Origin of the sequence: Pandoraea morbifera (assembly GCF_902459575.1) — a bacterium.
Classification (GTDB): Bacteria; Pseudomonadota; Gammaproteobacteria; order Burkholderiales; family Burkholderiaceae; genus Pandoraea; species Pandoraea morbifera.
On the sequence record NZ_CABPSD010000023.1, the window covers coordinates 1 to 52,290 of the forward strand.

The 52,290-nt window shown below is 64.9% G+C and carries 44 protein-coding genes, 1 tRNA gene and 1 other RNA gene; 32 read left to right on the forward strand and 14 right to left on the reverse strand.

Translation table 11 applies throughout. The features are described from left to right. The 13 genes from PMO31116_RS22680 to hisC all read left to right on the forward strand — a co-directional run. A partial coding sequence (locus PMO31116_RS22680) for a FimV C-terminal domain-containing protein (protein ID WP_281350168.1) occupies window positions 1–1,169 on the forward strand: 1,169 nt, incomplete at its 5' end. An 83-nt stretch (window positions 1,170–1,252) separates the two neighbouring features. Then, window positions 1,253–2,053, forward strand: coding sequence for a tRNA pseudouridine(38-40) synthase TruA (truA, locus tag PMO31116_RS22685; RefSeq protein WP_150568679.1), 801 nt, complete (start codon window positions 1,253–1,255; stop codon window positions 2,051–2,053). After that, window positions 2,050–2,715: a phosphoribosylanthranilate isomerase gene (locus PMO31116_RS22690; RefSeq protein WP_150568680.1), complete on the forward strand. Its 666-nt coding sequence runs from the start codon at window positions 2,050–2,052 to the stop codon at window positions 2,713–2,715. Before truA ends, PMO31116_RS22690 begins: the two co-directional genes overlap by 4 nt. 56 nt (window positions 2,716–2,771) lie before the next feature. After that, entirely contained in the window at window positions 2,772–3,974 is a 1,203-nt protein-coding gene (trpB, locus tag PMO31116_RS22695; protein ID WP_150568681.1) for a tryptophan synthase subunit beta, read from the forward strand. A 140-nt stretch (window positions 3,975–4,114) separates the two neighbouring features. Beyond that, complete coding sequence (locus tag PMO31116_RS22700; RefSeq protein ID WP_150568714.1) at window positions 4,115–4,987, forward strand: DNA-methyltransferase; 873 nt, start codon at window positions 4,115–4,117, stop codon at window positions 4,985–4,987. Continuing rightward, window positions 4,941–5,765: a tryptophan synthase subunit alpha gene (gene trpA, locus PMO31116_RS22705; RefSeq protein WP_150568682.1), complete on the forward strand. Its 825-nt coding sequence runs from the start codon at window positions 4,941–4,943 to the stop codon at window positions 5,763–5,765. The genes PMO31116_RS22700 and trpA overlap by 47 nt, the downstream gene beginning before the upstream one ends. A 148-nt stretch (window positions 5,766–5,913) precedes the next feature. Beyond that, window positions 5,914–6,789: an acetyl-CoA carboxylase, carboxyltransferase subunit beta gene (gene accD, locus PMO31116_RS22710; RefSeq protein WP_150568683.1), complete on the forward strand. Its 876-nt coding sequence runs from the start codon at window positions 5,914–5,916 to the stop codon at window positions 6,787–6,789. Between the two features lie 207 nt (window positions 6,790–6,996). Further along, complete coding sequence (folC, locus tag PMO31116_RS22715) at window positions 6,997–8,295, forward strand: bifunctional tetrahydrofolate synthase/dihydrofolate synthase (RefSeq protein ID WP_150568684.1); 1,299 nt, start codon at window positions 6,997–6,999, stop codon at window positions 8,293–8,295. Window positions 8,296–8,340: 45 nt separating this feature from the next. Then, window positions 8,341–9,363, forward strand: a complete 1,023-nt coding sequence (locus PMO31116_RS22720; RefSeq protein WP_246185445.1) for an SPOR domain-containing protein — start codon at window positions 8,341–8,343, stop codon at window positions 9,361–9,363. A gap of 13 nt (window positions 9,364–9,376) precedes the next feature. Next, window positions 9,377–10,288: a CvpA family protein gene (locus tag PMO31116_RS22725; protein WP_150568685.1), complete on the forward strand. Its 912-nt coding sequence runs from the start codon at window positions 9,377–9,379 to the stop codon at window positions 10,286–10,288. Between the two features lie 55 nt (window positions 10,289–10,343). Beyond that, a complete protein-coding gene (gene purF / locus PMO31116_RS22730; RefSeq protein WP_150568686.1) occupies window positions 10,344–11,864 on the forward strand; it encodes an amidophosphoribosyltransferase in 1,521 nt (506 codons plus the stop codon). Between the two features lie 291 nt (window positions 11,865–12,155). After that, window positions 12,156–13,343, forward strand: a complete 1,188-nt coding sequence (locus PMO31116_RS22735; protein ID WP_150568687.1) for an O-succinylhomoserine sulfhydrylase — start codon at window positions 12,156–12,158, stop codon at window positions 13,341–13,343. Window positions 13,344–13,357: 14 nt separating this feature from the next. Then, window positions 13,358–14,431 carry a histidinol-phosphate transaminase gene (gene hisC, locus PMO31116_RS22740; RefSeq protein ID WP_150568688.1) on the forward strand — a complete coding sequence of 358 codons (1,074 nt, stop codon included), beginning with the start codon at window positions 13,358–13,360 and terminating at the stop codon, window positions 14,429–14,431. 147 nt (window positions 14,432–14,578) lie between these two features. Here hisC and PMO31116_RS22745 read toward each other — a convergent pair whose 3' ends face one another. From PMO31116_RS22745 to PMO31116_RS22760, 4 genes are all read right to left on the reverse strand, one after another. After that, window positions 14,579–15,928, reverse strand: a complete 1,350-nt coding sequence (locus PMO31116_RS22745; RefSeq protein ID WP_246185446.1) for an MFS transporter — start codon at window positions 15,926–15,928, stop codon at window positions 14,579–14,581. Window positions 15,929–16,025: 97 nt separating this feature from the next. Continuing rightward, window positions 16,026–17,786 carry a phosphoethanolamine transferase gene (locus PMO31116_RS22750; protein ID WP_150568689.1) on the reverse strand — a complete coding sequence of 587 codons (1,761 nt, stop codon included), beginning with the start codon at window positions 17,784–17,786 and terminating at the stop codon, window positions 16,026–16,028. A 195-nt stretch (window positions 17,787–17,981) separates the two neighbouring features. After that, window positions 17,982–18,320 carry a tRNA-binding protein gene (locus PMO31116_RS22755; RefSeq protein WP_150568690.1) on the reverse strand — a complete coding sequence of 113 codons (339 nt, stop codon included), beginning with the start codon at window positions 18,318–18,320 and terminating at the stop codon, window positions 17,982–17,984. A gap of 101 nt (window positions 18,321–18,421) precedes the next feature. Beyond that, window positions 18,422–19,198 carry an AraC family transcriptional regulator gene (locus tag PMO31116_RS22760; protein WP_150568691.1) on the reverse strand — a complete coding sequence of 259 codons (777 nt, stop codon included), beginning with the start codon at window positions 19,196–19,198 and terminating at the stop codon, window positions 18,422–18,424. Between the two features lie 302 nt (window positions 19,199–19,500). Here PMO31116_RS22760 and gltX point away from each other — a divergent pair, with 302 nt between their 5' ends. Continuing rightward, entirely contained in the window at window positions 19,501–20,892 is a 1,392-nt protein-coding gene (gene gltX, locus PMO31116_RS22765) for a glutamate--tRNA ligase (protein ID WP_150568692.1), read from the forward strand. Between the two features lie 221 nt (window positions 20,893–21,113). Here gltX and PMO31116_RS22770 read toward each other — a convergent pair whose 3' ends face one another. After that, on the reverse strand, window positions 21,114–21,974 hold the full coding sequence (locus tag PMO31116_RS22770) for an inositol monophosphatase family protein (protein WP_150568693.1): 861 nt from the start codon (window positions 21,972–21,974) through the stop codon (window positions 21,114–21,116). A 394-nt stretch (window positions 21,975–22,368) separates the two neighbouring features. Between PMO31116_RS22770 and PMO31116_RS22775 the strand changes: the two genes are divergently transcribed. Beyond that, a complete protein-coding gene (locus PMO31116_RS22775) occupies window positions 22,369–23,178 on the forward strand; it encodes an RNA methyltransferase (RefSeq protein WP_150568694.1) in 810 nt (269 codons plus the stop codon). 321 nt (window positions 23,179–23,499) lie between these two features. Then, complete coding sequence (gene cysE, locus PMO31116_RS22780) at window positions 23,500–24,279, forward strand: serine O-acetyltransferase (RefSeq protein WP_150568695.1); 780 nt, start codon at window positions 23,500–23,502, stop codon at window positions 24,277–24,279. A 13-nt stretch (window positions 24,280–24,292) separates the two neighbouring features. On the opposite strand, the gene PMO31116_RS22785 is transcribed toward cysE, so the two are convergent. From PMO31116_RS22785 to PMO31116_RS22800, 4 genes are all read right to left on the reverse strand, one after another. After that, a complete protein-coding gene (locus PMO31116_RS22785; protein WP_281350169.1) occupies window positions 24,293–25,153 on the reverse strand; it encodes a UDP-2,3-diacylglucosamine diphosphatase in 861 nt (286 codons plus the stop codon). A 24-nt stretch (window positions 25,154–25,177) separates the two neighbouring features. Continuing rightward, a complete protein-coding gene (locus tag PMO31116_RS22790) occupies window positions 25,178–25,672 on the reverse strand; it encodes a peptidylprolyl isomerase (protein ID WP_150568697.1) in 495 nt (164 codons plus the stop codon). Between the two features lie 44 nt (window positions 25,673–25,716). Continuing rightward, window positions 25,717–26,304 (reverse strand): peptidylprolyl isomerase, encoded by a 588-nt coding sequence (locus tag PMO31116_RS22795; RefSeq protein ID WP_425494825.1) that lies wholly within the window; start codon window positions 26,302–26,304, stop codon window positions 25,717–25,719. Window positions 26,305–26,387: 83 nt separating this feature from the next. Beyond that, the gene (locus tag PMO31116_RS22800; RefSeq protein ID WP_150568698.1) at window positions 26,388–27,116 is read right to left on the reverse strand and encodes a tetratricopeptide repeat protein; all 729 of its coding nucleotides are present in this window, start codon (window positions 27,114–27,116) and stop codon (window positions 26,388–26,390) included. A 267-nt stretch (window positions 27,117–27,383) separates the two neighbouring features. Here PMO31116_RS22800 and cysS point away from each other — a divergent pair, with 267 nt between their 5' ends. The 8 genes from cysS (at window position 27,384) to PMO31116_RS22840 (ending at window position 36,325) form a co-directional block, all read left to right on the forward strand. Beyond that, complete coding sequence (gene cysS, locus PMO31116_RS22805) at window positions 27,384–28,787, forward strand: cysteine--tRNA ligase (RefSeq protein WP_150568699.1); 1,404 nt, start codon at window positions 27,384–27,386, stop codon at window positions 28,785–28,787. Between the two features lie 159 nt (window positions 28,788–28,946). Next, a complete protein-coding gene (locus tag PMO31116_RS22810) occupies window positions 28,947–30,002 on the forward strand; it encodes a DNA-3-methyladenine glycosylase family protein (RefSeq protein ID WP_425494826.1) in 1,056 nt (351 codons plus the stop codon). Between the two features lie 154 nt (window positions 30,003–30,156). Further along, entirely contained in the window at window positions 30,157–31,125 is a 969-nt protein-coding gene (locus PMO31116_RS22815) for an acetyl-CoA carboxylase carboxyltransferase subunit alpha (protein WP_150568701.1), read from the forward strand. A gap of 4 nt (window positions 31,126–31,129) precedes the next feature. Beyond that, on the forward strand, window positions 31,130–32,677 hold the full coding sequence (gene tilS, locus PMO31116_RS22820; protein ID WP_174971738.1) for a tRNA lysidine(34) synthetase TilS: 1,548 nt from the start codon (window positions 31,130–31,132) through the stop codon (window positions 32,675–32,677). Between the two features lie 231 nt (window positions 32,678–32,908). Beyond that, the gene (locus PMO31116_RS22825) at window positions 32,909–34,159 is read left to right on the forward strand and encodes an aspartate kinase (protein ID WP_150568703.1); all 1,251 of its coding nucleotides are present in this window, start codon (window positions 32,909–32,911) and stop codon (window positions 34,157–34,159) included. Window positions 34,160–34,394: 235 nt separating this feature from the next. After that, window positions 34,395–34,488: transfer RNA gene (locus PMO31116_RS22830), tRNA-Ser, on the forward strand. Window positions 34,489–34,617: 129 nt separating this feature from the next. Continuing rightward, on the forward strand, window positions 34,618–34,959 hold the full coding sequence (locus PMO31116_RS22835; RefSeq protein ID WP_023596566.1) for an FKBP-type peptidyl-prolyl cis-trans isomerase: 342 nt from the start codon (window positions 34,618–34,620) through the stop codon (window positions 34,957–34,959). Window positions 34,960–35,092: 133 nt separating this feature from the next. Then, entirely contained in the window at window positions 35,093–36,325 is a 1,233-nt protein-coding gene (locus PMO31116_RS22840; RefSeq protein WP_174971740.1) for an MFS transporter, read from the forward strand. A gap of 151 nt (window positions 36,326–36,476) precedes the next feature. On the opposite strand, the gene PMO31116_RS22845 is transcribed toward PMO31116_RS22840, so the two are convergent. After that, window positions 36,477–37,328, reverse strand: a complete 852-nt coding sequence (locus tag PMO31116_RS22845; RefSeq protein WP_246185449.1) for an aspartyl/asparaginyl beta-hydroxylase domain-containing protein — start codon at window positions 37,326–37,328, stop codon at window positions 36,477–36,479. Window positions 37,329–37,582: 254 nt separating this feature from the next. Between PMO31116_RS22845 and PMO31116_RS22850 the strand changes: the two genes are divergently transcribed. The 5 genes from PMO31116_RS22850 to PMO31116_RS22870 all read left to right on the forward strand — a co-directional run bounded on the left by PMO31116_RS22850 (window position 37,583) and on the right by PMO31116_RS22870 (window position 44,503). Then, window positions 37,583–39,652, forward strand: a complete 2,070-nt coding sequence (locus PMO31116_RS22850) for an extracellular solute-binding protein (protein WP_150568705.1) — start codon at window positions 37,583–37,585, stop codon at window positions 39,650–39,652. A 43-nt stretch (window positions 39,653–39,695) separates the two neighbouring features. Next, window positions 39,696–40,751: a microcin C ABC transporter permease YejB gene (locus PMO31116_RS22855; protein ID WP_150568706.1), complete on the forward strand. Its 1,056-nt coding sequence runs from the start codon at window positions 39,696–39,698 to the stop codon at window positions 40,749–40,751. A 1-nt stretch (window position 40,752) separates the two neighbouring features. Continuing rightward, a complete protein-coding gene (locus tag PMO31116_RS22860; protein WP_150568707.1) occupies window positions 40,753–41,862 on the forward strand; it encodes an ABC transporter permease in 1,110 nt (369 codons plus the stop codon). Beyond that, complete coding sequence (locus PMO31116_RS22865; RefSeq protein WP_150568708.1) at window positions 41,859–43,454, forward strand: ABC transporter ATP-binding protein; 1,596 nt, start codon at window positions 41,859–41,861, stop codon at window positions 43,452–43,454. Before PMO31116_RS22860 ends, PMO31116_RS22865 begins: the two co-directional genes overlap by 4 nt. A 311-nt stretch (window positions 43,455–43,765) precedes the next feature. Further along, window positions 43,766–44,503, forward strand: coding sequence for a C40 family peptidase (locus PMO31116_RS22870; protein WP_150568709.1), 738 nt, complete (start codon window positions 43,766–43,768; stop codon window positions 44,501–44,503). A gap of 127 nt (window positions 44,504–44,630) precedes the next feature. On the opposite strand, the gene PMO31116_RS22875 is transcribed toward PMO31116_RS22870, so the two are convergent. Further along, window positions 44,631–45,734, reverse strand: a complete 1,104-nt coding sequence (locus tag PMO31116_RS22875; protein WP_425494824.1) for a patatin-like phospholipase family protein — start codon at window positions 45,732–45,734, stop codon at window positions 44,631–44,633. Between the two features lie 394 nt (window positions 45,735–46,128). Here PMO31116_RS22875 and PMO31116_RS22880 point away from each other — a divergent pair, with 394 nt between their 5' ends. Further along, complete coding sequence (locus PMO31116_RS22880) at window positions 46,129–47,181, forward strand: extracellular solute-binding protein (RefSeq protein WP_150568710.1); 1,053 nt, start codon at window positions 46,129–46,131, stop codon at window positions 47,179–47,181. A gap of 169 nt (window positions 47,182–47,350) precedes the next feature. Here PMO31116_RS22880 and PMO31116_RS22885 read toward each other — a convergent pair whose 3' ends face one another. The 3 genes from PMO31116_RS22885 to trxA all read right to left on the reverse strand — a co-directional run bounded on the left by PMO31116_RS22885 (window position 47,351) and on the right by trxA (window position 50,376). Next, entirely contained in the window at window positions 47,351–48,352 is a 1,002-nt protein-coding gene (locus PMO31116_RS22885) for a tetratricopeptide repeat protein (protein ID WP_150568711.1), read from the reverse strand. A gap of 241 nt (window positions 48,353–48,593) precedes the next feature. After that, on the reverse strand, window positions 48,594–49,856 hold the full coding sequence (gene rho, locus PMO31116_RS22890; RefSeq protein WP_023596554.1) for a transcription termination factor Rho: 1,263 nt from the start codon (window positions 49,854–49,856) through the stop codon (window positions 48,594–48,596). A 193-nt stretch (window positions 49,857–50,049) separates the two neighbouring features. Further along, window positions 50,050–50,376: a thioredoxin TrxA gene (trxA, locus tag PMO31116_RS22895; protein WP_150568712.1), complete on the reverse strand. Its 327-nt coding sequence runs from the start codon at window positions 50,374–50,376 to the stop codon at window positions 50,050–50,052. A 289-nt stretch (window positions 50,377–50,665) separates the two neighbouring features. Between trxA and ffs the strand changes: the two genes are divergently transcribed. Both ffs and dnaX read left to right on the forward strand, forming a co-directional pair. Further along, an RNA gene (ffs, locus tag PMO31116_RS22900) (signal recognition particle sRNA small type) lies at window positions 50,666–50,764 on the forward strand. A gap of 312 nt (window positions 50,765–51,076) precedes the next feature. Further along, window positions 51,077–52,290 (forward strand): DNA polymerase III subunit gamma/tau (dnaX, locus tag PMO31116_RS22905; protein WP_150568713.1); only part of this gene is annotated, 1,214 nt, incomplete at its 3' end.

A 52,290-nucleotide genomic window follows, 5' to 3' on the forward strand; every position in this document is an offset into this window, starting at 1 on the left:
CTGAAACGGCTGAAACGGCTGAAACGGCTGAAACGGCTGAAACGGCTGAAACGGCTGAAACGGCTGAAACGGCTGAAGCGTCTGATATTGATCACGAGCACGTGGTTGCCGACGGCGCCGACGCCGGGGAACCGTCGGCGGACGGCGCCGACGAGCAGGACATTGATTGGGATGCCGCTTTTGCGGAGCAAGCCGGCGAGGTGGAGCCGACCGTCACCGTGGGCGATGCGCCTGCCGCACATCCCGATCCGATGGCGGCGAGCCTCGCATCGCTCGAAGCCCTGAACGCGGCTGCGGCTGCGGGCAGTGTGGCTGCCGAACCGGCATCCGAGCTCGAGGCCGCGCCCGCGTCGGAGAGCGCGCGCGAACCGGCGTCCGGGACGACCGAGGAACGGCAGGCCGAACTGTCGACGCAAGCGGTGCCAAAGGGCGGCGTCGCGGGCATGCTTGGCGATCTGGATCTTGGCATTCCGGGCCAGCCGGCGCATGTGGGGACGATTTCCAGCGGCGCCTTGCCGTCGCTCTCGCAGGGCATCGGTTCGGTCCAGTTCACGATGGCGCCGCCGGGGCATCCGTTGCATGAGCAGGCGGCTGCGCAGCACGGCGCCGACGCATCGACCGGCGACGCGAACACCGACGCGGAGGCAGAACCGGGCGACGACCTCAGCGACGAGGATTTCGACGCGGCGATGCAGCAGGCCTCCAGCACCGCGCAAGCGCCGCGCAGCTACACCGACGCCGCGCACGAGGCACCGTCGCTCAAGCCGCTGTCGTTCGACCTGTCCGATTTCAGTCTCGACCTGAAGGGCGACGAGGCTTCTTCGGCGCCCGCATCGGCGAGCGTGCCGGTATTGCCCGAGCCAACGGGTACCGAGGCGCTCGTGGCGCATGAGGCGCACGAGCCGTTCCCGGCGACCGCGCCTGCGACGTCCTATGCCGGTGAGCCAGCGGCGCCGCAGGTCCAGGACGTGTCACCCGCGCCGATTGTCCCGCGTGCGACAGAGGCGGACGTTCCCGACGAGTTCCATACGAAGCTCGAACTGGCAGCCGCGTACCAGACCATCGGCGACGACGATGGCGCGCGCGAGCTACTCGAGGAGGTGATCGCCGGCGGCGACGCCGCACAACAGTCGGTCGCGCGTGCGCGGCTGGCCGAGCTTGGCAAGTGACGCGGCGACACACCGGCGAACACACCACAGATTGACCGTAGTTTGGGGCGCCCGAAGCTTGGGCGCCCATTTTTCATTTTCATATGCGAATCGCACTGGGCATCCATTACGACGGCACGGCGTTCTCCGGCTGGCAATCGCAGCCGCACGGCAATACCGTGCAGCAGGCGCTCGAAGCCGCGTTGCGGGAGTTTGGCGGCGTGGCGTTGCCCACGACGGTCGCGGGCCGCACGGACACCGGCGTGCACGGCATCGGTCAGGTCGTTCACTTCGACACGGAACTGGACCGGGCGATGTTCTCGTGGGTGCGCGGCGTCAACGCATTCCTGCCGAAAACGGTCGCCGTGCAATGGGCGCAGGCGATGCCGGACGATTTTCACGCACGTTTCGCGGCGTTCGAGCGCACCTACTTCTATGTGCTGTACGTGCATCCGGTACGCTCCCCGCTGCTCGACGGTCGCTGTGGCTGGCTGCACACGCCGCTCGATCTCGACGCCATGCGCACCGCCAGCCAGGCACTCGTGGGCGAGCACGACTTCTCAGCGTTCCGGTCGTCCGAATGCCAGGCGAAAACGCCGGTCAAGCATCTCTACGGCATCGACATCGAACAGCAGGGGCACTTCTTCGTGTTCCGCTTTCGCGCAAGCGCCTTCCTGCACCACATGGTGCGCAACATCATGGGGTGCCTGGTGGCGGTCGGCCGTGGGCGCCAGCCGGCGAGCTGGATGACTCACGTTCTCGCGAGTCTGGATCGCCGTCAGGCCGCACCGACGTTCATGCCCGATGGCCTGTATCTGGCGCGCGTGGGGTATCCTGAGCGTTTCGCCGTGCCCGAGCCCAACTGGGCTGCGTGGCCGTTTCCGATGCCGTGGGCCCGTTCATGAATTCCCCCAACTCCCGTACGCGAATCAAGATCTGCGGCCTGACTCAGGCGGCTGACATCGACCACGCGGTGGCGCTTGGCGTCGACGCGATCGGCCTCGTTTTCTATCCGCCCAGTCCCCGCTATGTGGGGCTGGCGCGTGCGGCCGAACTGGCCCGGCGCGTGCCGCCGTACGTCAGTCTGGTCGGCCTTTTCGTCAACGCGACGGCCGATGACATCGCCCGAACTGTCGAGGCCGTGCCGCTCACGAGCCTCCAGTTCCATGGAGACGAAACGCCCGAGCAATGCGCGGCGTTGTCTGTCGCGGCCGGGAACCGTCCCTACCTGCGCGCCATGCGTATCGGCCCGGAGACGAAAGACAGCGGCGATTTGCTACAATTCGCTCAGGCATACACCGCCGCGCAAGGCATCTTGCTCGACGCCCTGGTCGAGGGCTATGGCGGTGGAGGAAAGGTTTTCGATTGGTCACTTATTCCAAAAGACATCGCGCGTCGGGCCGTTTTGAGTGGTGGCTTGAACGCACACAACGTTGCTGAAGCCATCGGCCGGGTGGCGCCGTACGCCGTCGACGTGTCGAGCGGTGTGGAGGCGTCGCGGGGCGTGAAGGATCCCGCCCGCATGACGGCGTTCGTGCACGCAGTGCGTGCCGCCGACGCCGAATAGCAACCCGCCGGGGCGGCCGCAAGGGCCGCGCACCGGTACTGCGAAGAGTGACGACCATGTACGATTTGCCTGACGCCCGGGGCCATTTCGGCCCGTACGGCGGTATCTTTGTGGCCGAGACGCTGATTCACGCGCTCGACGAACTGCGCGAGGCGTATGCCCGGTATCAGCACGATCCGGCTTTCCTCGAAGAATTCCACTACGAACTGAAGCATTATGTCGGCCGTCCGTCGCCGATCTATCACGCCAAGCGCTGGAGCCAGGAACTGGGCGGCGCGCAGGTGTACCTCAAGCGCGAAGACCTGAATCACACCGGCGCACACAAGGTCAACAACGTGATCGGACAGGCGCTGCTTGCACGCCGCATGGGCAAGCGCCGTGTGATCGCCGAGACCGGGGCGGGTCAGCACGGCGTGGCCACCGCGACCATCGCCGCGCGTTTCGGCATGGAGTGCGTGGTCTACATGGGCGCGGAAGACGTGAAGCGCCAGGCCGCCAATGTGTACCGCATGCAACTGCTCGGTGCGACCGTGATTCCGGTGGAATCCGGCTCGAAGACGCTCAAGGATGCGCTCAATGAAGCGATGCGCGACTGGGTGACGAACGTCGAGAGCACTTTCTACATCATCGGCACCGTGGCCGGACCGCACCCGTACCCGATGCTCGTGCGCGATTTCCAGAGCGTGATCGGCGAGGAGTGCAAGGTGCAGATGCCCGAGCTGGCCGGTCGTCAACCGGATTATGTGCTCGCGTGCGTGGGCGGCGGCTCCAACGCCATGGGCATCTTCTACCCGTATATCGACGTGCCCGACGTGAAGCTCGTGGGCGTGGAAGCGGCGGGCGAGGGCATCGGGACCGGTCGCCACGCGGCCTCGATCCTCGGCGGCACGCCGGGCGTGCTGCATGGCAACCGCACGTATCTGCTGCAGGATTCGCACGGTCAGATCACCGAAACGCACTCGATCTCGGCCGGCCTCGACTACCCGGGTGTGGGCCCCGAGCATGCGTGGCTGCACGATATCAAGCGTGCCGAGTACGTGGGCGTCACCGACACCGAGGCGCTGCGGGCATTTCACGACTGCTGCCGTATCGAGGGCATCATCCCGGCACTGGAGTCGAGTCATGCACTCGCTTACGCGTGCAAGCTTGCGCCAACGCTGCCGAGCGATCAGATCGTGCTGGTCAATCTCTCGGGGCGCGGCGACAAGGACATGCACACCGTGATGGCACTGGCCAAGCCGGGGCACCCGGGCGCGTAAGCACCGTCGTATCGCCCCGCATTGCCGCGTTGCAGCGGGATGCCACGGATTCCCTGATCCTTCCTGACACCAACCGAACCAGCATGACCGATCTGACTGATCGCAAGGCACAGAATGACGCCCTCGGGACCGAGCGTCCCATGGACGCCACTGAAGCCGCCGCCGCACGTCTCGAGGCCCTCGAGGCTGCCGGCGAGCTGCGGGCGCAATGGGCGCCGGGCGACATCGATTTGCGTCACGCTGATTTTCTGCATCACGTGCATGAACTGGAAGACGGCAGCGTCGACCTGATTCTGGCCGATCCACCCTACGGGCTCGGCAAGGATTACGGCAACGACTCGGACAAGCGCTCCGGCGAGGACTTTCTCGGCTGGACGTATGGCTGGCTGGAGGCGGCCATTCCGAAGCTCGCACCGCGCGGCTCGCTCTACCTGTTCTGCACGTGGCAGTACGCCCCCGAGCTCTTCGTGTTCCTGAAGCAGCGCATGCTGATGATCAACGAGATCATCTGGGATCGCCGCGTGCCCAGCATGGGCGGCAGTACCCGGCGATTCTCGTCCGTGCACGACAACATCGGTTTTTTCGCAGTGTCGAAGGACTACTATTTCGACCTCGATGCCGTGCGCGTGCCGTATGACGCCGCGACGAAGAAGGCGCGCTCGCGCCGCATCTTCGAGGGCAGCAAGTGGCTGGAACTGGGTTACAACCCCAAGGATCTGTGGTCGATCTCGCGATTGCACCGGCAAGACCCCGAACGCGTCGATCATCCGACGCAGAAACCGCTGCATATCATCGAGCGCATGGTGCTGGCCAGTTGCCCGCCCGGCGGACTCGTGCTCGACCCGTTCATGGGCAGCGGCACGACGGCCGTGGCGTGCGCGCTGCACGGCCGGCGTTTCGTCGGCTTCGAGCTCAATGCGCACTATCACGCGCTCGCCAACCAACGACTTCAGAGACTTTCCGATCATGTCCCGCATCCAAGCGACGTTCCAAGCCTTGCAAGCGCAGGGTAAGAAGGGCCTCATTCCGTTCATCACCGCCGGCGATCCCGAGCCGGGGTGGTCCGTCAGGCTGATGCATGCGCTTGCCGACAACGGGGCCGATGTCATCGAGCTCGGCGTGCCGTTTTCCGACCCGATGGCCGACGGCCCCGTGATTCAGCGCGCCTCGGAGCGCGCGCTGGCGCGCGGCGTGAGTCTGGCCGAGGTGCTCGGCTACGTGGCCGTGTTCCGTCAGACCAACGACCGCACGCCGGTCGTGCTCATGGGCTACGCCAACCCGATCGAGGCGATGGGGCTGGAGGCCTTCGCCGAGCGCGCCGCCAAGGCAGGCGTGGACGGCGTGCTGGTGGTCGATTACCCCCCCGAGGAGGCCGAAGCCTATGCGGGCGCCATGCGCGCACACGGCATCGATCCGATCTTCCTGCTCTCGCCCACGTCGACCGATGCGCGTATCGCCGCCGTGGCACGTCAGGCGAGCGGCTACCTGTACTACGTTTCGCTCAAGGGCGTGACGGGCGCGGCAAGCCTGGATCTGGCGAGCGTGGCCGCCAAGATTCCCCAGATCAAGGCGGCCGCGGCGCTGCCGGTCGGCGTGGGTTTCGGGATTCGCGACGCCGAAACGGCCCGCGCGATCGCAAGCGTGGCCGACGCCGTGGTCATCGGCAGCGCCATCGTGCAGCGTCTGGAAAACACGCCGCGTGATCTGGAAGGCCAGAACGCGGTAAAATCGCTGGCTGAATTCATCGGCGGTATCCGTCAGGCGCTCGACGAGGGCGCCAAATCGGCGTAAATTCCGGCGTAAATTCGCGGCGTCCGGAGCAGGGACGACCCGCGGGGCGCCCGACCCGCCCGGTGAAACGCTGAATTGAAACGACCGTGTCACATGGTCGCCAGAAACGCCCGCCCCCTTTGGAGCGGGCGTTTGCCAAGGAGAAACTATGAGCTGGCTCGATAAGCTGCTGCCCCCGAAGATCAAGCAAACCGATCCGACGCAGCGCAACAAGAGCATCCCGGAAGGGCTGTGGATCAAGTGCCCGTCGTGCGAAGCGGTGTTGTATCGCAACGACGTGGAAGCGAATCTGCACGTTTGCCCGAAGTGCGACCATCACATGCGCATCGGCGCGCGCGCGCGTCTGGACGCGTTGCTCGATCCGGAAGGTCGTTACGAACTCGGACAGGAGATCGTGCCGGTCGACGCGCTGAAGTTCAAGGACAGCCGCAAGTATCCGGATCGCATCAAGGAAGCGATGGACGACAGCGGCGAGACCGACGCGATGGTCGTCATGGGTGGTGCGATCCACACGCTGCCGGTCGTGGTGGCCTGCTTCGAGTTTTCGTTCATGGCCGGTTCCATGGGCTCGGTGGTGGGCGAGCGCTTCGTGCGCGGCGCGCAGAATGCCCTCGAGCAGGGCGTGCCGTTCATCTGCGTGACCGCTTCGGGCGGCGCGCGCATGCAGGAAAGCCTGCTCTCGCTCATGCAGATGGCCAAGACCACGGCCATGCTCACGAAGCTGTCCGACGCCAAGCTGCCGTTCATCTCCGTGCTGACCGATCCGACGATGGGGGGGGGGTCCGCGAGTTTCGCCTTCCTGGGCGACGTCGTGATGGCCGAGCCCAAGGCGCTCATCGGCTTCGCCGGCCCGCGCGTGATCGAGCAGACCGTGCGCGAGAAGCTGCCCGAAGGTTTCCAGCGCTCGGAATTCCTGCTGCAAAAGGGTGCGATCGACATGATCGTCGATCGTCGCAACATGCGCGAGGAGATCGCTCGCCTGATCGCGCTGATGCAGTGCCAGCCGGCCGACGCGGTCGCCTGAGGCCCGCGCCACTCGCCGCAAGGTGAAGCGGCGTGCGCCGTCGCGGTGCCCCAAAGGGCGGTGCAACGGCGTAGAATGACGCAACGCCACGCGGGCGCCGCGCCAGCAGCGCCTGATTGCATCGTTTGCATCATTCGCCTTATTTCGCAGCAAACAGCGCGGACGTTACATGACGTCCGCGTTTTTGTTTTCTGCCCCCGTATATTCATGCCGACATATTCCACTCTCGACGCCTGGCTGGCACATCTCGAAACCGCCCACCCCGTGGGCATCGACATGGGTCTCACACGCATTGGCCGCGTGAAGGACGCGCTCGGGCTCAAATTTCCGTGCCCCGTCTTCACGGTCGGCGGCACCAACGGCAAGGGTTCGACCTGCGCGCTCATCGAGGCCATTCTTCTCTCGGCCGGTTACCGGGTCGGCTGCCACACGTCGCCGCATCTGATCTCGTTCAACGAGCGCGCACGCGTGAACGGCGAAGTCGTGGACGATGCCACGCTGCTGCCGCACTTCGAGGCGGTCGAACGGGCGCGCACGAGCTTCGAGACGCCGGTCTCGCTCACGTATTTCGAGTTCACCACGCTTGCGATCATGCATCTGTTCGCCACCGCCGGGCTCGACGCCGTGATTCTCGAGGTGGGGCTCGGCGGGCGCCTGGACGCGGTGAACATCGTCGATACCGATTGCGCGGTCGTTACGAGCATCGACATCGACCACGCGAGCTATCTGGGCAACACGCGCGAGGCGATCGCCATCGAGAAAGCCGGCATCTTCCGTGCGGGCAAGCCGGCCATTTGCGGCGATCCGATGCCGCCCGCCACGCTCGTCTCCGAGGCCGAGCGCATCGGCGCCGACCTGTGGCTTTTCGGCCGCGATTTCAACTATCAGGGCGACAAGCAGCAGTGGAGCTACGGCGGGCGCCAGATGCGCCGTCCTGCGCTGGCATACCCGGCGCTGCGCGGGGCGAACCAGTTGCTCAACGCATCGGCGGCGCTCGCGGCGCTCGAATCGATGCGCAGCGTGCTGCCGGTCTCCGCACAGGACATTCGTCTGGGACTCGCCTCGGTGGAACTGCCGGGACGCTTTCAGGTGCTGCCGGGGCGCCCCGCGGTGGTGCTCGATGTGGCGCACAACCCGCACGCCGCGGCGGCGCTTGGCCACAACCTCGACGGCATGGGCTATTTTCCGTACACGTATGCGGTGTTCGGCGCCATGGCCGACAAGGATATCGAGGGCGTGCTGCGCCACCTGGTCGACAAGGTCGATCACTGGCGCCTGTGCGCACTGCCGACCGAGCGCGCGGCAGGGCCGGCGGTGCTCGAGGAGAAGCTGCGGACCGTCGGGTTCAAGCCGGATGCCGATCATTCCGTCGAAACCTTCGAATCCCCCGAGAAAGCCTATGCGGCCGCGCTCGAGCAGTGCGGGGAGAATGATAGAATTGTGGTTTTTGGATCGTTCTTTACGGTGGCGGGTGTGATGTCGCACCGCAAATTGCAACGCCACTGAGGCGTGTGGGTGCCTTTGCCGTGACATTTGCTTACGAGAAATGTCATGCGCGTGCCGCACCAGATGCGCGATGATCAGTCCAACGACGCGAGTTTCGACCAGAGCCAAGGGCCTATGGGATTGTTTTCCTTCCGCAAGAAAGACGCCGAAGCCGTTCCCCCGAAGCGCGGTAGCCGCAGGAGCGGCCGAACCGGCACCCGTGCGGCGGGAGGGGGGGAGTACAGCGAGCATGAGCAACTCGATCCGCTGCTGCCCGAGAAGCAACGCGCGCGTCGCCGTCTGGTCGGCGCGTTGGCGTTGGTGCTCGCCGCCGTCATTATTCTGCCGATGATCCTCGCGCCGGAGCCGAAGCCGGCGGCCGACGACATCGCGATCCAGATTCCCGGCAAGGATGCCGGCTCGCCCCCCGTGCGCGTGAAGCCGCAGGCCGCCGCGACGCCGCCGTCCGACGCCTCGCTCGACAAGGGCGAGGAGGCCGTCGACAGCAGCACACTGGCCAACGCGGCCAAGCCGGCGCCCGCCCCGGCGCCGACGGCCGTGCCGCCCGCCGCAGCCGTGGCCCCCGCGCCGACCGCGGTCCCGGAGCCGCAGGTCGCGCAGGTGAAGCCGGAAGTCAAGCCGGAAGCGCACAAACCCGACGCGAAAAAGCCCGAGCAGCACGCCGATGCGAAGCCGGCGGCCAAGCCGGACACGCACGACACCGCGCGCGCCCAGGCCAAGCCCCAGTCCGGGAATACCGCTGACCCGATCGCTCAGTTCGCCCAGAACAACGCGACCGTCAAGCCCGCCAAGCCGGCCGACAACCGCGACGCGGCACAAAAGCCGGGTGCGTCGGGGGGCAAATACCTCGTGCGCATTGGGGCGTTCTCCACCCAGGATCGTGCCCAGGCGTGGCTCGTGAAGCTTAAGCTCGTGAACGTGCCGAGCTACATGGTGAAGAGCTCGGTCGACGGCCGTGAGCTCTACCTGCTGCGCGCGGGCCCGTTCCCCGATCGCGCGAGCGCGGAAGCGGCGGGCAAGAAGATTCGCGATGCCGGACTGACGGCGCAGGTCGCCGAGGCAGGCTGATTTGGGCGATTCGATGCATGGTGGCCTCCTGACCGTGGTGGATTACGCGGCCATCGCGATCCTGTTGGGTTCGATGTTGCTGGGCATGCTGCGCGGTCTGGTGCGCGAGCTGTTCAATCTCGTCGGCTGGGTGGTCGCGTTCTTCGTGGCGCGCGCTTTCGGCCCGACAGTGGCGCACTGGCTGCCGGCGGATCTGCCGGGCGGCGAGATGACACAGGGCGCACTGGGCTTCCTGCTGGTGCTCGTTGCCGTGGTGTTCGGTGCGGGGATCGTGAGCGCGCTGGTGGGGCGCATGACCGATTTGATCGGCCTGCGACCGGCCGATCGCGGATTAGGCATGTTGTTCGGTATCGTTCGCGGTGTTTTGCTCTTGATGGTGCTGATGGTCGCCGCCAAGTTAACGGCATTGCCCAAGGAGCCAGTGTGGCAAAACTCGCTTGTGAGGCCCTGGGTGGAAGCAGGGCTCGACCGCCTGATGCCTTACCTGCCCGAACCGGTGCAGCACTATCTGCACAAGCCCGACGCGGCGATTCCGAGCGCGAATCCGCTGGGGACGTCGATTCCCTTGCCGCAGTTGGAACCTTACCGCGGCATGACGTCGCCGGGCGGGCAGACCGGGCCGGAGGTGATCGAGGGCGGTCGTGGGCGCGGCAAGCCGGGCGACACGGGGGCGGCCGGTGCGATGAATGACATGGGCCAAACGGGCGGCGCGATATCGAGCCGATTGTCGAACCTGATGGGCGGCGCGACGAATGCCGTAAACGGTGCGGCGAACGCGCTGGCCGGGCAGGGTACCGGATTTTCGGGCGGGAGCGGCCTGAGCGTGCAGGGCGGCGGCGATGCGTCGCCGGGCTGGGGCATGCGCAGCGGCGGGGTGAGCGGATCGTCCACGCCGTCGACCGGCCTGCACAAGGTTTCCGAATGACGGATAATACTGTCCGTTTGATGCAGATTTCGATGTTTTTTGAAGGATTCATGCCATGTGTGGCATCGTCGGTGTAGTCTCCAAATCCCCGGTCAACCAATTCATCTACGATAGTCTGCTGCTCCTGCAGCACCGCGGCCAGGACGCCGCGGGTATCGCGACGACGGATGGCCAGTCCTTCTACATGCACAAGGGCAACGGCATGGTGCGGGACGTGTTCCGCACGCGCAACATGCGCGACTTGCCGGGCAGCGTCGGCATTGGCCAGGTGCGTTACCCGACGGCGGGATCGTCGAGTGCCGCCCAGGCCCAGCCGTTCTACGTGAACGCGCCGTATGGCATCGTGCTCGCCCACAACGGCAACCTGACGAACTGGGAACAGCTCAAGGACGAGATGTTCCGGGTCGACCGTCGCCACATCAACACCACCTCCGATTCCGAAGTGCTGCTCAACGTGCTCGCGCATGAACTCGAGCGCAGTTCGCGTGACGGCCTGACCGTGGCATCGCTGTTCGAGGCGGTCGGCAAGGTGCACGGGCGGCTGCGCGGATCGTACGCGATTGTCTCGATCATCTCGGGCTTCGGCCTGCTCGCGTTTCGCGATCCGAACGGCATTCGTCCCCTCTGTATCGGCCGCTTCGACGGCCCGAACGGCACGGAGTGGATGGTGGCGTCGGAATCGGTGGCGCTCGAAGGCATGGGCTTCGCGTTCGAGCGCGACGTCAAGCCGGGCGAAGCGGTCTTCATCAGCAACGACGGTGAGCTGACCTCGCAGCAATGCTCGACCGCGGCGTCGATGCATCCCTGCATTTTCGAACTCGTGTACCTGGCGCGTCCGGATTCGGTGCTCGACGGCGTGCCGGTCTACGATGCCCGCCTGCGCATGGGCGACTATCTCGCCGAGAAGATCCGCCGCGAACTCGACTACCAGGACATCGACGTGGTCATGCCGATTCCGGACTCGAGCCGTCCGGCTGCCATGCAGGTCGCCAAGCGCCTGGGCCTGAACTACCGCGAAGGTTTCTTCAAGAACCGCTACGTCGGCCGTACCTTCATCATGCCGGGCCAGGCCATGCGCAAGAAGTCGGTACGCCAGAAGCTCAACGCCATGCGTGTCGAGTTCAAGGACAAGAACGTCCTCATCGTCGACGATTCGATCGTGCGTGGCACGACCAGCCAGGAAATCGTGCAGATGGCGCGCGACGCCGGCGCACGCAAGGTGATCTTTGCCTCGGCCGCGCCGCCGGTGAAATTCCCGAACGTGTACGGCATCGACATGCCCACGCGCAGCGAACTGGTCGCTCATGACCGCAGCGACGAGGAAGTGGCGCGGATCATCGGCGCGGACGAACTGATCTACCAGGACGTCGAGGACATGAAGGCCGCCGTGCGCGACATCAACCCGGCGCTGACCGACTTCGATGCTTCTTGCTTCGACGGCAACTACATCACCGGCGACGTCACGCCGGAATACCTCAATCGCCTGGAGCAGCAGCGCAAGGCGCCGAAAGCGCCTGTCGCGGAAGCGAACGAGGGCGATGACAATGAGCCGCGCGGGGCTCAGCTTGGCCTCTGACAGACGCGTCGCCGGGCCTGCCATGGCGGGAAGCTTCGGCAATCCGAGGCGGACCGCCGGGCTGGACGGGCTGCGGGCCGGGTGCGAGGCGCGGAAGTTTCTGCGTCGCCGGCAACGTGCTACACTGCTTCTCACGTCGATTTGATTTCAGCTTGCGGACGTGGGGGAATCTCCCCGAAACAGCTAAAGCGAGGCCTAGACAGATGGATTTCGAGCCCGTTTTGCTGACCAGCGAAACGGGCTTTTCTTTTTTTGGCCGACGGGCGGGCCGATCCAATGACGAGATATACGATGGATTCCTTCGATTTCGACACCCTGGCGGTGCGCGCGGGCACGCAGCGTTCCGAGTTTGGTGAGCATTCCGAGGCGCTGTACCTGACCTCGAGCTTCGTATTCAAGAGCGCGGCCGAAGCTGCCGAGCGTTTTGCGCATTCGGAGGAGGGTTTCACCTACTCGCGCTTCACCAATCCGACCGTATCGATGTTCCAGGATCGTCTGGCCGCGCTCGAAGGCGCCGAGGCGTGCATGGCGACCGCCTCGGGCATGAGCGCGATCGTCTCGGTCGTGATGTCGGCGCTGTCGGCCGGCGACCACCTGGTGAGTTCGCGCAGCATTTTCGGCTCCACGCTCAACGTCTTCTCCACGATCTTCAATCGCTTCGGTGTCGAGACCACGTTCGTCGATCCCACGGATCTCGACGCCTGGCGCGCGGCGATCCGTCCGAACACGAAGATGTTCTTTCTGGAAACGCCGTCGAACCCGCTCACCGATATCGCCGACATTGCCGCCATCGGCAAGATCGCGAAGGAAGCGGGCGCGCTGTTCGTCGTCGACAACTGCTTCTGCACCCCGGCATTGCAGCGCCCGATCGAGTATGGCGCCGACGTCGTCGTGCACTCCGCCACCAAGTATCTGGATGGTCAGGGCCGCGTGTTGGGCGGCGCGATCGTCGGTACGAAGGAGTTCATCATGGGCAAGGTCTTCCCGTTCGTGCGCAGCGCGGGCCCCACGCTCTCGGCGTTCAACGCATGGGTGCTGCTCAAGGGCATGGAGACGCTGTCGCTGCGTGTGGAAAAGCAATCGGCGAACGCGTTGATCATTGCGCAATGGCTCGAGAAGCAGCCGCAGGTCGCGCGCGTGTACTACCCCGGGCTGCCGTCGCACCCGCAATACGCCCTGGCCCAGCGCCAGCAGAAGGCGGGCGGCGCGATCGTGGCCTTCGAGCTCAAGGGGGCAACGCCGGCCGAGCAACGCGAGAACGCATGGCGCGTGATCGATAGCTCGCAGGTGTGCTCGATCACGGGCAACCTCGGCGATACGCGCACGACGATCACGCATCCGGCGAGTACCACGCACGGTCGCATCACGCCCGAGGCTCGCGCGGCCGCCGGCATCACGGAGGGGCTGATTCGCCTGGCCGTGGGGCTGGAGTCGCCTGCCGACATCCAGGCGGATCTGGCGCGCGGTTTCGCGAAGTGAGCGGAGCCGACGTCATGAGCCGATTCTGGAGTGCGGGCGTCGCCGACCTGACGCCATATGTCCCCGGTGAGCAGCCGCAAATGCAGCGGCTCATCAAACTCAATACCAACGAGAATCCGTACGGGCCGTCGCCGCGAGTGCTTGCCGCGATTCGCGAGGCGCTCGGCAGCGATGCCGACGCGCTCAAGCTTTATCCCGACCCCGACGCGCGTCGCTTCAAGCAGGCCATTGCCGGGCGCTTCGGCCTGGAAGTGGCGAATGTGCACGTGGGCAACGGGTCGGACGAGGTGTTGGCAAACGTGTTTCAAGGGTTGCTCAAGCACGACAAGCCGATTCTCTACCCGGACATCACCTACAGCTTCTACCCGGTGTACTGCGGGTTGTATGGCGTGGCGTTCGAGAACGTGCCGCTCACCGAGACGTTCGAAATCCGGGTCGACGATTACCTGAAGCCCAACGGCGGCATCATCTTCCCCAACCCCAATGCCCCCACGGGGCGCGTGCTCGCCTCGGGGGAGATCGAACGGCTGCTGGCGGGCAATCCGGATTCGGTGGTCGTGATCGACGAGGCGTACATCGATTTCGGTGGCGAGAGCGCCGCGAAGCTGATCGGCAGATATCTGAATCTTCTGGTCGTGCAAACGTTGTCGAAGTCACGCTCGCTCGCAGGACTGCGCCTGGGTTTCGCCCTGGGTCATCCCGATCTGATCGAGGCGCTCGAGCGCGTGAAGAACAGCTTCAACTCATATCCGCTCGATCGGTTGGCGCAAGCGGCCGGTGTGGCGGCCATCGAGGACGAAACGTATTTCGACGAGACGCGGCGCGCGGTGATCGCCAGTCGCGAGGCGCTGGTGGCACGGCTGACGACGCTGGGCTTCGAGGTGCTGCCGTCTGCGGCGAACTTCGTGTTCGCGCGTCACCCGTCGCACGACGCGGCGCAACTGTCCGCCGCACTGCGCGAGCGCTCGATCATCGTGCGTCACTTCAAGCAGGCGCGTATTGCGCAGTTCCTGCGCATTACGGTGGGGACGGAAGCGGAGTGCCAGGCGCTCACCGATGCACTTCGCGAGGTCCTGCGCGCGCGGTAACCGCGGCCTGGCAGCGGTGCCGCTGCCAGCGATGCCGGGGCGATGTGTCGCGACCATCGCGTCTCGTACCGCGATGACGATCGGGCGGTTTGTGCACCTCAGCCCGGGCGGTGGGCATGCACCGCTGCCTCGCGGTGAACGGCAAGCTCAGCCATGCTGCGCGGCTTCGAGCGACGCAAGGCGTGCCGAGGGCGAGCGGGCGATGATCGCGAGTTGCACGCCGAAGCCGATGGCCATGGCGAAGAGGCAGGCTTTTGCGCCGTACCCGGATGCGATTGCGGCTCCCAGAAACGCGCCCAGCGGTCGCGCGCCGAACGTCGCCGTCATCGTGACGGCGGACACGCGCGCGACCATGCCGCCGGGCGTGACGATCTGGCGCAGTGATGTCGTGGAGATCGTCCACACGATCGGGCCGAAGCCAAACAGGAAGAAGGCCGCGAAGACGATGCCGTAGGCGCCGGGACCGCCTGGCACTGCGGTGGTGGTGCCCATCAGCAATGCCGCGAGCGCGGCGCAGATCGGGCCGAGGAGGATCTGCCGCCCGAAGCGCAGGCGTTTGGCCACGCGCGCATAACCCATCGCCCCGCACACCATCCCGAATCCGTAGGTGCCCAGCGCGGCGCCGACCGCCTGCGGCGAGAACTCCAACGTGTCGATGGCGAAGAACGCGAAGACGGACAACAACAGATACCACGCGGTGTTGAAGACGAACGCCGTCGCCACGATGGGGCGCAGATAGCCGTTGTGGACGATGAAGCGCACGCCTTCACCGAGTTCATGAACGAAGTGCCTTCGCGCACCGGCGCGCGCGGCCTCCTCTGGCAGCCGCGACAGCCAGAATGCGCTGGCGAGCGACAGCGCGAAGGCGGTCGCGAAGGCGAGCAATCCGGAGGCGACGCCCGCGAGCACGCCGCCAATGGCCGGACCCGCGGTGAATGCAACGCTGCGGGCCGTCTCCAGTCGCCGGTTCGCGGCAAGCAGATGCGCGGGGCCAACGAGCGCGGCCACAAGCGACGGTGCCGCCGCGCCGAAGACCACGGTCCCCGTCGCCATCGCGAAACCCAGCGTGCCCAGCGAAGCGAGTGCAAGCCAGTGCATCCGGAACAGGACGAAGAGCACGAGGAGCGCCGCGGCACGCAGCAGCTCCGCCGCGATCATGAGCGGCTTACGGCGATAGCGGTCCGCAAGCACGCCGGCAGGCAGCGAGAGCAGCAGAAACGGCAACGTGGTGGCCGCCTGCAACGAGGCGGTCTGCTCGGCCGAGGCGTGCAACGCGATGACGGCCACGATCGGGATGACGGCCAGCGTCATCTGTTCGCTGAATTGCGCGGCGAGGTTCGCGCGCGAGAGCGACGCGACGAGCCGGTGCATCGATTCGGCGGTACGCGGCGCGGCGATCGCATCGGACTGCGAATCGACGTGTGCACCGGATGGCGAACCGGCGCGCGGATCAGTGGGCAGCGGGCAGTGTGGCAGGGGTGGGCGCGCGTCTGGCATCGGCATCTCTTCGAGGCGGGGATCTCGAAGGGAGTCTAGTCAGATGGCCGCGATCGAACGCTCCGTTTCTTGCGATTGAATTCGACGCCGTGCCGACTCAACCGGCGTGGCGGCTAAGGGCGTCATCGGCGGGACCTTTGGCGTTGCGCGCATTTCCACCACTTCCACCGCCTTCGACGCCTTCGGCACTCTCGACGCGTCGTGCAGGCGCCGCGCCGGACGCCGCGTCGGACACCGCCGCCGAAGGCCGGTAGGCCATGCCGTTGATGCGGCGTGGCGCCGGAACGAATGCGCCGCTCAGCACATCGTGCGATGCGTCGTAGTAGGGCGTGTCGATGTCGAGAAGCCCGAGCATCGTGTGCTCGAGCTGATCGGTCTGGTACGGCCGCGATTCCAGCGAGGCGCGGCGTTGCGCGTCGATGGTCTTGCGCGTCCAGACGATCATCGGAATCTCGTAACCCGACGCATCGGCCACCGACTGTCCGGTGTGGTTTCGGGTGTGCCCCACTTCCTGCGCGTGATCCGAGCTGAACAGCAGGCTCGCGTCGGCGGAGGCATCGGACGCCATCGTCTTGCGGATCAGACTGGCGACGACGAAATCGTTGTAAGCGATGGCGTTGTCGTACTCGTTGCGCAGGCGCCGCACCCAGAGCGAGCGCCCCTGGGCCTCGAGCGCCGCTGTCACGGTGTCTTCCGTGTCGTCGAAGCGCGCGAAGCTCTCGGGATAACGCATGTCATAGGTCGGATGCGCCCCCAGCAGATGCACGACGATGAGCTTTCGGGGGGCATCGTTCGCGAGGGCATTCTCGAATGCCGGCAGAAGATTGCCGTCGAAGTTGTTCTCGCCCCGACCGAACCCCTTGTTGATGAAGACGCGTTCGTCCGCGCGATTGGCGACGAGGCCTAGCCAGCCGTCATTGGGTACCTGATTCGAGAGCCAGTAGGTGCGGAAGCCGGCCTCCCTGGCCAGCATGATCAAGTCCGGTTGGCGTGTCCACGCGTCGGGATCGTCGAGGCTTGCCGGGGTGAGCATCTTCATGAGCGATGCCATCGTCGCCGGCTCGGAGGACACCACGTCGCGAAACACTGTGAGGTCGTCGCGCAGCGTGCCGAGCATCGGTGTCGTGTCGCGCGCGTAGCCGTAGAGCGACATGTTGTTGCGGTTCAGGCTCTCGCCGATCACCCAGACCACCGTCTTGCGCGCCGGGCCGTGGTATTGCACCCGCCAGTCGCTGCGCTGCGCCATGCTTTGCTCGAGCTCGCGCTGGAGCTTTTCGGCGTGCGCAAGTTGCCCCTTGTAATCGAGATAGCGCAGCGGCCAGTAGAGCAGCGGGTTCTCCTTGGCCATCGTCGGGTTCAGGTGCAATGCCAGAAAGCCCGTAAACAGGGTGGCGACCGCGATCTGGCCGCCTCGGCGCAGCGGCGGTCGCCCGCCGACGGCCTCGCGGCGCGACAGACGGCGCTCCAGCACCACTGCCATCGCGAAGAGTCCGGCGAAGGCGGCGCTCGCCTCGGCCACGTCGCGCCAGTTGTGACGGAAGAATTCACCGGTCTCCGACGCATTGGTGTTGAACACCGCCTGAAGCACCAGCAGATGATTCGGTCGCAAACCGAAGTAATCGCGCAGAAAACCTTTCGTCGCGGCGTCGAGAAAGAAGATGGCGATCACGCCGAGCGTGGTCGCGCTGAACCATGCGGGCCGCGCCCGCAGCAACAGGCACAGACCCGCCAGGCCGGGCAGCGCCGTGGTCATGAGCGCGGCGCTCTTGCCCAGCTCGTTGGCGCTGAGCATGCCCAGCGCCCAGAAGACACAAAGCCCGAGCAATCCAAGCCCAAGGCGATACAGAAGCGGTTTCAAGCCATCATCCCCCAATACCCCATGGCACGTCGCGGCGCGCCCGTCGATCCTTGCCGGCGCCATCGTTGCGCGCCAGGCAGCGACGCTATTTGACACGGAATTCGACGTTCAGTGCCGTCACCCTGTCATTTTCGGGACGAATTTCGTTCGGACGTCGGAACTTTCCGGGGCCGCGCGCCGGGAGAGGGACGGCGGTCAGTGGAGGCGGGCTCCATTGGGCACGGGACGTTCGACCCCGGCGAGGACGATCGCGCCGCCGGTGTCCGCGAAACCCGTCACGAGCACCTCCGAGGCGATGCCGGCGATCCGCTTCGGTGGAAAATTGCACACGCAGAGCACCTGCCGCCCGACGAGCGATGCCGGCGTGTAGTGCACCGTGATCTGCGCGCTGGACGTTTTCACACCCAGTTCCCCGAGATCGACCTCCAGCACGTAGGCCGGCTTCTTTGCCTTCTCGTTGACGCGTGCGGTCACAATCGTCCCCACACGAAGTTCCACTTTCTCGAAATCCTGCCACTCGATGGTCTCGGCCATGGGCTGCTCCCGGTTCCGTTGCGATGTCTGAAATCCCGTGAGCCTATCGCGGGCGCGGGGCGACGGCTTGTGAAATTCTGCAGACGCGGCGCCGATTCGCCTCAGTGGGACGCGCGGCTTGCACCCTGTTCGCGACGCCATGCCGCGGGCGTGAGGCCGTAATGCTGGCGAAACGCGTGGGTCAGGGCGCTCTGGTCGTTGAATCCGACGGCAAGGGCGATGTCCGCGAGCGCGGTATCGTTGGCCAGGAGCAGTGCCGCCGCACGGGCGAGTCGCAGCCGCATGAGGTGACGGTGCGGCGTTTCGCCGGTCATGGCAACGAAACAGTCGTGGAAGTGGCGCACGCTCATGCCGGCCTCGCGCGCCAGGGTCGTGGTGTCCGGCGGCGCGGCCAGGTCGGCATGCAGCCGGGCGTCGATGTCGGCCAGATTCAACCGGATCGTGCGAGACGCGTGGCGCGCCGGCGCCAGGCGCGACGTCAGCGCCGTGAGCCACTCGCGCACGACGGGGTCGTGTTCGTTGAGCAGCTGGCCGCCAACGAGGTTCGCACTCACACGTTGCGCGAGCGCCAGCAGTCGGGCATCGAGTGCGAAGAATGCCTCGTGCGCAAACGCGCGCGCGGTGCCGGTGATCTCGGCCACGCGCGCCGGAACGTCGAGCACGACCTGGCGATTCGGGCCGTCGCCGCGATAGTCGTGGCGCACGCCGGCGGGAATCACCACGCCGTTGCGAGCCCCCACGCGTCCGAACTGTGCCGTCTCGCCGTCGAGCGACAACGCCATGCGTCCCGACAGCCCGATCACGACTTGATGAAAGTCGTGGATGTCGGTGCTGTGCGTTGTGCGGTATTCGCGCAGTTCGAGAATAGGGGCGGACATGACGGAAAGCCGTTCGGATGGCGCGTGACGGAGGCTCACGACGCTCGGGTATGGCGCATTATCGCCCACGTGCGGCGTTGGTGCGCGCTACAGCGGACCGTTGCCGCCGAGGTCATGCGAAGCGGGCGGGCGATGTCCGAGGGGCAAGGCGGGCAATTCCGATGTCGCACTAGGACTGTGCCGCGAATGCACGCACTCGGCTGATATAATGTTGGCTTCCCAATGTTGGCGACCCGCCTGCGCGTGACCTTCCGCCGCGGGCGTTTTTGTTTGTTGCCGACGCGATGCACCGAAGCCAAACCATGACCACTGTCCGCACCCGCTTTGCGCCTAGCCCGACCGGATTCATCCATCTGGGCAACATCCGTTCCGCTCTCTACCCGTGGGCGTTCGCGCGTCACAACCACGGCGCGTTCGTGCTGCGCATCGAAGACACCGATCTCGAGCGCTCGACCCCGGAAGCCGTACAGGTCATTCTCGAGGGCATGGCCTGGCTCGGGCTCGACTATGACGAGGGCCCGTTCTACCAGATGCAGCGCATGGATCGCTATCGCGAGGTGCTCGCGCAATTGAAGGCTGCCGGTCACGTCTACCCGTGCTACATGAGCATGGAGGAACTCGACGAATTGCGCGAGCAGCAGCGCGCGCGCGGCGAGAAGCCGCGTTACGACGGCCGCTGGCGTCCGGAGCCGGGCAAGGTGCTGCCCGAGCCGCCCGCAGGCGTGCAGCCGGTGCTGCGCTTCAAGAACCCGCTCACGGGCAGCGTGGTGTGGGAGGACGCCGTCAAGGGGCGGATCGAGATCTCCAACGAGGAACTCGACGATCTCGTGATCGCGCGCCCGGATGGGACGCCTACGTATAACTTCTGCGTGGTCGTGGACGACATCGACATGGACATCACGCATGTGATTCGTGGCGACGACCATGTGAACAACACGCCGCGTCAGATCAACATCTTCGAAGCGCTCGGCAAGCAGCCGCCGGTCTACGCACACCTGCCCACCGTGCTCAATGACCAGGGCGAGAAGATGTCCAAGCGCAACGGTGCCATGAGCGTGGTGCAGTACCGGGAAGAAGGCTTCCTGCCCGAGGCCGTGGTGAACTATCTGGCACGACTCGGCTGGGCGCACGGCGACGCGGAAGTTTTCACACGCGACCAGTTCGTCGCATGGTTCGACCTCGAGCATCTGGGCAAGTCGCCGGCGCAGCACAATCCCGAAAAGCTGCTGTGGTTGAACAACCAGTATCTGAAGCAGGCCGACAATGAGCGTCTGGCCGGGCTGACCGAGCCGTTCCTGCAGAAGGCGGGGGTGTCGATCGAGGGAGGCCCGTCGCTCGCCGGCGTGGTGGGCCTGTTCAAGGACCGTGCGAATACCGTCAAGGACATCGCGCAGAGCGCGGAAATGTTCTACCGGAAGCCCGCGCCGTCGGAGGCCGACGTTGCGCAACACATGACGGATGCCGCACGCGCCGCGGTGAAGGATCTCGCCACGGCGCTCGCGGCACTGTCCGAGTGGAAGAAGGAGGCGATCTCGCCAGTGTTCAAGGCGACGCTCGCACAGCATGGCATGAAGATGCCGCAGCTCGCGATGCCGGTGCGTCTGCTGGTGGTCGGCACCACGCACACGCCGTCGATTGACGCCGTGCTCGAGTTGCTCGGCCGCGATACGGTGCTGGCGCGTCTTGGCAACTGACGCGCGCCGACGTCGCGATCCGCGCGACCGGCGCCGCCGGCGCGGCTGAAGCGGTCGCCGCCGCGCTCGATGCGTCGGCCGGCGCGGCGACGCACCATGAAAAAACCCCGGGATGCGCGAGCATCGCCGGGGTTTTTTCACGCAGACCGCGAGGGTGCGGTGCGACCGCTCGCTATCGGTTCGTGCGGGTTCGTGCGGGTTCGTGCGCGGCGGCGTATCGATTACGCTTGCGCGCCGTCTTCCTGTGCGGCCGAGGCGGCGGCGCGCTTCTTCGGCGCCGGACGTTGGGTGCGCGAGTAGCCTTCGAGCAGGTTGACCATTTGCGCGTAGATCTTCGGATTGCCCGCGAGAATTTCGCCTTCGAAAAGGAAGTTCGATTCGCCGGTGTAGTTGCCCACCAGGCCGCCCGCTTCGGTAATCAGCAGGCTGCCGGCGGCCATGTCCCAGGCGTTCAGACCCTGTTCGAAGAAGCCGTCCATCCGTCCCGCGGCCACGTTCGCCAGATCGAGTGCGGCGGCGCCGGGGCGACGGATGCCGGCGCAATGCTCGGTCATCGTGCCGAACATCTTGAGGTAGTTCTCCACGCCCTGCAGATCGCGGAATGGGAATCCCGTGCCGATCAGGCCGTCGGCCAGGCGATCGCGCCGCGACACCCGGATGCGCTTGCCGTCGAGGAATGCACCGCGACCGCGCGAGGCGGTGAAGAGTTCGTTGCGCGTCGGGTCGTAGATCACGGCTTGCGAGACGATACCCTTGTGTGCGAGCGCGATCGAAGTGCAGTAATAGGGCAGGCCATGAATGAAGTTGGTCGTGCCGTCGAGCGGATCGATGATCCACTGGTATTCCGAATCGCCATTGCCATGTTCCTCGCCGGTTTCTTCGGCAAGGATCGCGTGGTCGGGGTAAGCCTGGAGGAGGGTTTCGATGATCGCCAGCTCAGCCGCCTTGTCCACTTCCGTCACGAAGTCATTGTGCTGCTTCTTGCTGACCTTGACGGTATCGATGTCGAGGGAGGCACGGCTGATGATGTTGCCGGCGCGGCGCGCGGCCTTCACCGCGATATTGAGCATGGGATGCTGCATGACAGATTCCTGTTAAGGCCACGGCCCACGATACGCGCAACCCATTCTCTGGGCGGGCCGATAGGCATGGCAGACAAAGCGAACAAATTGAGCAAGAGCGATGCCCGACAAGTGCGACCCCGAAGGTGTCGGCGCAGAGTGCCGGGCGAAAACGCGCATTTTAACAAAAATACGGCCAACGCGCTGGACTGTCTGTCGTATCCGACCCTTTTTCGCGTTTTGCCGAGGGGGCAGCCTTCCTTTGAGCACGTGCCGTGGAAGTCGGCCCGCAGCGCACGCATTTCAGGGCAAAATAGCGACGTTTGCCGCCGGGCCGCCCGAGGACGGGCGCCGGATCGCCGGCAAGATTCTTGCCTTCCACCGTATCGCGTTTTCTCGTCACCACCGCCGTCTCATGCCTTTGTCCGCTCCCGCTCATTCGTCGCCACTGTTCGATCAAGTGCGTTTCGTGCTCAACGAGACCAGCCACCCGGGGAACGTCGGCTCGGCGGCCCGGGCGATCAAGACGATGGGATTCGGGTGTCTGGTGCTGGCCGCGCCGCGTGCCGGGGCCGAAGTCCTGCGCGATCCGGAAGCGGTGGCGCTTGCGAGCGGCGCCGACGACGTGCTTGCCCACGCGCGGGTCGTGGCCGACCTCGACGCCGCATTGGAGGGGGTGAGCTGGGCCGTGGCGCTCTCCGCGCGTTCGCGCGAATATGGGCCGCCCAACGCACCGCCGCGCGAGAGCGCGGCGATGGCAGTGCAGCATGCGGGGCAGGGTGAGACCGTTGCGTTCGTTTTCGGCAGCGAGCGCACCGGACTCTCGAATGCCGACGTGGAGCGCTGCAACGCGCTGGTTCACATCCCCGCCAACCCGATGTACAGCTCGCTGAATCTCTCGCAGGCGGTGCAACTGATCGCCTACGAAGCGCGCCTCGCGTGTCTGGCGCTCGAACTGGGCGAGCCGCTGCACGCGGCGAACGTGGCGCCGGCGGTCATCGATGCGCCAGGGCGCGAGGCGCTCGCCACGCGCGACGACGTCGAAGGCATGCTCGCTCACCTGGAGCGTGCGCTCGTCGACCTCGATTTTCTTGATCCCGATAATCCGAAGAAGCTCATGACGCGCCTGCGCCGGCTCTTCGCCAAGAGTCATCTGGAGCGCGAGGAAGTCAACATCCTGCGGGGTATCGCGAAGCACATACTCGAGCGCAAGGTGCGCCGCTGAGACGGCGGTGCCACGCGCGCCTGCAAATTTCGCGAAAACGCCATACAATTTCCCGACACAAGCTCATCAGCCTTCGCGGATATGAACCGTTTGCGCCAGCGTTGCGCCGCCTCCCTGCCTTATCACGTGCACTGTTAGCCCTGTGCCGACCCGCGTGACCTGCGCCGCCGCGTGCGCCGCGGTCATGTCACACCGCACTGCAACGCCCGCCGTCCACGGCCGGCGCCCTTGCTCCAGAAATCACCCTTCGCGCCGGTCCGCTCGATCCGCTGCTCCTCTGCCGGGTCGACGGGACGCGCTTCACAGGATCGAATCAGGCCCATGTTCACTCGTCTTCGCGAAGATATCGCCGCCATCCGGCAAAAGGACCCCGCCGCCCGAAGCAACTGGGAAGTCCTCACGTGCTACCCCGGCCTGCATGCCGTGATGCTGCACCGCGTGGCGCACGCGTGCTGGACGGCGGGCTTCAAGTGGCTCGGTCGTTGCATCTCTCAATACGCCCGCTTTCTCACCGGAATCGAAATCCATCCGGGGGCCACGTTGGGCCGCCGTGTTTTCATCGATCACGGGATGGGGGTGGTAATCGGCGAGACGGCCGTCATCGGCGACGATTGCACGATCTACCAGGGCGTCACGCTGGGAGGGACGTCGCTGGCGCGCGGCGCCAAGCGCCACCCGACGCTGGAGGCGGGTGTCATCGTCGGCGCGGGCGCCAAGGTGCTGGGGGGCTTCACGGTCGGCGAAGGGGCGAAGATCGGCTCGAACGCCGTCGTCGTCAAGGCTGTGCCCGCGGGCGGCACCGCCGTGGGGAATCCGGCGCGCGTCATTCGCCCGCACGCGCCGAAAGACGATGCGCAGGCAAAGCAGGACGCTCAGGGACGCAAGACGGAATTCTCGGCGTACGGCATCGCGCCGAACGCCGACGATCCCGTATCGCTGGCCATCCACGGATTGATAGAGAACGCGACCGATCAGGCGCACAAGATCGATGCGATGGTGGCTGCACTCAATCAGCTCGGCGCACACCTCGAAGCGCTGGGCGCGAGCAAGATCGATACCGCCGAGCTGCGCAAGCTCGGCAAGGAAATCCAGGACATGTGAGGGACGTGCGCCGTCAGGCGCGCTGGGGGGGAACGGAAGGCGAGAGGTCAACCGCGCGCAACCCATGCGCATCCCATTGCAGATAGCCGCCGCGCGGGGGCGCCACGTCGAATTCCCAATCGGGCAGCACCCAGCGCGCGCGGCGCCCGTGGGCATGCCGTGCGGGCCGGTGCGTATGGCCGTGCACGAGCGTGCGCTCGCCGGACGCGTCGAGCAGTGCGTCGATGGCTTGGGCGTTGGCGTCCGCGTACCCCATGCGGTGCGCCCCCTTGGCGGCGCTGCGACGTCGGATACGCTCCGCGATCGCCATGCGCAGGCGCAGCGGCAGGCTCAGGAAAAAACGCTTGCCGAGCGGCGAGTGGGCAATCCGGCGAAAGCGCTGGTACCCCACGTCATCGGTACATAACTGGTCGCCGTGACTGAGCACGAGCGCCTGACCCAGAAACGAAAAGACGCACGGATCGTCGAGCATCACCGCACCGGCGGCGCGGGCGAACCGCTCGCCGAGCAGGAAATCGCGGTTGCCGCGCATCACGGCGATGGGAACACCGCTTGCGGACAATTCCGCCATGGCCGCCGTCATGCGCCGGGCGAACGCACCCAGGGGTTCGGGGCCGGACAGGTCAGGGTCGCCGGGGGCGGGGCTGGGCGGCACGTCGGCGCCGAGCATGTCGTCGCCGATCCAGTATTCGAACAGATCCCCGAGAATGAAAAGCACGGACGCTTCGCGCGCGGGGCCGCGCAGGAAGTCCTCGAAGACTTGCACCGTACGCGGCAACGCCGGCGAGAGGTGAAGGTCTGAAATGAAAAGCGCGGGCCCGTCGCCCCGAGGTGTCACGGGGCATTGCGGGCACCGCGCAGTCGATACCGGCATCGATTGTCGCAGTCGTCGGGTGGCTTACGCGACGATCACGGCCTTCTCGATGATGACGTCCTCGACCGGCACGTCCTGGTGAAAGCCCTTCGAGCCGGTCTGCACGACCTTGATCTGGTCGACGATCTCCTGGCCTTCGATGACCTTGCCGAACACGGCGTAGCCCCAGCCTTGCGGCGTGGGCGAGCTGTGATTCAGGAAGTCGTTGTCGTTCACGTTGATGAAGAACTGCGCCGTGGCCGAGTGCGGATCGTTCGTGCGGGCCATGGCCAGCGTGTACTTGTCGTTCTTCAGGCCGTTGTTGGCTTCGTTCTCGATCGGCGCGTCGGTCTGCTTTTGCTTCATGCCCGGCTCGAAGCCGCCGCCCTGGATCATGAAGCCGTTGATCACGCGGTGGAACACCGTGTTGTCGTAGAAGCCCTTCTTGACGTAGTTCAGGAAGTTCTCGACCGTCTTCGGCGCCTTGGCGGCGTCGAGCTCGATGCGAATGACGCCGTGATTCGTTTGCAGTTCAACCATGATGCTTTCCTTCTGAAGAAATGGTCCCTGTGGGCCGGAGGATTTCAGCGTTTGACGACGCTGGCCGATTCGATCACGACCGGCGTGGCCGGCACGTCTGCGTACATGCCCTTGCGGGTCGTGGCAACACCCTTGATTTTCTCGACGGTATCCATGCCGGACACCACCTTGCCGAATACGGTATAGCCATATCCGTCGGGGTTCGGGTAATCCAGTGACGCATTATCCTTCACATTGATGAAGAATTGCGCGGTCGCGGAATTCGGATCGGACGTGCGCGCCATGGCGATGGTGCCCGTCAGATTCTTCAGACCGTTCTTCGATTCGATCGGCACGGGGTCGCGCGTGGGCTTTTGCTGCATGTCGGGCGTGAAGCCGCCGCCCTGGATCATGAAGTTGTTGATCACGCGGTGAAAGATCGTGCCGTTGTAGAAGCCGCTGTTGACGTATTGCAGGAAGTTGTCGACGGTCTTCGGGGCGGCCTTCGGATTGACTTCGACCACGAAATTGCCGGCAGATGTCTTGAACAGTACCTGCGGCTGCACATTCTGTGCCATCACGCTCACGCTCACACTCGACAGGGCGGCGGCGGCGATGAAGGTGCCGGCGCTGCCGAGCAGCGCGCGACGCAGGCGATTCGGAAAGGACATGAGAGTCTCCGTTGCGAGGAAAGGGCGATCGGGTTCGGTTCGATTCGCCGGCGGGCGCCGGGTTCTCAATTTCCCGACTTGCCGATGTTTTTGAGTGCGCCGGCCTCGCCCGATTTCGCCGGCGCGGGGGCCTGGCTGACCGGTTTGGCACGTTGCGGCGCAAGCATATCGGAGAGCAGCTTCTCGCGGCTCGACACGCGCGCCGTGGGCGCGAGCTTGAGCGATTTCTGATAAGCCTGTTGCGCGAGCTTGGCGTAGATGTCGCCCAGGTTGGCGTAGGCCACGGCGAAGCTCGGATTGTTGCGGATCGCGTTCTCCAGCGCGGCGCGCGCCTTGTCGTACTCGCCTGCCTGCGCATACAGCGCCGCGAGGTTGTTATACGGCTCGGGAAGTTCCGGGAAGTCCTGGGTGAGGGCGGTGAAGTCGTCGATGGCTTCCGCGTTACGGCCCATTTCCATGAGCACGCGGCCGCGCGTGAAGCGCACCTGCGCGTCGCGCGGGTACTGCTTCAGATGCTCGTCGATCTTGGTCAGGGCGTCGTTGAACTTGCCGGCGTCGACCAGCTTGTTGATGGCCGACTCGCTGGCCTGCTGCGGGGTTTGCAGCGGCGCGGGCGGCGGCGGATCGATGATGGCCTGCGCACCGGCGGGCAGCGCGAACAACACGCCCGCCAGACCCAGGGCGGCGCCCGCGAGCGTCAGGGCATGGGCGCTTCGCGCGGTCGTCGCGGCCGGGCGAAGGCGGGAGAGAAGGCGCGTTGCGGGGGGCAAAAGTGACCGGCTTCGTTGCGTCATAGTGGGTGCTTGGGATACCTGAGAGGTGCGCAAGAGATGCTATACTCGGCCGCATTCTAACAAAACACCTGCGCTCGTCCCGCGCCATTTCTCCCAGTCTTTCCGGAAGTGGCGGCGGATTCGGTTCGCAGGTTCGTTTTTTCTACCGCACGGCGCGCAGCCCGCCTCGCGATGTCGCTCCCGTCACGGCATGTGGCGATGCGCCCGACATCGTCGCAGCGTCCGGCGCTGCTGGCGCCCGCCGCGACGATGGTCAAGCGCTTATCTATGGATTCACTCCGCGTCTACAACTCGCTCGCGCGAGACAAACAGCCGTTCGTACCTCTTGTTCCCGGCGAAGTCCGCATGTATGTCTGCGGCATGACGGTGTACGACTACTGTCACGTTGGTCATGCGCGCGTGATGGTGGTGTTCGACATGGTGCAGCGCTGGCTGCGCACGCTCGGGTATCGGGTGACCTATGTGCGCAACATCACCGACATCGACGACAAGATCATCAAGCGTGCCGTCGAGAACGGCGAGACGCTGCGCGAACTCACCACGCGGTTCATCGCCGCCATGCATGAAGACGCCGACGCGCTCGGTGTGCAGCGCCCCGATCACGAGCCGCGCGCGACCGACTTCATTCCCCAGATGGTGGACATGATCGGCGCGCTGCAGCGCAACGGGTACGCCTATCAGGCCGACGACGGCGACGTGAACTATGCGGTTCGCAAGTTCGCCGGCTACGGGCAACTGTCCGGCAAGTCGATCGAGGACCTGCGTGCGGGCGAGCGCGTGGCGGCCAATGCGTCTAAGCAGGATCCGCTCGATTTCGTGCTGTGGAAGCGCGCGAAGGATAGCGAGCCCGAGGAGTCCAAGTGGGCATCGCCGTGGGGCGCGGGCCGTCCCGGCTGGCACATCGAATGCTCGGCGATGAGCTGCCAGCTGCTGGGCCATCACTTTGACATTCACGGCGGCGGCGCCGATCTCCAGTTCCCGCACCATGAGAATGAAATCGCGCAGAGCGAAGGTGCGACGGGCGAGACGTTCGTGAATTACTGGCTGCACAACGGCTTCGTGCGCGTGGACAACGAGAAGATGTCCAAGTCGCTCGGCAATTTCTTCACGATCCGTGAGGTGCTTGAGAAGTTCGATGCCGAAGTCGTGCGCTTCTTCATTCTTCGCGCCCAGTATCGCAGCCCGCTCAACTACAGCGACGCGCACCTCGACGACGCGCGCGGCGGGCTCACGCGGTTGTACACGGCGCTCAAGGATGCCGTGAGCGACGGCGCACCGCTGGATTGGAACGAGGCGTTCGCAAAGCGTTTCGCCGCGGCCATGAACGACGACTTCAATACACCGGTGGCCATCGCCGTCCTGTTCGACCTCGCCGGCGAAATCAACAGGCAGCGCGATCCGGTGCTGGTGCGTCAGCTTCAGGGGCTGGCGGCCACGCTGGGACTGCTGGGGCGCGATCCGCAGTCGTTCCTGCAAGGCGCGACGGGGGCGGATTCGGCCGGTGGCGGCGATGCGCTGCGGGCGTCCGTCGAGGCGCGCATCGAAGCACGCGCGCAAGCCAAGCGCGATCGCAATTTCGCCGAGGCCGATCGTATTCGTGCGGAGCTGTTGTCCGAAGGTATCGTGCTGGAAGATCGTCCCGGAGGCGCCACCGAATGGCGTCGTGCCTGAGCGCGGCGCATCGAGACAAAACTCATGGTGACTCGTAAATCCGTGGCCGCGAAGACCGCGACCCAATCTCCCGCAAGGGGCGCAACGAAGCCCGCCAGGGCGGCGTCGGCGCGACCTGCTCCCGCCAGGGGCGTGACCAAGGCCGACGGCAAGACGGCCGTGGCCAAGGCCGGAGGGAAGACTGCCACGGCGGCCAAGGCCGGCAACGTGCGCAAGGCGGCGCCGCAAGTCGCACCGAAGGTCGCGCGCAAGGACGCTCGGAAGGCCGAGCCGAAGCCGGCTGCGAAGGTGCCTGCCAAGGCGCCTGTCAGGACGCCTGCGAAGGCGTCGGCAAGCGAGTCAGTCAAGGCCCCGACGAAGACGGGCGTGAAGACGCCCCGGAAGGTTGCGTCGAAAGTGGCGTCGAAGACGTCCCGCGCGGCGCCTGCGGCATCCGGTGCCCCGGGCGCGGCGAGCGGTGCGGGTACCACGCGCCGGGTTATCGCCAAGCGCGACGGCGAAACGCGCATCGTCACGCCGGAAATCGAACGCATCGAGCACGATGTCGTCGAGGAGGCGGTGACCGGCGTGGTGCCGCTGCCCGTCGCGCCGGGCGCGACGCGTCCCGACTTCTGGGATCAGGCGTGCGCCGATCTGATGCGGCGCGACCGCATTCTCAAGAAGTTGATTCCGCAGTTCGGCCCCGCGCATCTGACCGGGCGGGGCGAGCCGTTCGTCACGCTGGCCCGTTCCATCGTCGGTCAGCAGATTTCCGTGAAGGCCGCGCAGTCCGTGTGGGATCGCGTGGTGGCGGTCTGTCCGAAGCTCACCCCGGCACAGTTCATGAAAGCCGGGCATGACGCCCTTGCCGGGTGCGGGCTGTCGCGCCGCAAAGCCGAATACATCCTCGACCTGGCCACGCACTTCAAATCGGGCGCGCTGCACGTCGACGCCTGGGCGAGCATGGACGACGAGGCCGTCATCGCCGAATTGACCGGCATTCGCGGCATCGGCCGCTGGACGGCGGAGATGTTTCTGATGTTCAACCTCATGCGCCCTGATGTGCTTCCGCTCGACGACGTGGGGCTCATCAACGCCATCAGCGTCAACTATTTCAGCGGCGAACCCGTCACGCGCAGCGAAGCGCGTGAAGTGGCCGCCAACTGGGAGCCGTGGCGCTCCGTCGCTACGTGGTACATGTGGCGAAGTCTCGAGCCGGTGCCGGTCGAATACTGATTGTTTCGCTCAGGACGTATAATCCGCGTCCATTCCGCTCCATCCAGTTATTATTGGCGTCTATTACGGATCGCGGGTCGATGAAAGTTGTCTATGTCGACCGGGTAGACGTTGCCGGCGGTACAATACGCTGCCGCATTTCCGGGGAAACCTGATGAAGAACACCTTTTTGGATTTTGAACAGCCGATCGCCGAGCTCGAAGCGAAGATTGAAGAGCTGCGCTTCGTGCAAGACGACTCCGCCGTCGATATTTCCGAAGAGATCGAGCGCCTCTCCAAGAAGAGCCAGCAGCTCACCAAAGACATCTACACGAACCTGTCGCCGTGGCAGGTTTCGCAAATTTCGCGTCACCCGCAGCGTCCGTACACGCTTGACTACATTCGCGACATCTTTACCGACTTCCACGAACTGCATGGCGACCGGGCGTTCTCGGACGATCACGCGATCGTGGGCGGCATGGCGCGTTTCAATGGCCAGGCTTGCATGGTGATCGGTCACCAGAAGGGGCGCGACACGAAAGAGCGCGCCATGCGCAATTTCGGCATGCCGCGTCCGGAGGGCTATCGCAAGGCCATGCGCCTGATGAAGCTCGCCGAGAAGTTCGGCCTGCCGATCTTCACGTTCGTCGATACACCGGGGGCCTATCCGGGCATCGACGCCGAAGAGCGTGGTCAGTCGGAAGCCATCGGTCGCAACCTGTATGTGATGACCGAACTCAAGACGCCGATCATCACCACGATCATCGGCGAGGGCGGTTCGGGCGGCGCGCTGGCGGTGGCCGTTGCCGATACGGTCATGATGTTGCAGTTCTCGACGTACTCGGTCATCTCGCCCGAAGGTTGCGCTTCCATTCTGTGGAAGAGTGCCGCCAAGGCCCCCGAGGCTGCGGAAGCGCTGGGCCTGACGGCGCATCGCCTGAAGGCGCTTGGCCTGATCGACAAGATCGTCAACGAGCCGCTCGGCGGCGCGCATCGCGATCCGCTCGGCATGGCCGGCATGCTCAAGCGCGCACTGGCCGACTCGCTGCGTCAGTTCCAGGGTATGAGCCACAAGGAGTTGCTCGAGCGCCGCTTCGAGCGCTTGATGACCTATGGCAAATTCAAGGAAGCCGGCGCGAAGTAATTCGATGGCCGATGCGTCGTCGCCTGTGGTGGCGATGACGCCGAATCCAATGCCGCATCACGATTCATCCACTGCCGCGTTCGCATCCTCCCGATGCGACGCGGCAGTGGCGCATGTGGACGTCGCGTTGCGTATTGCGCTCGCCACGCTCGGCGCGCCGCGTCTCGCGCTGGCCCTGAGCGGCGGGCTCGACTCGATGGTGTTGCTCGATGCGCTCGCCCGCTGGATCCACGCGCGACGTCAGGCCGACGGCGCGGTGACGCAGCCGCTGGCCATCCACATCCATCACGGATTATCTCCCCACGCCGACGACTGGCTCGCGACATGCGAGCGCGAGGCGCGTTTGCGCGGCTTCGCTTTCGTGTCGCATCGGGTCGATGTGCCGCGCGACGCCCGTCAGGGCACCGAAGGCGCGGCACGCGCCGTGCGTTACGAAGCGCTTGCGGCGACTTGCCGCGAGCACGACATCGACGCGCTGCTCACGGCGCACCACGCGAACGATCAGGCGGAAACGGTCCTGTTGCAGATGCTTCGCGGCGCCGGCTTGCCGGGGGTGGCGGCGATGGCGGCGGAAGGGGCGTTGCCGGGCGCCGCACGCGAGGCGACCCGCACGCGGTTGCTGCGTCCTTTGCTCGATGTCTCGCGCGAGACGATGCACGCGTACGCGAGGGCACGCTCACTGTCCTGGGTCGAGGATCCGTCGAATGAGGATCGCCAGTATCTGCGCAACGCGTTGCGCCACGATGTCGTGCCCCCCATTGCCCGGCATGTGCCCGCGTATCGCGAGACGCTCGCGCGATTCGCTCGCCATGCCGCACAAGCGCAGACACTGCTCGACCAACTGGCGCAACTCGACTTCGACATGGCTTGCGTGCCGTGCGATGCGCATGGCGAAGGACCGGAACGATTGCAGCGCAGCCGGCTGCGCACGCTCGATGCCGCCAGGCTCGCCAACCTGTTGCGGTTCTGGGCGGCGCGCCGTGGTCTGGCGACGCCCCCGGAGGCGCGGCTCGACGAGTGGGTACGCCAGATTCGCGACGCGCACGCCGACGCGTCGCTCGAATTGCCGCACGGCGACGCCGTATTGCGTCTGTATCGCGATGCGTTGCAGTGGACGGCCATCTACGACGCCGCCAATCGCGACGTCATTGCGCCGGACGTGACGTTGCGCTGGGCGGGGGAGCGCGAGTGGCGCCTGCCCGCGTGGAAAGGAAGCGTCGTCTTCACGCCGGTTGCCCGGAATTCGCAGATTTCGCCCGCGACCCCGGGTGCCGTCGCCGGCGGAACCGTCGACGAGCATGTGCTGCGTGCCTCGCCGCTGGTCGCGCGGGCGAGGTCGGGCGGCGAGCGGTGGCGCGAGCATGCGCGGGGGCACTCGCGTTCGCTGAAGCACTGGTATCAGAGTCGTGGCATCGCCGCGTGGTTGCGCAACGTGCCGATCGTCTGGCAGGGCGACGCGATCCTTTTCGTGCCTCGCCTCGGTATCGATGGCGGATCGCAGGGCGAGCAGGGCGGTGCTCGCTGGCAAATGACGTGGCGCGACGAGGCGTGAGCGCCGCAGTTGCGGGAGCATCACATTCCGCAACGTCTGCGAAATTCAGCACAATATGCCGCCATGTGCGGTTGTCAGCGGTGTGCGCAGTGCAATCTGCGCCAAACTGCCTCAGGCGCGATACATTCGTGCGATAATCAAAAGTTCGCGAATCGAAACGTCATCGATACTCCGGCGAGGGTATCCGCGCAGGATTCATAAACGGTTTTAAATCAATGTGTTAGCAATGTTATGGCTCTGATCGTACACAAATACGGCGGCACGTCGATGGGCTCGGTGGAGCGCATCAAGAACGTCGCCAAGCGCGTGGCCAAGTGGCACAAGGCCGGTCACAAGATGGTGGTGGTGCCGTCGGCGATGTCCGGCGAGACCAATCGTCTGCTGGGTCTGGCCAAGGAGATTTCGGCCCAACCCGACCCGCGCGAGCTCGACGCCATTGCCGCCACCGGCGAGCAGGTGAGCGTTGGCCTACTGGCGATTGCCCTCAAGGAAGCAGGCGTCGATGCCGTGAGCTACGCCGGCTGGCAAGTACCGATCAAGACCGACAGCGCTTTCACGAAGGCCCGCATTTCGGAAATCGACGACAAGCGCGTGATGGCCGATCTCGACGCCGGACGGGTGGTGGTCATCACCGGCTTCCAGGGGATCGATCCGAACGGCAACGTGACCACGCTCGGTCGCGGCGGCTCCGATACATCGGCCGTGGCCGTGGCGGCCGCGCTCAAGGCCGACGAATGCCTGATCTATACCGACGTCGACGGCGTGTACACGACCGATCCGCGCGTGGTGGACGAAGCGCGCCGCCTGGACAAGGTCACTTTCGAAGAGATGCTGGAAATGGCCAGCCTCGGCTCGAAGGTGCTGCAGATCCGCTCGGTGGAGTTTGCCGGCAAGTACCAGGTCAAGACTCGTGTGCTCTCGAGCCTGACCGATCCGATGATCGCGCTCGACGAAGAAGCGCGCTCGGGCACGCTGATTACTTTTGAGGAAGACGAACAAATGGAAAAGGCCATCATCTCGGGTATCGCATTCCAGCGCGACGAGGCCAAGATCACCGTGCGTGGCGTGCCGGATCGCCCGGGCATCGCCTATCAGATCCTCGGCCCGATCGCCGACGCGAACATCGATGTCGACATGATCATCCAGAACCTGAGCGTCGAGGGGAAGACCGACTTCACGTTCACGGTGCCGCGCGGCGATTATCAGCGCGCCATGGCATTGCTGCAGAACGACGTGCAGGGTCACATCGGTGCGGCAGAAGTGGTGGGTGACCCGAAGGTCTCGAAGGTCTCGATCGTTGGCGTGGGCATGCGCTCGCACGTCGGTATCGCCAGCAAGGCGTTCCGCACGCTGTCGGAAGAGGGCATCAACATCCAGTTGATCTCGACGTCGGAAATCAAGATCTCGGTGCTGATCGACGAGAAGTACATGGAGCTGGCCGTGCGCGCGCTGCACAAGGCGTTCGAGCTCGATCAGGCATAAGCGATCGGGCGTTGTGACGGCGAGTGCCGCATCACTGTGTGAGGTGTGCGGCACGAAGCGCGAAATGCGCGCCGCGGTGGCGGGTGATGCGCGGAAAAATCCCCGAACGTGTCGAGTGCATGACACGTACGCAAAAAAAGTTGGATTTCGATGCGCATAATGTTTGACGACACCGCGAACAGTAGGTAATATCACGCCTTCGTTACATCACCTCCCTGATGTGACGACAAGTTTGGGAGACGTGGCCGAGAGGTCGAAGGCACTCCCCTGCTAAGGGAGCATCTGGGCCAAAACCTGGATCGAGGGTTCGAATCCCTCCGTCTCCGCCAAGTCGCCTTGGCGGAACACCCCCGGCTCTTCGCGGAGAGCCGGGGGTTTTTTCTTTCCCGAGTTCGCGCGTTGGCGATATCTCGCGCGTCGGTATCATCTCATCATCCGCCTTTCGAGCGAGGATCAACATGTCGACCATCACCACCTCTTCCGGCCTGGAATACGACGACCTGCAAGTGGGCGAAGGCGCCGAAGCCGTCGCAGGCAAGACTGTCTCCGTGCACTACACGGGATGGCTCACCGACGGCACGAAATTCGACTCCAGCAAGGACCGTAACCAACCGTTCGACTTCGTGCTCGGCGGCGGCATGGTCATTCGCGGCTGGGATGAAGGCGTTCAGGGCATGAAGGTCGGCGGCAAGCGCAAGCTGGTCATTCCGCCGCAACTCGGTTACGGCGCCCGCGGCGCCGGCGGTGTGATTCCGCCCAATGCCACGCTGGTCTTCGAGGTTGAACTGTTGGACGTCTGAACCATCGAAAGCCGTACGAATACGGCATAGTCGATGCAACAGACACCCCCGGTGCCTCGCAGGCGCCGGGGGTGTTGTCTTTTTACGTGCGCCATTGTCACGCGCCGTGGCCGCACAAAGGAGCCTTAACGAGGTGTCTCACTTCGCAAAGCCTGTCTCACGATTCTGGTTTCCCCTGTCGCTGGTGCTCTTCGAGTTCGCCGTCTACGTCTCGAACGACATGATCATGCCGGGCATGCCGCTGGTCACGCGGGAGTTCGGTGCGACGGCAGACATGATTACGCTGGCCCTGACGGCCGCCATGCTCGGCAACGCCAGCCTGCAGTGGTTGCTGGGTCCGCTGGCCGATCGCTTCGGGCGGCGTCGAGTGCTGCTCTCGGGGTTGGTCATGTTCATCGCGGCCTGTGTGGCGATGCATTACGTGCAGACCATGTCCCAGTTCATTCTGCTGCGCTTCCTCCAGGGCATGGGCTGCTGTTTCGTGCTGACGGTGGGTTATCCGACCGTCCATGAGGCGTTCGAAGAGAAGACCGCCGTGCGGGTCATGGCGCTCATGGCGAACGTCTCGCTGCTCTCGCCGATGTTCGGCCCGCTCGCAGGCGCCGCCGTGGTGTCGTACCTGTCGTGGCGCAGCATCTTCTGGCTGATCGCGCTGGTCGCCGTGGTGTCGTTCGTCGGCTTGTACCGCACGATGCCGGAACTCTCGCGACACGATCGCAGCGCGCTCAACGCCCGCTCGTTGTGGCAGGGTTACAAGCTGCCGCTCTCGAGCACGCGCTTTTGGCGCGGTGCGGTGCTCACGGGGTTGGCGGTGACGCCGCTGCTCACGTGGATTGCGCTCGGTCCGGTGTTCCTGATCGAGCGTGCGGGAATGTCGCAGATGCAATACGCACTGCTGCAGTTGCCGGTGTTTGCGGCCTTGATTCTCGGTAATCTGCTCCTCTCGCGTCAGGTCGGCCGCTGGTCGAACGCTCGCGTGCTGGCCACCGGCGTGGCGGCGATGCTCATCGGCGCGGCTGTCTCGCTCATTGGCACCGCGATTCTCGCACCGGGCTATCCGGCGCTGCTCGTGGGCACGACACTGCACGCGTTCGGCATGGGCATGTGCTACGGCGTGGTGTATCGCCAGTCGCTGTTCGCGGTGGACAGCCCCAACCGCGCCACGGTCGCCGGCATGCTCAGCATGATCACCATCGTCGTGGCCGTCGCGGTAATCGAATCGATGAAGTTGGCGTACCTGCACTTCGGCGATGCGGCGCTGGGCATCGGCGCGATGATGGCGGCGGCGCTGGTGGCCGTGCTCGCCGCGAATTTCGTGCCACCGCCCGCGCACGATCCGCTTGCGCATCCGGCGCGCCAGCCGTAAGGGGAGCGCCGAGCGGAAAGCGAAAAACGCCAGAGATGCTTTGAACTGTCCAGTTTCCGGGGGCACGTCACTCAGCCCCTGACGGCACAACCTTCCCGTCCAACGTTATCGGGTCACTTCAGTTTCGCTGGCGTTTTTGGTGGGCCGATGCTCAGTGGTGGGCCCGCTCATCCGACGCCGACGCGGCACGATGCGCATTGCCCGCATCGGGAGGTGCCGCCGGCGCGCTGACATGCCCGTCGGGGTCCGCGGTGGCAGAGGTGGGCGCCGAGTAATAATCCCGCTCCCACTTCTCGTGATTCGCCTTGGCTTGCTGAAGCTCGGGCGTGAGCGGGGCGAACGCGAGGAGCAGCCGGTTGAGCCAGGAAATGGGCGGCTTGCAGGGACGCTCGAAATCGACGAACAGCACGACGCGCGTTTCGTCGGTGTCGTTGTGCACCTGATGCGGGTAGGCATCGTCGAAGACGACGGCGCGATTGGCCTGCCATACATAGCGCTGGCCGTCGACCTCGATCCAGCACTGCTCCCGATCGCGCGGCACCTTCAGCGCCAGATGCAGCCGCAACACGCCGTTGTAGGGGCCGCGATGCAGCGGAATCTGTTTGCCCGGCGAGAGAATGGAGAAGAAAGCGGTGCGCAGGCCCGGAATGCCGTCGAGCGCTGCGGCGGTGGCGGGGCAGCGCGCGAGGTTGCGCTCGGCGCGCATGCCATAGCCGAGAAACACGAAGGTCTGCCACTGATGGTCCTGCGTGATGGTGGCAACATCGGGCGAGATTTCGTGGAACGCAGGCAGACGGCCCGGTGTGGCGAGCACTGCTTCGAGTTCGCGGGCGATGGCCGGCGCCTGCGCTTCTATCGCTTCGACCCACGGGAACTGCGCATTGTCGAAGATAGGTTTGTCGCCGACCAGCGAACCCCGGGCAATCAGGCGCTGCGCCGCTTCGACACACTGGAAGAAGAATTTCGCGAGCCAGCGGGGCAGGGTACGGTTGGGGTTTTGCACGGGGGATCGTGTTGCTGGCAACGTCGGCCTCCAGGGCGCGGATGGGGGAACCGGTCCGGCGCGCATGTGTCTTTCAGTGCGGCGACCGCCGGGCTTTTGGGTACAATTGTCGCGCGGTCTGGTCGTGACGCCAAGTCTCATGCGGCAAAGCTGCGCGAGCCCGGGGCGCGAGCGATTTCGACCGGCGAAAGGGGAGGGGCTGGATGCGTCCGCGCCCCGGCAGGCGGGGGCTCGCCGACAAACACAGGAGACGCATGAACGCGCGCACCACACGGCATCCACACTCGACGCAGGCCGCATTCGCCGCCTCGCGTTTTGTCAGGCGAATGGTGGCGATCCGCACCGCCGTCGCGTCACGCGTTCAGACCTTCGCATGCGCTGCGTTCACCGCGTCCGGTGTCCGCGTCCCCCCCCGCTTTGCCGGGACCGTCGTCGGCGTCGTCGCGTTGGCGATCCTGTGGTTTGCGCCGGCGGCACACGCCAAGTACGCCATCGCGCAATACGGCGAGCCGAAATACCCGAAAGGGTTCACGCACTTTGATTACGTCAATCCGGATGCGCCGCGCGGCGGCACGCTCACGCTGGCCAATCCGGACCGGCGCACGAGCTTCGACAAATTCAATCCGTTCACGCTGCGTGGCACGTCGCCGCCCGGCGTGTCGGGCCTGATGTTCGAGACGCTCGGCATTGGCAGCGCCGACGAGCCGGCAACCGTCTATGGTCTGCTGGCCGACGATATCGCGGTGGCGCCCGACGGGGCGTCGGTCACGTTCCACATCAATCGGGCGGCGCACTTCAACAACGGCGACCCGGTGACCGCCCAGGACGTCAAATACTCGTTCGACACCCTCATGAGCCCGCAGGCAGCGCCGGGTTACAAGGTGATGCTTGCCGATGTGAAGGGTGTGACCGTGATCGACAATCGGCGGGTGCGCTTCGACTTTCGGCGCGTGAGTCCCGACCTGCCGCTGCTCGCGGCGTCGGTGCCGGTGTTCTCGCCGAAGTGGGGCGTGGGAACCGACGGCAAGCGCAAGGCTTTCGACGCCATCACGTTCGAGACGCCGATCGCGAGCGGTCCATATCTGATCGAGTCGTACGAAGGCGGCCGTCGCATTGCGTTCCGCCGCGACCCGAACTACTGGGGCAACGACCTTCCGGTGCGTCGCGGGACCTACAACTTCGAGCGCATCGTCTACAAGATGTATGCCGACGATATCGTGCGGCTCGAAGGCTTCAAGGCGGGCGAATTTGACGCCACGACCGAATATCGCGCGCGCAGTTGGGTACGCAGCTACGTGGGCAAGCGCTTTCGCGACGGCGAACTGGTCAAGCGCGAGTTCGCCCATCACAATGCGGCCGGCATGCAGGGCTTCATCCTGAACACGCGTCGCGACAAGTTCCGCGACGTGCGTGTGCGCCGCGCGCTGGATCTTGCACTGGACTTCCAGTGGCTGAACCGTCAACTCTTCTACAACCAGTACCAGCGCATCTACAGCTATTTCACCAACAGCGATCTTGCGGCACGCGGCATGCCGGGCGAGGCCGAACGCAAGCTGCTCGAACCGTTGCGCAAGTCGCTCGATCCGGCCGTGTTCGGGCCGATGGTCGTGCAGCCGACGACCGCACCGCCCGCGAGCCTGCGCGAAAACCTGCGCCAGGCGCGCGAGCTGCTGGCGCAGGCGGGCTGGACCTATCGCGACGGCGCGCTGCGCAACGCGAAAGGCGAGCCGTTCGTGTTCGAATTCCTCGACGACGGCGGGGCGATGGGGCCGGTCGCCTCGGCCTACGCGCGCAACCTGGCGAAGCTCGGCATCACGCTGAACTTTCGGACGAGCGATTTCGCGCTGTACCAGAAGCGCCTCGAGGCGTTCGACTTCGACATGATTTCGCTGCGTTATCCGGACTCGCAGATTCCGGGTACCGAACTGCTCGACCGTTTCGGCAGCCGTTCGGCCGATGTGGAGGGGTCCGACAACGTCATCGGGCTCAAGGATCCGGCCGTCGACACGCTGCTCGGCGAACTCGTGCGTGCGCGCACCTACGACGATCTGGTCGCCGCCGCGCGCGCGCTCGATCGCGTGCTCATGCATGGCTACTACGTCGTGCCGCACTGGTTCTCTTCCACGCATCGCATGGCCTACAAGCAGTATCTGCGCTTCCCGGACAAGTTGCCGCTGTACTTCACCGCCGAAGGCTGGCTGGTGTCGATGTGGTGGGACTCGCGTCTGGAGCGTGGCCACGCTTCGGCGTCCGGCACGCCACCCTCGACGGATCGACCGCGGCGGGTGGCACCGCCTGCCGCCGCGTCCGGCACCGCCCAATAGCGTTCGTCGCGCTTCAGACACCGATAGGAGCCGTCCCCCAGTCATGTGGTCTTACATCCTCAAACGATTGCTGATCATGATTCCGACGCTGCTCGGCGTGATCACGCTGACCTTCGTGGTCATTCAATTCGTGCCGGGCGGGCCGGTCGAGCAGGTCATGCTCGAGCTTAAGGGGCGCGCCGGCGGCGGCGGGGAAGCGAGCGGCGGGGGCGGCAGCGAGTATCGCGGACGTCGCGGCATCGACCCGCAGCAACTCGCGCAGATCAAGGCCCTGTACGGCTTCGACAAGACGCCGGCGCAGCGTTACTGGCTGATGCTGAAGCGCTTCGCCAGATTCGATCTCGGACAGAGCTACTTTCACCACCAGAGCGTGTGGTCGCTGATCGTCTCCAAGCTGCCGGTGTCGATTTCGCTCGGGCTGTGGACGTTTTTCCTGACTTATCTGATATCGGTGCCGTTGGGCATCGCCAAGGCGGTGCGCAACGGGTCCCGCTTCGATACGCTCACCAGCATGGTCGTGCTCGTGGGCTACGCCATTCCTGGTTTCGTGCTCGGCGTGCTGCTGCTGGTGCTCTTCGGCGGCGGTACGTTCTGGCAGTTGTTCCCGCTGCGAGAGCTGGTGTCCGACAACTGGAGCGACTTGTCGTGGCCCGCGAAGATCACCGATTACCTCTGGCATATCACGCTGCCGGTGACGGCGTCGGTCGTGGGCAGTTTCGCGGTGATCACGATGCTCACGAAGAACGCGTTTCTCGACGAGATCCGCCGTCAATACGTACTCACTGCGCGCGCGAAGGGGCTCTCCGAGCGCAAGGTGCTGTTCAAGCATGTGTTTCGCAATGCCCTGATTCCGCTCATCACCGGATTCCCGGCCGCGTTCATCGGGGCGTTCTTCGCGGGCAGTCTGCTCATCGAAACCCTGTTCTCGCTCGACGGCCTGGGCCGTCTGTCCTACGAATCGGTGCAGCGCCGCGATTATCCGGTCGTACTCGGCTCGCTGTATCTCTTCACGCTCATCGGTCTGGTGACCAAGCTCATTTCCGACCTGTGCTACGTGATGGTCGACCCGCGTATTCAATTCGATCGACTGGAGCACTGACGTGACCCGATCCACCACGCCAACGCCTCGTTCGTCGTCCTTTGCCTCGCCGTCCACATCGCCTTCGCGCTCGCCGCGATGGCGCGTGTGGCGACGCTTTCGCCAGCAGCGTCTGGGCTACTGGAGCCTGGTCGCCTTCGTCGTACTGTTCGGCATCAGCCTCTTTGCCGAGGTCATCGCCAACGACCGGCCTTGGGTCGTGCGCTACGAAGGAAACTGGTATTTCCCACTGGTGAAGACTTATCCCGAGTCGACCTTCGGCGGTGACTTCCCGACGCCGACCGACTATCTCGATCCGTTCATCGAATCGCGCATTCGCGCGGGCGACAACTTCGCGATCTATCCGCCCGTGCGCTACAGCTACGACACCATCAACTACTTCGCGAAGGTACCGAACCCGGCGCCGCCGTCGGCCGAGAACTGGCTGGGCACGGACGACCGCGGTCGCGACGTCTTCGCTCGCCTGCTGTACGGCTTTCGCCTGTCGGTGATCTTCGCCCTGGCGCTGACGATCTCCGGCACGCTGCTCGGCATGCTGGCCGGCGCCGTGCAGGGGTTTTACGGGGGGCGCATCGACCTGACGTTGCAGCGACTGATCGAGATCTGGGGTTCGCTGCCGGAGCTGTATCTGCTCATCATTTTTGCGTCGATCTTCGAGCCGCATCTGTGGCTGTTGTTCGTGCTGCTCTCGCTGTTCGGCTGGATCGGGCTGTCGGACTATGTGCGTGCCGAGTTCCTGCGCAATCGTCAGCTCGATTACGTGCGCGCGGCGCGCGCCATGGGCCTCTCGAACTGGCAGATCATCCGGCGTCACGTGCTGCCCAACAGCATGACGCCCGTCATCACATTCCTGCCGTTCCGCATGAGCGGGGCGATTCTCTCGCTCACCAGTCTCGACTTTCTTGGACTTGGCGTGCCGCCGCCGACGCCCAGCCTGGGCGAATTGCTCAATCAGGGCAAGGCGAATCTCGACGCGTGGTGGATTTCGCTCGCGACCTTCGTCGTGCTGGTGCTCACGTTGTTGTTGCTCACGTTCATGGGCGACGCCCTGCGCAATGCGCTCGACACGCGCATGGCCGACAAGCAGGCCGCGGCCGGGAGGGCGATGTGACCACACCACTGCTCAGTATCGAAAATCTGTCGGTGCGCTTTGGCGACACCGAGGCGGTCAAGGACGTGAGCCTGGCGATTGCGCGCGGCGAGCGTGTGGCATTGGTCGGCGAGTCGGGATCGGGCAAGAGCGTGACCGCGCTGGCGATCCTGCGTCTGCTTCAGGACGCGCAGGTTCAGGGGCGCATACAGCTCGACGGCGTGGACCTGGCGTCGGTAAGTGAGCGTGCGATGCGCGGCATGCGTGGCAACGATATCGCCATGATTTTCCAGGAGCCGATGACTGCGCTCAATCCGCTCTATCCGATCGGGGAGCAGATCGCGGAAGCGCTCGAACTGCACGAAGGGCTGTCGCCGAAGGAAGCGAAGGCGCGCGCCATCGAACTGCTGCGGCGCACGGGCATTCCCGAGCCGGAGCGTCGCGTGTCGCACTTCCCGCACGAACTCTCGGGCGGGCAGCGCCAGCGTGCGATGATCGCCATGGCGCTCGCCTGCCGTCCGAAGCTGCTGCTGGCCGACGAACCGACCACCGCGCTCGACGTCACCATTCGTGCCCAGATCATCGAATTGCTGCTGGAGCTCCAGCGCGATGCGGCGCAGAAGCGCGGCATGGCCGTACTGCTGATCACGCACGATCTCAATCTCGTGCGACGCTTCGCGCAACGCGTGGCCGTGATGGAGAAGGGCGTGCTCGTGGAATGTGCCGACACCGAGACGCTTTTCACCCATCCGCAGCATCCCTACACCCGCAAGCTGATCGACAGCCGTCCGCAGCGCGAGATTCATCCGGTGCTGCCGATCGCGCCGGTATTGCTCGAAGCGAAGGGCGTCGCCGTGGATTACGCCACGTCGCAGCCCGGTCTGCGCGGCTGGTTCCGGCGCGGACGCTTTCGCGCCGTTCACCCTGTCGATCTCGCGTTGCGTCAGGGCGAGACGCTGGGCGTGGTTGGCGAGTCCGGCTCCGGCAAGTCGACGCTCGCCATGGCGCTGCTCGGCCTGCAGCGCGCGAGCGAAGGGGAGATCGTGTTTCACGGCGAGCCGCTGTCGTCGTATCGCGGGGCCGCGCAGCGCAAGTTGCGCTCCCAGATGCAAATCGTGTTTCAGGACCCGTTCGGTTCGCTCTCGCCGCGCATGACGATCGAGGAAATCGTCGGCGAAGGGCTGGCGTTGCATCGTCCGCAATTGACGGAAGACGAGCGGCGCGCGCGCGTCGCCGACGTGCTGCGCGAGGTGGGCATCGACGCGCGAGCGATGTCACGCTATCCGCACGAGTTTTCCGGCGGGCAGCGGCAACGGATCGCGATTGCGCGGGCGCTCGTGGTCGACCCGCAGATTCTCGTGCTCGACGAGCCGACCAGCGCGCTCGATGTGTCGATCCAGCAGCAAGTGCTTCATTTGCTCGCGCAACTGCAGATCAAGTACAACCTGAGCTACCTTTTCATCAGTCACGATCTGGCGGTCATGCGCGCGATGGCGCACCGCGTTCTGGTGTTCCGCGATGGCCGTCTGGTGGAGCAGGGGGATACGGAATCGGTATTTTTTGATCCGCGCAACGATTACACCCGGGAACTGGTGGCGGCGGCCATGCTGTAGGTTCATGACGCCGGCATGAAAGACCACGTAACGTCGCGGAACATCGGCTAAATCACAAGGGCTTGATTGGTAATGAAAATTTTCCGATTGTGCTGATTGTTTTTTTCTATTACCTTTTGACATCATGTGACGTTCACATTACTATCGCGTACCAATTAAGTTGAATATTCAACGAGTTAACAAGGTCATTGCAGGCGACAGGTTCGGCGGTAAAGCTGCCGGGCGTAACTCGAAGGGTTTCAACACGACAGTTTCCTGTTGTCTCTGACGAGCTACTCATCGGCCATCCGACTCAACCAACCCGGCGACCAATGCAGACGATTCCCAAGCGCACCCGCAAGACTCTCCTTCTCGCGTTCACTGCTGCCGGCCTCGTCACCGCCTCGTTGACGGCGAAGGCAGACGACTACAACAACGGTCCCTCACCCGCCGCACGCGCTGCCGCCGAAGCCATTCAGGCGGCCAAGGCCGCAAAGTCCGGCAATAGCGCAGGCATCGCAACTTCCCAGAATGCTTCGACCAACATCGCCACGGCGGTGTCCGATGCCCCGCAGGCGGTCGTCGAGGAGTCGCGTGTGCAACGGGCGCAGAAGCTGCTCTCGAACGTGACCGACAAGGCGTCGGAAGTCGTGCTCGGCGCGTTGAACTACATCGGCGTTCGTTACAAGTACGGCGGCAACACGCCCGACAGCGGTCTGGATTGCAGTGGCTTTGTGCGTTACGTGTTTCAGGACACGCTCAACTTCATGCTGCCGCGCCGCTCAGAAGAAATGAGTCAGGTCGGCGAGCGTATCGCCAAGACCGACCTGAAGCCGGGCGATCTGGTGTTCTTCAATACGATGCGTCGCAGCTTCTCGCACGTCGGCATCTACATTGGCGGCGACAAGTTCGTGCATGCCCCGGCTACCGGCGGCAAGATTCGTGTGGAAGATCTGCGCGAGTCGTACTGGTCGGCACGCTACAACGGTGCGCGTCGCGTCGAAACGCTCAAGGCCAGCGCCGAACTGACGCGCGTCGAGCAGCTGTTCAAGAACGATCACCCGATGTAAGTTTTCCGGCGTTTGCCGCAGACATGAAGAATGCCGCCCTTGGGCGGCATTCTTCATTGGGACGTCCCTGATTGCGTCTGGATCTTGCGCGGGACCGCCCGCGCATCGCAACCCCGAGTCGAAACGCTCAACGAGAGGCCTGCGGCATGCCGCGCGTCGCGTCCGACTGCGCTTCGGCGAGCTTGCGCTGGATTTGCGGCCACTGCTTCGCAACGGCTTCCTCGCCCGCCAGAATCGCGCGGTTGCGGCCCTGGAAGTCCGATGCGCCCATTTTTGCGAGCGATGGACGAATCACGATGTCGGCATTCTTTTCCAGCTCGTACTGCTTGATCGACTGTCCCATGATCGTAAACGTTTGCATCAGGATGTCGAACTGCCCCTGTGTCGCCTGCGCCGTCGGATTTGCCGAGATGTCGACGGCGATCACGAAGTCGGCGCCCATCTGGCGCGCATATTCCGCCGGAACAGGAGCGACGAGGCCCCCATCGACATAGTCGCGCGTGCCGATGTGCACCGGCTCGAACACGCCGGGCACGCTGCTCGACGCCCGCACTGCCTGGCCGGTATTGCCGCGACGGAACAGAATCGGTGCGCCGCTTTGCAGATCGGTCGCCACGATGCCCAACTGGCGCGGCATCTGCTCGATCGGGCGATCCTTGAGAACCTTGTTGACGTATGACTGCAGCGCTTCGCCGCGCAGCATGCCGCGCGAACGGAACGGCATCGTCCAGTCGCTGATCGACGCTTCGTCCATGGTCGATGCGAGTCGGTTGAGCTGGAAGCCGTTCAGGCCCGACGCATACATGGCGCCGACCACGCTGCCGGCACTGGTGCCGACGACGATGTCCGCGTGGATGCCGCGCGCTTCGAGGGCCTTGATGACGCCGACATGCGCGAAGCCGCGTGCGGCGCCTCCGCCAAGCGCCAGTCCGATCTTGAGCGGGCGGACGACTTTGGGCGGCGTCGCCGGGGTCGTCGGCGACGTGGGCACTTGCGCCACCTGCGGCGTGCCAGGCGCGTTGCCCTGCGAGTCGACCGACGGCGCGCTTGCACAGCCCGCCAGCATGGCGGCCATGGCCAGGGCGCTCAGGGCGGCACGCGGGGACGGAGCGGCGATGGATGTGCGACGCAGGGCTTGCGGCGATGCCGATCCCTGGAACGAGGGCACGACGCGGGCGCCGTCGGCTGTCGGCGTGACAGTGCGGCGCAGGATGCTAATCAACGACAACAAGGAGACACTCCGGCAGGGCAGGACAAACGCGTGGCGCCCCCCGAATCGCCCGGGAGGATGGGGGCGGTGCGTCGACGCGCAATTTTACGGCGATTGGAGCCGCCCGGGCATAAATCAGTTCACTTTTGGAGGGTGTCATCGACGAGCGGTAACGTGTTGTGGAACCTTAGCGGGGCCGACTCGTCTGAATTGCCGCACCTTCCTGGCGTCGATGACTCGATCGCCGTCGTCACGGGCTCCCCCATTCCCGGAGGATTGCCTGCCCCTACACGCTCGACCGATTTTGGCGGGATGCCGGATATCCTGGCTAACAATAATGGGAATCATTTGCGTTTGTTGAAGTTTTTCATTATGCTGTTCCTCTCTACGAAACCACGACTGCGGGGAATGGCCCATGAAGGCGAAGACGATCGGCAAACTGGCGCGACTGACGGTGCTTGGCGCCGCAGCATGTACTGCGTTCACCGTGCAAGCGGAAACGAAGGTGTTGAACCTCTACTCGGCGCGCCATTACCAGACCGATGAGCAGCTCTACGGCACGTTCACCAAGCAGACTGGCATCAAGATCAACCGCATCGAGGCAGACGACGCTGCGCTGCTCGAGCGTTTGAAGAGCGAAGGCGCCAAGAGCCCGGCCGACGTGATCCTGATGGTCGACGCGGCGCGTCTGGCCAAGGCGGACGAAGCGGGTCTGTTCCAGCCGACGAAGTCGGCAACGCTCGATGCTCGCATTCCGGCCAAGCTGCATGCCGCGACGTCGAAGGCTGGCACCGACTGGTATGGCTTTTCGACCCGGGCGCGTGTGATCGTCTACAACAAGGACAAGGTAGACCCGAAGACGGTCCAGACGTACGCCTCGCTGGCCGATCCGTCGCACAAGGGGCAGGTTTGCACGCGCTCGGGCTCGCACCCTTACATGCTGTCGCTCGTCGGCGCGCTCATCGCACGCGACGGTGCGCAGGCCACGCAAAAGTGGGCGGAGGGCATGGTGGCGAATTTCGCGCGCGCGCCGAGGGGGGGCGATACGGATCAAATCAAGGCAGTGGCCACCGGTGAGTGCGGTGTGGCGCTCGCGAACTCGTATTACTACGTGCGCATGGCGCGTTCGGACAAGCCCGAGGACAAGGCGCTGATGTCGAAGGTCGGCTTCATCTGGCCGGACCAGGCCGGCAAGGGTACGCACGTGAACGTGGCGGGGGCGGGCATTGCCAAGCACGCGCCGAATCACGCGAACGCCGTCAAATTCCTCGAGTATCTCGCCAGCGACGAGGCGCAGCAGTATTTCGCCAACGGCAACAACGAGTGGCCCGCCGTGCCGACGACCAAGCTCGACAACCCGGCGCTCGCGGCGCTGGGCGAGTTCAAGGCGGAAGACGTGTCCATCGGCACCATCGCCAGGAACTTGCCCGAAGCGCAGCGTATCCTCGATCGCGCGGGCTACAAGTAAACAGCGCGGCGCACCGGGCGCGAGGGCGTTGGCGTCCCCGGACGTCCCCGGCATGCCGATGGCGGGATGCCGGCATCGAAACGAAGCGGGCACCGGAGATGATCCGGTGCCCGCTTGGCATTTGTGTCCCGCGCGCGTTATCGTCGTCCGGCGGCGCGTCCGTCATCGGTCAGTCGATATCGTCGCCAGGCTGGTACATGTGGTAGTCGCCCGTGGCGTAGACACCTTTGTACGGCGTGGGCGCTTCCGGATCGTGCTCGATAGGGTGCGTTTCCACCACGCGCAGCGATGCGCGCACCTGCGGCGGCTCACACTCGGCGATCAGGCGACGCGCCTCGGCCTCGTCGTCGGCAACGACGTCGTACGTGGTCACGAACGACGGCGGCGGGCCGTCGGGGTCCTCGTCCTCGAGCGGCTCGAACCACTCGCCTTCGACGATCAGATGCATCATGTGCGCGGTGTCCGATTGCGCCTCGCGTGCCGCGCGCAGCGCCCACAGGGCGGTCTCGCTCCATTTGTACAACTGCACGGCCTCGAGCGCATGGGCGAGCGCCTTCGCATTGTCGCCCGACTGCTTGTAAGCCAGCGACAATTCGGCCAGCACGTCGGCCATCGACACGTTGCTGCCTTCCTCGTCATGCTCCTGCTTGTGCAGGGCTTCGTAGGTCGCGATGGCGGCCTTCGGCTCGCCTTGCGCATTGAACAAATGCATGCGCAATGTCATGGCGTTTTCGATGAATGCCCGCCCCGCCTGAGCGAGATGCGGACTCTCCAGCACCCGATCGAGACGTTTCTGTGCGGCGGGCAGGTCGCCGTGTCGTGCCAGCGCGTTGGCGTGATTGAAGTCGACGATCACGAGGTCTTCGTCGGGGGCGCAGTTGGCGGCGGCCTCGTAGGCCTCGATCGCTTCGGGGAAACGCCCCAGGTCGGAGCGATAGTTGCCAAGCAGTTGCCACAGCAGCCAGACGCCCGGCGCATGGGCGACGCCGGCTTCAAGCACCGCAACCGCCTGCTCCATTTCGTCCATGTCGGCATAGGCCATCGCCTGCACCTCGTAGGCGCCCGAGTACCGCATCGACTCGAGCTTCTTGCCGATCTCCAGCGCCGACTCCGGGTCGCCAGCTTCGAGGTGGGCAAAGGCTTCCGTCATCAAATCGTCTTGCTCGGACATTGCATTTCTCCTTCGGGAACGGCAGGGGGAGGCGTGCCGGCGGCCTGCGCACGGTACGTCCCATCATATAACAGTCATCGTGACAGCCCGAACCGCGCAGTGTGTGAAGGGCGGGGGGGGGCGGCCGACACGATACGTGTGGGCGGCGGTTGGCGCCGCCGGTAGGGGGGGCGGCGCAATGAAAAAGCCGCGACAGGGTCGCGGCTTTCTCTCTTGATGCTTCGGGGCGTTGTCGTCAGGATCAGCCGCCGCGGCGCATCAGGTCGAAGAACTCGGCGTTGTTCTTCGTCTGCTTGATCTTGCCAAGCAGGAATTCCATTGCCTCGGCCTCGTCCATGTCGTAGATGAGCTTGCGCAGCACCCAGATCTTCTGGAGGATCTCGGGCTTGATCAGCAACTCTTCGCGACGCGTGCCCGACTTGTTCAGGTTGATTGCCGGGTAGACGCGCTTTTCCGCGAGGCGGCGCTCGAGGTGCACTTCCATGTTGCCGGTGCCCTTGAATTCTTCATAGATCACGTCGTCCATGCGGCTGCCGGTTTCGATCAGGGCCGTGGCGATGATCGTGAGCGAACCGCCTTCCTCGACGTTGCGCGCCGCGCCGAAGAAGCGCTTCGGGCGCTGCAGGGCGTTGGCGTCCACGCCACCGGTGAGCACCTTGCCCGATGCCGGGATCACGGTGTTGTAGGCGCGGGCCAGACGCGTGATCGAGTCGAGCAGAATCACCACGTCTTCCTTCATTTCGATCAGGCGCTTGGCCTTCTCGATCACCATTTCGGCGACTTGCACGTGACGCGTGGCGGGTTCGTCGAACGTCGACGCGATCACTTCCCCGCGCACCGAGCGCTGCATTTCCGTCACTTCTTCCGGGCGCTCGTCGATGAGCAGCACGAAGAGCTTGGCTTCCGGATGATTGGCGGTGATGGCGTGGGCGATGTGCTGCAGCATGACCGTCTTGCCCGACTTCGGCGAGGCGACCAGCAGGCCGCGCTGGCCCTTGCCGATCGGGGCGATCATGTCGATGATGCGGCCCGTGACGTTTTCCTCGCCGCGAATGTCGCGCTCGAGCAGCAGCGGCTTGTTCGGATGCAGCGGCGTGAGGTTCTCGAACATGATCTTATGTTTCGAGGCCTCGGGCGGGTGGCCGTTGACTTTGTCGACCTTTACCAGCGCGAAATAACGCTCGCCGTCCTTGGGCGTGCGCACTTCACCTTCGATCGTGTCTCCGGTATGCAGGTTGAAGCGACGAATCTGCGACGGGCTGATATAGATATCGTCCGTGCTCGCGAGATACGACGTTTCGGGCGAACGCAGGAAACCGAAGCCGTCCGGCAGCACCTCGAGCGTACCGTCGCCAAAGATGGTTTCGCCGGACTTTGCGCGCTTCTTCAGAATGGCGAACATCAGCTCCTGCTTGCGAAGGCGGTTCGCGTTCTCGATCTCGAGACCGTTCGCCATTTCAAGCAGCTCGGAGACGTGCTGGGACTTTAGTTCGGATAAATGCATACGGAGGTGCCGTCCGTCGGACGACAAGTGAAGGATCAGGGAAAAGTGAGCGAACGCTCGAAGAACTTTGAGATGCTTTTCGCCGGATTATATAGCAAGCAGCGCGGCGCGCAAGCACTGTCCTGCCTGCGCGCCGCCGGGGTGTCGCACTGTGGCGACAAAGGCCCCGGCGTGTACTGCCACCGGCGGCGGATTACAGATTGCCGTCGAGGAACGCGGTCAGTTGCGACTTCGACAGGGCGCCGACCTTCTGAGCGGCGACGGCGCCATTCTTGAACAGGATCAGCGTGGGAATGCCGCGGATGCCGAACTTGGCCGGCGTGGCCTGGTTGTCGTCGACGTTCATCTTGGCGATCTGAACCTTGTCGCCGTATTCCTTCGTGACCTCTTCCAGGATCGGGGCGATCATCTTGCACGGGCCGCACCACTCTGCCCAGAAGTCGAGAAGCACCGGCTTGTCGGAATTCAGAACCTCCGCGTCGAAGCTGGCGTCGGAGATGTGTTTGATGGCTTCGCTCATGAGTATTGTTGCCTCGTCTGACTATTCGGAAACGTGCGGCGAAAGCCCCTCGCTCTCGCCGACGCTGGAGATGTCACCCGACCTTCCGGGCGTGCATTCCCCATATGGAGGCTGCAGTCGCGGGCTTCAATAGCGCCCGCCAATGCAGTTTGTGCTCATCTTAGCGGAAATCGCAAACGCTTGCGCGCGTCCGCCCACGGCCCCCGCCCGGAGTAGGGCGGCGTACGGGCGCACCTTCTGGCGGAATGGGGCTTCTGTTGGCGCGTCGACTCTGGTAGAATCTTTCTCTGACGGGCCTCCTCGCATGGTGGCGCGGCCAATCTGGTCAGGTCGGGAACGAAGCAGCCACAGCCGTTTTCTACCAGTGCCGAGGGTCAGGCTCGTCACCTACCTCCTTGTTTTGTCGATGTTATCAGCGCGTTCTGCGCACGCTTCCCCCTCCGATACCTTGGCTTGAATTCGCTGCTGTCATCCCGCTATCGGGCATGCGGACGGTGCGCCTCGCTGCCCGCACGGGCCGGAGGCACGCGCGCGACGATGGGCGTCCGCCGACGTGTCGCGTACCCGGGACGCCCTTGGTAGAATCGCGCAACATTTTTTTCTATCGCACCGATAGCGGTTGCCTTGGGGCGGGGGCCGGACGACCGGCTGAGGCAGGATATCGGTGCGGGTGCTCAACGCCGAACTGTTACAATTTGGCATGACCTATCAAGTACTCGCGCGCAAATGGCGCCCCAAAGGCTTCTCGACCCTGGTGGGCCAGGAGCATGTCGTGCGTGCGTTGACGCACGCGCTCGAGCAACAGCGTCTGCATCACGCCTATTTGTTTACCGGCACGCGCGGCGTCGGCAAGACGACGCTCTCGCGTATTCTGGCCAAGGCGCTCAATTGCGAGACGGGGATCACGGCCGAGCCGTGTGGCGTGTGCAAGGCCTGCCGCGCGATCGACGAGGGTCGTTTCGTCGATTACGTCGAAATGGATGCGGCATCGAACCGTGGCGTCGATGAAATGACGTCGCTGCTCGAAAAAGCGGTCTACGCGCCCGCGGATGCCCGCTTCAAGGTCTACATGATCGACGAAGTGCACATGCTCACGGGGCACGCATTCAACGCGATGCTCAAGACGCTCGAGGAACCGCCCGCCCACGTCAAGTTCATCCTGGCGACGACCGATCCGCAAAAGATCCCGGTCACCGTGCTCTCGCGCTGTCTGCAATTCAACCTGAAGCAGATGCCTGCCGGGCATATCGTGTCGCACCTCACGAATATCCTGGGCGAAGAAGGCATCGAGAGCGAGCCGCAGGCGCTGCGCCTGCTCGCCAAGGCGGCGGGCGGCAGCATGCGCGACGCGCTCTCGCTCACCGATCAGGCCATCGCCTATGCGGCGGGGCCGCTGACCGAGACCGCGGTACGCGGCATGCTTGGCGCCATCGATCAGAGTGTGCTCGTGCGGCTGCTCGACGCGCTCAAGGATGAATCGCGTACCGACTTGCTGGCGATCGCCGACGAAATGGCCGAGCGCAGTTTCTCGTTCGCCGCCGGCCTTCAGGACCTCGGCAGTCTTCTGCACAAAATTGCGCTGGCTCAGTACGCACCCCAGGCCGTCTCCGACGACTGGCCGGAAGCGGCGGACGTACGGCGTCTGGCCGAGGCATTGTCGCCCGAGGCCGTGCAACTCTATTACCAGATTGCCACGCGCGCACGCGGCGAACTGGGGCTCGCGCCCGACGAATACACCGGTTTCTCGATGGCGCTGCTGCGCATGGCGGCATTCACGCCGTTGCTCGCGGGCGGCACGCTGGCCGAACCGCCCATGCCCCAGGCCGCGGGGGCCGCCGGTGCAGCCCTTGCCGCGGCGCCCGTGACCGGCGCGCCGGCACGCACGTCGATGGGCGAGCCGGGCCGCGCCGCGTC

Coding starts and splice junctions, on each gene's coding strand:
- PMO31116_RS22690 (WP_150568680.1), top strand. CDS start 2,050: ATGAATTCCCCCAACTCCCGTACGCGAATCAAGATCTGCGGCCTGACT.
- cysE (WP_150568695.1), top strand. CDS start 23,500: ATGTTCACTCGTCTTCGCGAAGATATCGCCGCCATCCGGCAAAAGGAC.
- PMO31116_RS22745 (WP_246185446.1), bottom strand. CDS start 15,928: ATGCCAGACGCGCGCCCACCCCTGCCACACTGCCCGCTGCCCACTGAT.
- PMO31116_RS22770 (WP_150568693.1), bottom strand. CDS start 21,974: ATGCAGCATCCCATGCTCAATATCGCGGTGAAGGCCGCGCGCCGCGCC.
- PMO31116_RS22855 (WP_150568706.1), top strand. CDS start 39,696: ATGTGGTCTTACATCCTCAAACGATTGCTGATCATGATTCCGACGCTG.
- trpA (WP_150568682.1), top strand. CDS start 4,941: ATGTCCCGCATCCAAGCGACGTTCCAAGCCTTGCAAGCGCAGGGTAAG.
- trxA (WP_150568712.1), bottom strand. CDS start 50,376: ATGAGCGAAGCCATCAAACACATCTCCGACGCCAGCTTCGACGCGGAG.
- PMO31116_RS22725 (WP_150568685.1), top strand. CDS start 9,377: ATGCATGGTGGCCTCCTGACCGTGGTGGATTACGCGGCCATCGCGATC.
- rho (WP_023596554.1), bottom strand. CDS start 49,856: ATGCATTTATCCGAACTAAAGTCCCAGCACGTCTCCGAGCTGCTTGAA.
- PMO31116_RS22815 (WP_150568701.1), top strand. CDS start 30,157: ATGAAGAACACCTTTTTGGATTTTGAACAGCCGATCGCCGAGCTCGAA.
- PMO31116_RS22755 (WP_150568690.1), bottom strand. CDS start 18,320: ATGGCCGAGACCATCGAGTGGCAGGATTTCGAGAAAGTGGAACTTCGT.
- cysS (WP_150568699.1), top strand. CDS start 27,384: ATGGATTCACTCCGCGTCTACAACTCGCTCGCGCGAGACAAACAGCCG.
- tilS (WP_174971738.1), top strand. CDS start 31,130: ATGGCCGATGCGTCGTCGCCTGTGGTGGCGATGACGCCGAATCCAATG.
- PMO31116_RS22775 (WP_150568694.1), top strand. CDS start 22,369: ATGCCTTTGTCCGCTCCCGCTCATTCGTCGCCACTGTTCGATCAAGTG.
- PMO31116_RS22760 (WP_150568691.1), bottom strand. CDS start 19,198: ATGTCCGCCCCTATTCTCGAACTGCGCGAATACCGCACAACGCACAGC.
- hisC (WP_150568688.1), top strand. CDS start 13,358: ATGAGCCGATTCTGGAGTGCGGGCGTCGCCGACCTGACGCCATATGTC.
- PMO31116_RS22835 (WP_023596566.1), top strand. CDS start 34,618: ATGTCGACCATCACCACCTCTTCCGGCCTGGAATACGACGACCTGCAA.
- gltX (WP_150568692.1), top strand. CDS start 19,501: ATGACCACTGTCCGCACCCGCTTTGCGCCTAGCCCGACCGGATTCATC.
- PMO31116_RS22700 (WP_150568714.1), top strand. CDS start 4,115: ATGGACGCCACTGAAGCCGCCGCCGCACGTCTCGAGGCCCTCGAGGCT.
- PMO31116_RS22880 (WP_150568710.1), top strand. CDS start 46,129: ATGAAGGCGAAGACGATCGGCAAACTGGCGCGACTGACGGTGCTTGGC.
- trpB (WP_150568681.1), top strand. CDS start 2,772: ATGTACGATTTGCCTGACGCCCGGGGCCATTTCGGCCCGTACGGCGGT.
- PMO31116_RS22885 (WP_150568711.1), bottom strand. CDS start 48,352: ATGTCCGAGCAAGACGATTTGATGACGGAAGCCTTTGCCCACCTCGAA.
- PMO31116_RS22720 (WP_246185445.1), top strand. CDS start 8,341: ATGCGCGTGCCGCACCAGATGCGCGATGATCAGTCCAACGACGCGAGT.
- accD (WP_150568683.1), top strand. CDS start 5,914: ATGAGCTGGCTCGATAAGCTGCTGCCCCCGAAGATCAAGCAAACCGAT.
- PMO31116_RS22870 (WP_150568709.1), top strand. CDS start 43,766: ATGCAGACGATTCCCAAGCGCACCCGCAAGACTCTCCTTCTCGCGTTC.
- PMO31116_RS22825 (WP_150568703.1), top strand. CDS start 32,909: ATGGCTCTGATCGTACACAAATACGGCGGCACGTCGATGGGCTCGGTG.
- purF (WP_150568686.1), top strand. CDS start 10,344: ATGTGTGGCATCGTCGGTGTAGTCTCCAAATCCCCGGTCAACCAATTC.
- PMO31116_RS22785 (WP_281350169.1), bottom strand. CDS start 25,153: ATGCCGGTATCGACTGCGCGGTGCCCGCAATGCCCCGTGACACCTCGG.
- PMO31116_RS22850 (WP_150568705.1), top strand. CDS start 37,583: ATGAACGCGCGCACCACACGGCATCCACACTCGACGCAGGCCGCATTC.
- truA (WP_150568679.1), top strand. CDS start 1,253: ATGCGAATCGCACTGGGCATCCATTACGACGGCACGGCGTTCTCCGGC.
- PMO31116_RS22790 (WP_150568697.1), bottom strand. CDS start 25,672: ATGGTTGAACTGCAAACGAATCACGGCGTCATTCGCATCGAGCTCGAC.
- folC (WP_150568684.1), top strand. CDS start 6,997: ATGCCGACATATTCCACTCTCGACGCCTGGCTGGCACATCTCGAAACC.
- PMO31116_RS22800 (WP_150568698.1), bottom strand. CDS start 27,116: ATGACGCAACGAAGCCGGTCACTTTTGCCCCCCGCAACGCGCCTTCTC.
- PMO31116_RS22735 (WP_150568687.1), top strand. CDS start 12,156: ATGGATTCCTTCGATTTCGACACCCTGGCGGTGCGCGCGGGCACGCAG.